This is a genomic window from Mycobacterium sp. 852014-52450_SCH5900713, assembly GCF_001667075.1.
Taxonomy (GTDB): Bacteria; Actinomycetota; Actinomycetes; order Mycobacteriales; family Mycobacteriaceae; genus Mycobacterium.
Genome location: NZ_LZIL01000080.1, coordinates 1 through 55,856 on the forward strand (window position 1 = coordinate 1; position 55,856 = coordinate 55,856).

Genomic DNA, 55,856 nt, shown 5'->3' on the forward strand with positions numbered 1-55,856 from the left:
TCGGCCAGCACCAACTGCGGCGCGGAGCCGGCCGACGCGACGACCTCGCCGAACGGGGAGGCCACCAGGCTGCCGCCGACCCCGGTGGGCGCGCCCGACCCGGTCAGAGACTCGCCCGGGTCGGCCTGGCCGGCCGCGGCGACGTAGCTCATCGAATCGAGCGCGCGGGCCCGCGCCAAGAGCGTCCACTGGTCGAGCTTGCCGGGCCCCGCGCCCCACGATGCGCAGACGGCGATCAGCTGGGCGCCGCGGCGGGCCAGCTCGGTGTACAGGGCCGGGAAGCGGATGTCGTAGCAGACCGTCAGCCCCACCCCCACGCCGGCGACCGTGATCACCACCGGCTCGCGGCCGGGTGCGACGGTGCGTGACTCGGTGAAGCCGAAGGCGTCGTAGAGATGGATCTTGTCGTAGTGCGTGTCCGGCTCGTTGGGACTGCCCGGACCGGCCGCGATCAGCGTGTTCTTCACCCGGCCGTCCCCGGCCGGGGTGAACATGCCGGCAACCACCGTGATGCCGCAATCGGCCGCGACGCCCCGCACCCCGGCCGCCCACGGCCCGTCGACCGGTTCGGCGATCGGCGCCAGCGGAACGCCGAACCGGCACATGGTCGCCTCCGGGAACACCACCAGCTTCGCGCCGGCGTCGGCGGCCCGGCCGCTGTACTCGCGCACCAGCTCCAAGTTGGCGGCCGGGTCGGTGCCGCTGAGGATCTGCGCCAACGCGATTCGCATGGGCGCCAGCTTAGGCTCGGCGTCCTTAGGCCGTGTTGGCGATCCACTCCGTGGTGAACCGCTGCTCCGCTGCCACCAGCTCGGCCAGTCGGGTGCCGATGATGTTCTCCAGCTTGCCGCCGATGATCGGGACGCGTACCTGGACGGTGGCCCGGAAGGTCAGTCGGGCACCGCCCGTCTCCACGATTGTCGAGAGCGCGGCGGTGCCCTTCAGTTTCACCGGGGCGTCCAATATCGAGCCGACGACCAAGCCCTGCGCGGCGCCGTCCGCGACGGGTCCCCAGATCTCCTCGCGCCTGATGCGGAGGTCGCCGCTGTGCAACTGCGTGACCATCCCCGGCAACTTGTGACTGTGGATCACCTGCACGGTGACGACCTCGACGGTGTCGTCGTCCCCGGCTTCACCGCCGACCCGCATCGATTCCAGCGTGGCGAGGTCGACACCGGACCCGGCCAGCCGTGCCCGCCAATAGGTCTCGTCCGTGAACGCCCGATGCACCTCTTCAACGCTGCCGTCGTAGTCGGCCGACAAGTCGAATGAACGCGGCATAGCAGGTGAGGCTACCGTTACGGGCCATGAAATCCAGCGATGCCGGCTCGACATTCGCCGGCGCGCATGTCGCCGAGGCGGTGTCGCTCGCGCCGCTGACGACGTTGCGGGTGGGGCCGGTCGCGCGCCGCCTGATCACCTGCGCCAGCACCGAACAGGTGATCGCCGCGGTGCGGGGGGTGGATGCCGAAAGCCTTGCGGGAGAACATGCCCCGGTGCTGGTGTTCGCCGGCGGGTCCAACCTGGTGATCGCCGACACCTGCGCCGACCTGACCGCCGTTCGGTTGGCCAACAGCGCGATCACCATCGACGGCGCCCTGGTGCGCGCCGAGGCGGGGGCGGTGTGGGACGACGTCGTGGTCAGCGCCATTGAGCACGGTCTGGGCGGCCTGGAATGCCTGTCCGGGATTCCCGGGTCGGCCGGGGCCACCCCGGTGCAAAACGTCGGAGCCTACGGTGCGGAAGTCTCCGACACCATCACCCGGGTCCGGGTACTGGACCGCGGCAGCGGGCAGGTGCGCTGGGTGCCGGCCGGCGAGCTCGGCTTCGGCTACCGCACCAGCGTGTTCAAACAGGCTGCGCCCGAAACCCCTTGGGTGGTACTGGAAGTCGAGTTCGCCCTGGACGCATCGGGCCGCAGTGCGCCGCTGCGCTACGGCGAACTGGCCGCCGCGCTGGGGCTGAGCGGCGGTGAGCGGGCCGATCCGCGGGCGGTCCGCGAGGCGGTTTTGACGCTGCGAGGCCGCAAGGGCATGGTGCTCGACCCGGACGACCACGACACCTGGAGCGTGGGGTCGTTCTTCACCAACCCGATGGTTGCGCCCGAGGTGTACGAGCGGCTGGCCGCGAGCGTCCACGAGGCCGTTCCGCACTACCCGGCGCCCGACGGCGTCAAGCTGGCGGCGGGCTGGCTGGTGGAGCGGGCCGGCTTCACCAAGGGTTATCCCGACGATCCCGGGGCGCGATGCCGGCTGTCCACCAAGCACGCGCTGGCGCTGACCAACCGCGGCGGCGCCACCGCCGACGAGGTGATCGCACTGGCCCGCGTCATCCGCGACGGGGTTCGTGATGTGTTTGGTGTCACATTGCAACCCGAGCCTGTCCTGCTCGGCTGCAGGCTGTAGCTCCGAATCCTGCGAAAGACCGCCCCGGCCCCGATTTGTCGCGGCGGGGTTGGTGGATTTTGCCCGGTATCTTTGACTTTCGTGAGCACGTCGCACACCCCGCCGCCGATCAACCGGCGTGTGGCTTTGGCGGCCCTCGGACTGGGGGTCTTCGCCCCCAGCCTGTTGGCCGCGTGTAGCGGCACCACGGCCAAGCAGGCCGACAAGAAAGAGCAGCCCGCGCCGCAGCTGAAGTTCCAGCCGGCCGATGCGACCGAAAACGTGGTGCCGATCGCGCCGATCAGCGTCCAGATCAGCGACGGCTGGTTCCAGCACGTCGCGCTGACGAATTCCGCGGGCAAGGCCGTGGCGGGCAAGTTCAACTCCGACCGCACCGTCTACAGCACCACCGAGCCGTTGGGCTACGACGCGACCTACACGTGGAGCGGCTCGGCCGTCGGGCACGACGGCAAGGCGATCCCGGTGAAGGGCAAGTTCACCACGGTTTCTCCCACCAAGAAGATCGGTGGGGCGTTCCAGCTGGCCGACGGCCAGACCGTCGGGGTGGCGGCGCCGATCATCATCCAGTTCGACGCGCCGATCACCGACAAGGCCGCCGTCGAGAAGGCGCTGACCGTCACCACGAATCCGCCCGTCGAGGGCAGTTGGGCGTGGCTGCCCGACGAAGCGGCGGGCGCCCGGGTGCACTGGCGCACCCGCGAGTACTACCCCGCGGGCACCACCGTCAACGTCGACGCCAAGTTGTACGGCCTGCCCTTCGGCGACAGCGCCTACGGCGCCGACGACATCTCACTGAACATCCAGATCGGCCGCCGGCAGGTGGTCAAGGCCGAGGTCACCTCGCACCGCATCCAGGTGATCAGGGACGAAGGCGTCATCATGGACTTCCCGTGCAGCTACGGCGAGGCCGACAAGGCGCGCAACGTCACCCGCAACGGCATCCACGTCGTCACCGAGAAGTACGCCGACTTCTACATGTCCAACCCCGCCGCCGGCTACAGCCACGTGCACGAGCGCTGGGCGGTGCGGATCTCCAACAACGGCGAGTTCATCCACGCCAACCCGTCGAGCGCCGGCGCGCAAGGCAACAGCAACGTCACCAACGGCTGCATCAACCTGTCGACCGGCGACGCGGAGCAGTACTTCGGGTCGGCGATGTACGGCGACCCGGTCGAAGTGACCGGGAGCTCGATCCAGCTGTCCTATTCCGACGGCGACCTCTGGGACTGGGCCGTCGATTGGGACACCTGGGTCGCCATGTCGGCGCTCCCACCTCCCACCGCGCACCCGCCGTCCACGCAGATTCCGGTGACCGCACCGGTCACGCCGTCGACCGCGCCGAGCCTGTCCGGCACGCCCACCACGACAACCACCTCGTCCAGCCCGGCGACTAGCCCCGGCGGTTGAACCGGGTGGCCGACGCCTGGTCGCGCGGCTTCATGACGATCAGGTCGAGGTCGACGTGGGGCGGCCGCGAGGCCACGAAGCCGATCACCTCGGCGACATCGGCGGCAACCAGCGGTGTGAGGCCGGTGTAGACGGCGTCGGCGCGTTGTTGATCGCCGTCGAAGCGAACCAGCGAAAACTCGGTCTCCACCGCGCCGGGCGCGATCTCGGTCAGCCGCACCGGCTTACCCAGCAGCTCGCCGCGCAGCGTGCGGTGCAGCGCTCCCTGGGCGTGTTTGGCCGCCGTGTATCCGGCGCCGCCGTCGTAAACCTCAAGTGCCGCAACCGAAGTCACCGTGACGATCAGGCCGTCGCCGGAGTCAATGAGTTTGGGCAGCAGCGCCCGGGTGACCCGCAGCGTGCCCAGCACGTTGGTCTCCCACATCCACCGCCAGTGCTCGAAGTCGGAATCGGCGACCGGTGCCAGTCCGCGGGCGCCCCCGGCGTTGTTGACCAGCACGTCCACCCGGGCCAGTTCGTCGGCCAAGGCGGCGACCGCCGCGTCGTCTGTGACGTCGGCCACAATCGCGGTTCCGCCGATCTCCCGAGCCAGGGCGTTGATCCGCTCCGCCCGGCGCGCCACCGCCACCACGTGAAAGCCCTGCGCAGCGAGGGTCTGGGCGGTCGCCTCGCCGATTCCCGAGCTGGCGCCTGTGACCACCGCGACCCGTTCATTCCTGACATTTCCAACCATAGAAACAACCTTAGTGAGCGTGCTAAATTTTCTTCGTGCACCTCAGCGCCCTGTCCAGCACCACCGCCGCGTGTCTTTGCGCGGCGGGTGCGTGTTGTTGTCGCGCACTTTGCCGCTCCTGACTTTTTCAGGCGTGGCCAGTGACGGCCAACAAAAATCGGACAAAGGACGCTCGTGCGCTCGAATACCCTCACCCAGACTCTTCATCCGCCCGCCCGTGCCAGCTACAAGGGCCACCGGTCGGTGCGTCGTCAAATCGTGCCGCCGGCGCTGCACATCGCCGACTCGGCGGCGGCCTCGGTGTTCCGGGCCGTCCGATTGCGCGGCCCCGTCGGGCGTGACGTCATCGCAGGCGTCACCTCGCTGAGCATTGCGACGGTCAACCGCCAAGTCATCGCCCTGCTCGAGGCCGGGTTGCTGCGGGAGCGCGCCGACCTGGCCGTTTCGGGAGCGATCGGACGCCCACGCGTGCCGGTCGAGATCAACCACGAACCGTTCGTGACGCTGGGCATCCACATCGGCGCCCGGACCACCAGCATCGTGGCCACCGACCTGTTCGGTCGCACGCTCGACACCGTCGAGACGCCGACACCGCTCAGCCCGGCCGGGCCCGCGCTGGCTTCGCTGGCCGAGAGCGCCGCTCGTTACCTGCGGCGTTGGCATCGGCGCCGCCCGCTGTGGGTCGGCGTCGCGATCGGCGGCACCGTCGACAGCGCCACCGGTCACGTCGATCACCCGCGGCTAGGTTGGCGGCAGGCGCCGGTCGGTCCGGTGCTGGCCGACGCGCTGGGACTGCCGGTGTCGGTGGCCTCGCACGTCGACGCCATGGCCGGGGCCGAGCTGCTGCTCGGCATGCGGCGATTCCTGCCCAGCTCGCCCACCAGTCTCTACGTCTACGCCCGCGAGACCGTGGGCTACGCGCTGGTGATCGGCGGACGGGTGCACTGCCCGGCCAGCGGCCCCGGCACCATCGCGACGCTGCCCGCCCACTCCGAGCTGCTGGGCGGCACCGGCCAACTGGAATCCACCGTCAGCGACGAGGCGGTGCTGGCCGCCGCCCGCAGGCTGCGGGTCCTCCCGTTCGCTTCACCGGGCCGGTCCAACGCGCCGGCCGCCGGCATCGCCGACCTGCTGCGGCTGGCCCGGGCCGGCAACGAGCAGGCCAAAGAATTGCTGAACGAACGCGGCCGGGTGCTCGGGGAGGCGGTGGCGTTGCTGCGCGACATGCTCAACCCCGACGAACTGGTCGTCGGCGGCCAGGCCTTCACCGAGTACCCCGAGGCGATGGAGCACGTGGAGGCGGCGTTCGCCGAGCGCTCGGTGTTGCCGCCGCGCGATATCCGCGTCACCGTCTTCGGCAACCGGGTCCAGGAGGCGGGCGCGGGGACCGTGTCGCTGGGCGGGCTGTACGCCGATCCGCTCGGGGCGATGCGGCGGGCCGGGGCGCTGAATCCGCGGCTGCGCGACGTCGCCGTCGACGAGACTTCCGCTTAGCGCGAAGCCATGTCCTGGGCGTTGGGCTGGTGAGCGGAACGTCCTGTAAAGATGACAGGGTGCGGCACGATGACGTATTCCGGCTGAAACCGCGCCGCGTCGCAGTGTTGGCGGTGCACACCTCACCATTGGCCCAGCCGGGCACCGGCGACGCCGGGGGCATGAACGTCTACGTCCTGCAGACGGCGCTGCACCTGGCGCGGCGGGGCATCGAGGTCGAGATCTTCACCCGGGCCACCGCGTCCGCCGACCCTCCCGTCGCCCGGGTCGCGCCCGGCGTGCTGGTGCGCAACGTGGTCGCGGGGCCGTTCGAGGGCCTGGACAAATACGACCTGCCCACCCAGCTGTGCGCGTTCGCCGCGGGGGTGCTGCGCGCGGAAGCGTCGCACGAACCGGGTTACTACGACATCGTGCACTCGCACTATTGGCTGTCCGGGCAGGTCGGCTGGCTGGCCCGCGACCGCTGGGCGGTGCCGCTGGTGCACACCGCACACACACTCGCCGCGGTCAAGAACGCGGCGCTGGCCGCGGGTGACGCGCCCGAGCCGCCGCTGCGCACCGTCGGTGAGCAGCAGGTCGTCGACGAGGCGGATCGCCTGATCGTCAACACCGACGATGAAGCCGGGCAACTGATCTCCATCCACCACGCCGACCCGACGCGCATCGACGTCGTCCACCCGGGAGTGGATCTCGAGGTGTTCCGCCCGGGCGACCGCCGGGCGGCCCGGGCCGCGCTGGGGTTGCCGCTCGACGAAGACGTGGTGGCGTTCGTCGGGCGGATCCAGCCGCTGAAGGCGCCCGACATCGTGCTGCGCGCCGCCGCGAAATTGCCGGGCGTGCGCATCGTGGTGGCCGGCGGCCCGTCGGGCAGCGGCATGGCCTCCCCGGACGGGCTGCGGCGGCTGGCCGACGAGCTCGGCATCGCGGCGCGGGTTACCTTCCTGCCCCCGCAGTCCCGCACGGACCTGGCCACCTTGTTCCGGGCCGCCAACCTGGTCGCCGTGCCCAGCTACTCGGAGTCGTTCGGCCTGGTAGCCGTCGAGGCGCAGGCGTGTGGCACGCCGGTGGTGGCCGCCGCGGTCGGTGGTCTGCCGGTGGCGGTGCGCGACGGGGTCACCGGCACGCTGGTGTCCGGCCACGACGTCGACCAGTGGGCGGACGCCCTGGACCGGGTGCTGCGGCTGCGCGCGCCACAGGCCGAGGCGATGAGCCGCGCGGCGGCCGAGCACGCGGCCACGTTCTCCTGGGACAACACCACCGACGCGCTGCTGGCCAGCTATCGGCGCGCGATCCGCGCGTACACCGCCGAGCGAAGCGGCGTGGGCGCATGACGTCGACTGTGGAGCAGGTGATCGAGGACGCGCTGCAGGCGAGCGGTCTGGAGTACTCGAAACACGAGGGGGCGCACGGCGGGCTGTCCGGCCTGGTGGTGGAGCTGCCCGGCGAGCGCAAACTCAAGACCAACACCATCCTGAGCGTCGGCGAGCATTCGGTGCGCATCGAGGCGTTCGTGTGCCGCAAGCCCGACGAGAACCACGAGGGCGTCTACCGCTTCCTGCTCAAGCGGAACCGCCGCCTCTACGGGGTCGCCTACACACTGGACAAGGTCGGCGACGTCTACCTGGTGGGCCGCATGTCGCTGGCGTCGGTGGACGCCGACGAGATCGACCGAGTGCTCGGGCAGGTGCTCGAAGCGGTGGATTCGGACTTCAATACGTTGCTGGAGTTGGGTTTTCGTTCGTCGATACAGAAAGAGTGGGAGTGGCGGGTGTCCCGCGGCGAATCGCTGAAGAACCTCGAGGCGTTCGCTCACCTGATCGACGAAGACGACGATGCAGAGCGCGAAGCGCGATGAGGAGAAGTCGAGCAAGTATCGACGAAGACGACGATGCAGAGCGCGAAGCGCGATGAGGAGAAGTCGAGCAAGTATCGACGAAGACGACGAATAAGCTAGCCCGCATGGGAGACACTGCCACGCTGGTGCTGCTGCGCCACGGCGAGAGCGACTGGAATGCCCTGAACCTGTTCACCGGTTGGGTGGACGTCGGGCTGACCGAAAAGGGCCGGGCCGAGGCGGTGCGCAGCGGGGAGCTGCTGGCCGAACAGAACCTGTTGCCCGACGTCCTCTACACCTCGCTGCTGCGCCGCGCGATCACCACCGCGCACCTGACGCTGGACGCCGTCGACCGGCTGTGGATCCCGGTGCGGCGCAGCTGGCGGCTCAACGAACGGCACTACGGGGCGCTGCAGGGGCTGGACAAGGCCGAGACCAAGGCCCGCTACGGCGACGAGCAGTTCATGGCCTGGCGGCGCAGCTACGACACGCCGCCCCCGCCGATCGAGAGGGGTAGCCGGTTCAGCCAGGACACCGACCCCCGGTACGCCAACATCGGCGGCGGCCCGCTGACCGAATGCCTGGCTGACGTGGTGGTCCGGTTCCTGCCGTACTTCACCGACGTCATCGTCCCGGACCTGCGCAGCGGCAAGACGGTGTTGATCGTCGCGCACGGCAATTCGCTGCGGGCCCTGGTCAAGTACCTCGACCAGATGTCCGACGACGATGTCGTCGGGCTGAACATCCCGACCGGCGTTCCGCTGCGCTACGACCTGGACGCCGACCTGCAACCGGTGGTGCCGGGCGGCACCTACCTCGACCCGGAGGCGGCCGCCGCGGGCGCGGCGGCGGTTGCCAGCCAGGGGCGCGGGTAACGCCGGGCCGGGTGGCTACGGCGAGTTTTAAAGGCCTGTTTGCCGAACATCGCGTTAACGGGAGTCGAACACCTGAAGCGCAAAGTGTGACTTGTCCGATTTTGGCCTCGTTCCGCTAGGGCGGCGTTCAGGAAGATTTGTAGGATTTGCTATGTGACTGTGTTCTCGGCGCTGTTGCTGGCCGGGGTCTTGTCCGTGCTGGGGCTGGCCATAGGGGTAGCAGCCGGGACCCGGCTGTCGCCGAAAGCTCGCCGGCAGCGAGCGACCACCGAATGGACCGGGATCACCGTCGCGCAGATGCTGCAACGCATCGTCGCGCTGATGCCGCTTGGAGTCGCGGTGGTGGATTCCCACCGCGACGTCGTCTACCTCAACGACCGGGCCAGGGAACTGGGCCTGGTGCGCGACCGGCAGCTTGACGACCAGGCGTGGGAGGCGGCCCAGCAGGCGCTGAGCGGGGTCGACGTCGAATTCGACCTGCGGCCGGCCAAACGGGCGGCGGGCCGGTCCGGGCTCTCGGTGCACGGGCAGGCCCGGCTGCTCAGCGAAGAGGACCGCCGGTTCGCCGTGGTGTTCGCCCACGACCAGTCCGACTATGCGCGCATGGAGGCGACCAGGCGCGATTTCGTGGCCAACGTCAGCCACGAGCTCAAGACCCCGGTCGGCGCCATGGCCCTGCTCGCCGAGGCCCTGTTGGCGTCCGCCGACGACCCCGAAACCGTTCGCCGCTTTGCCGAGAGGGTGCTCGTCGAAGCCAACCGGCTGGGGGACATGGTCGCCGAGCTGATCGAGCTGTCCCGGCTGCAGGGCGCGGAGCGGTTACCCAACGTGACCGAGGTCGACGTGGATACCGTTGTATCCGAGGCGATTTCACGCCACAAGGTGGCGGCCGACAACGCGCATATCGAGATTCGCACCGATGCGCCCAGCGGCTTGCGGGTGCTGGGCGACGAAACGCTTCTGGTCACCGCGCTGGCCAACCTGGTGTCCAACGCGATCGCCTATTCGCCGCCCGGTTCGCCGGTCTCGATCAGCCGCCGGCGCCGCGGCGACAACATCGAGATCGCCGTCACCGACCGTGGCATCGGGATCGCGTTGGAAGACCAGGAGCGGGTCTTCGAGCGGTTCTTCCGGGGGGACAAGGCACGCTCGCGCGCCACTGGCGGCAGTGGGCTGGGCCTGGCCATCGTCAAGCATGTCGCGGCCAACCACAACGGCAGCATCGGCGTGTGGAGCAAGCCGGGAACCGGATCGACATTCACGCTGTCGATTCCGGCCTACACGGACAATGACGAACAACCCGAGCAACCGCCGGGTCGCGACGTGCGGCCCAACAGGTCACAACGAGAGGAAGAACTAAGTCGATGACCCGCGCTTACGACGATGCAGAGCATCGCGATGAGAAGGAGTGGCGCGCATGACCAGTGTGCTGATCGTGGAGGACGAGGAGTCGCTGGCCGATCCGCTGGCATTCCTGTTGCGCAAGGAGGGCTTCGAGGCCACGGTCGTAACCGATGGGCAAGCCGCGTTGGCCGAGTTCGATCGTGGGGGCGCCGACATCGTGCTGCTCGATCTGATGCTGCCCGGCATGTCGGGGACCGACGTGTGCAAGCAGCTCCGCGCTCGTTCCAGCGTGCCGGTGATCATGGTGACCGCACGGGACAGCGAGATCGACAAGGTCGTCGGGTTGGAGCTGGGCGCCGATGACTATGTGACCAAGCCGTATTCGGCGCGTGAGCTGATCGCACGGATCCGCGCGGTGCTCCGCCGTGGCGGTGACGACGATTCCGAAATCAGCGACGGTGTGCTCGAGTCCGGACCGGTACGGATGGACGTCGAGCGACACGTCGTCTCAGTCAACGGCGACACGATCACGTTGCCGCTCAAGGAGTTTGACTTGCTGGAGTACCTGATGCGCAACAGCGGTCGGGTCTTGACGCGCGGACAGTTGATCGACCGGGTGTGGGGCGCCGATTACGTCGGCGACACCAAGACGCTCGACGTCCACGTCAAGCGGTTGCGGTCCAAGATCGAAGCCGACCCGGCCAACCCCGTCCACCTGGTGACCGTGCGGGGGCTGGGCTACAAGCTCGAGGGCTAGACCGGCTCGAAACAGTGCAGGCTCGATAGCCGGGAATATCCGGCTTTCGTGCCGAAAGATTCGGTCGAAGCGCGGATTACCGCGCCGCCTTGGCGCCTTTGCGACGAGTCTTTTCTTTCGCGCGGGTCGAGCAGCAATGCGCCATATCGCAATGGAACCGGTCACTGCATTCATGCGAACAATAAATTGACGCGGCCGGAAGCCAGCCCGGATCGGACAGGTCGCGGTGTCGGTCGCTCGGATCGAACGTGTGGCCGCAATGTACGCAGGTCCTGACCTTGGTCTTGGTGGCCATATCGGTCAGGGTACGCGCCGCGGCCCCAAATCGGTGCCGGTTTCAGATCGACAAATCGCACCCCGGTGTATTCGACGCAAAGGCGTCTGCGCCAGCGAATTACTTTCTGAAACTAATTCAGTCGGTCCGTTGCCGCTTGCGCCGCAGTCGATACCACCGCGCGGCCATCTCGATGAAATCGACCGCGCAACAGGCCAATAGGCGGTAAATCGGCGCCTCGCAACGAATTAGCCTGCAGGGCAAAACGTTTCCGTGTCTCCGGCGAAAGCTACCGTCCCGAGTGTCTTTCGGCTTGGCAACACGGTTGTTGCCATGCACACGCGAGTGACCACCATGGTGCCGCGTGCGTCGCGGAGAAAACGGATCAGGTGTGGTACGACGAGCGGTGCGGTCACGGCCAGGGCGGCGACATCGTTACGACACGACGGCGCACCGCAGGAATTAATTCGGCAACCATGGCGTTCGGGATAGCCGTGGCGCACGCGACGAAATGCCTGAACAGATGAAGTGTCTTAACATCAGCCCGTCGGGCAATCGTGGTCGGGGGGAACGGTGTTGACTCTTCTCAAGCGGGGATGGGTCGCGCTGGTCGTGGTCGTGGCAGCGGTGATCGGCGGCGTGGCGGTGGACCGCCTCAGCGGCGTCTTCCCGGGACCCGGCCTGCCCAAGCCCGATCCGCGCGATGCGACCCCGCCGTACGCGGCCAAGACCGCCATCTACGAGATCCTGGGACCGCCCGGGACGACCGGCGTCGTCAACTGGATGGATGCGGACGCACAACCGCAGAAGGCGAACTTCACCACGTTGCCGTGGTCGCAGACGATCGTCGCCAAGATGCCCGGCATCTTCGCCTACGTCGTGGCCCAGGGTGACGGACCCTCCATCGGCTGCCGGATCACCGTCGACGGCAAATTGGTCGATCAACAACAGGTCAACACCCGTGACGCGCAGGTCTCCTGCTTGGACAAGTCCGCATGACCGACGACACGAGCGACACGGACGAAATCCCCGTCGCGCAACGCACCGAAGTCGAGCGCAAACCGCGGCTGGCCCGCACCATCCGCGTTCTGGCGCTGCCGATCGTCGTGACCTGGCTGCTGATCGCGGTCGGCGTCAATGTCTTCGTCCCACAGTTGGAGAAGGTCGCCGAGGACGTCTCGGTGCCGCTCTCCCCGTCCGACGCGCCGTCGGTGACCGGGATGAAGCACATCGGGGAGAAATTCAAGGAATACGACTCCGACAACCTCGTCCTGGTGACCCTGGTCGGTGACAAGCCGCTCGGCGAGGACGCTCACCGGTATTACGACGATCTGGTCAAGAAGCTGAAGCAGGACACCGAACACGTCGAGCACGCGCTGAATTTCTGGGGGCAGCGGTTTACGGCTTCGGGTGTCGAGAGCTATGACCACAAGTCCGCCTACGTCCAGGTCAACCTGCGCGGTGACCAGGGCGGCGCCGTCGGCGACGAGTCGGTTGACGCGGTTCGCAAGATCGTCGCGGACTCGAAGCCGCCGCCTGGGGTCAAGGCCTACGTCGCGGGTCAGGGAGCCCTGACCGACGACACGATCGTCGTGGGCAACGCGAGCCTGTTCAAGATGACGATCATCACCATCGTCATCATCGCGGTCATGCTGATGTTCGTCTATCGGTCCATCGGCACTGTGCTGCTGACGATGGTGATTCTGTTCGTCGGACTGGCCACCGGCCGAGGCGTGGTGTCGCTGCTGGGCGACACGGGCATCATGGGGCTTTCCACCTTTGCCGTCAACCTGCTGACGGCATTGGCGATCGCCGCGGGTACCGACTACGCGATCTTCATGGTCGGCCGCTACCAGGAGGCCCGCGAACGGGGACTAGACCGCGAAGCCGCCTACTACGACACGTTCGCCGGGGTCAGCAAGGTAGTGCTGGGTTCGGGTTTGACGATCGTCGGGGCGCTGGCATGTCTGCATTTCACCAGGCTGCCCTATTTCAGTTCGCTGGCGTTTCCGTGCGCGATCGGTCTGCTGGTGGTGGTGGCCGCCGGGGTGACCCTCACCCCGGCACTGATCGCATTCGCTAGCGGCTTCGGTCTTTTCGATCCGAAGCGAAAGTTCAACTACACCCGGTGGCGCCGCCTGGCGACCGCAATCGTGCGATGGCCGGCACCCATCCTCGCCACCTCCGTCATCCTGGCGATCGTCGGCGCCCTGGGCTTGATGGGCTTCAACCCGCGCTACAACGACCTGTACTACCTACCGAAGAGTGCGTCCTCGGTTCAGGCGTATGACGCGGCCGATCAACACTTCACCCAGGCCCGCCTGAACCCGGACCTGCTGATGATCGAATCGGACCACGATCTGCGCAATCCCACCGACATGCTGGTCCTGGACAAGATTGCCGGAGCCATCTTCCGGGTGCCCGGCATCGAACGGGTGCAGAGCATCACCAGACCCCTCGGGCCGCCGATCCAAGACGGATCCGTTCCGTTCCAGCTCAGTGTGCAAACCGCGCCGATCCGCGACAACCTCAATTACCTGAAGGCCCGCGTCGGCGATATCAAGAAAATCACGGGCTTCCTCGACACCCAGATCGCCCTGTTGGAGCGCCAGTACGCGGTGACCCAGAAGCTCGCGGACGCCGCGGACGACAGCTCGAAAACCACGGGGGAGACGGCGGCCATCACGGACGAGATCCGAGACCACATCGCGGATTTCGACGACTTCTGGAGACCGATTCGCAGTTACTTCTACTGGGAGAGGCACTGCTACGACATCCCGATCTGCTGGTCGTTACGAAGCCTGTTCGACGCCTTGGACGGGTTCGATCAACTGGCCGAAAAGTTTCATGCCCTCACCAGCGACCTCACCAACACGGCTGCGGCCACCCGCGAACTGCTGGCGATCATTCCCGAGAACATCGCTGTCTCGAAATCGATCCGCGACACGACGCTGACCATCTACAGCACCTTCGACAACCTGATCGATCAGTTCGACCGGCTGACCGATACCAACGCCGTGATGGGCAAGTCCTTCAACGACTCTCAGATCGAGAGCCTCTTCTACCTGCCGCCCGAGATCTTCGACAACCCGGACTTCCAGCTGGGATTGCGTTTGATGGTGTCACCGGACGGCAAGGCCGCTCGCTTCATCATCACCCATGCAGTGGATCCGGCGACGACGCAGGGAATCGCGTCCGTCGACAAGGAGCGCCAAGCAGCCAAGGAGGCGCTGAAACTCACCTCGCTGCAAAACGCCGACATTTACCTCGGCGGTACGGCCGCAACGTTTTACGACATCGCCAACGGCGCGAAGTTCGACCTGATGATCGCCGGGGTGGCCTCGATCGTGCTCATCTTCATCATCATGGTGATCGTCACCCGCGCCTTGGTCGCTGCCGGCGTGATCGTCGGCACGATCGTGATGTCGCTCGGGGCGGCGTTCGGGTTCTCGACACTGATCTGGCAGCACCTTCTGCATTTCCAGTTACACTGGGTAGCAACAGAATTCGCGTTGATTGTGCTCTTGGCGGTGGGGTCGGACTACAACCTGATGCTGGTGTCCCGAATCGAAGAGGAGATCGGTGCCGGCCTGAAGACCGGACTCATCCGCGGGATGGGCCTGACCGGCCCGGTGGTTACCGCGGCCGGTCTGGTGTTCGCCGTCACCATGGCCACGATGATCACCAGCGATCTGCGGGCGATCGGCCAGTTCGGCACGACGATCGGGCTCGGCTTGATGTTCGACACCTTCGTCGTCCGATCCCTCATCACGCCGTCGATCATGACGGTGATGGGACGTTGGTTCTGGTGGCCGAAGCGGGTACGAGTCCGCCCAGCCAGCCAGATGCTTCGGTCGGTCGGGCCGCGCCCGCTGGTCCGTGCACTGCTGTACCAGCCGCGGCACGCGATCGCGCCGGATCCGCAGACGTAGCACGCGACGCCGACCGTCTAACCCGGACACGGCTCGAGTTTCCCCCGCCGTTTGTGCCAATCGCTGGTGCCCGAACACCGCCGGCGTTATTCTATGGCCGTTGAAAAACTATTCTATGGATGTTGAAAACTACCCCTGCCGGCTGCCGCGGAGAGGACTGACGACATGGATTTTGCGTCGCTGCCTCCGGAGGTCAACTCCGGACTGATGTACGCAGGCCCGGGGGCGGGGCCGATGCTCGCGGCGGCGGCCGGTTGGGACGCGCTGGCCGCCGAGCTGGAGTCCACCGCCGGCGGCTATGCGGCCGAGCTGGCCGGACTGACCGGCCAGGCGTGGTCCGGCCCCTCGTCGCTGCTCATGACGGCCGCGGCCACCCCCTATGTGGAATGGCTGTCGACTGCCGCTGCTCAGGCCACGCAGACCGCCGCCCAGGCTTACGCGGCGGCCGCGGCCTATGAGGCGGCGTTCGCGATGACGGTGCCCCCGCCGGTGATCGCGGCCAACCGGGTGCAGCTGCTGGCGCTGATCGCGACCAATTTCTTCGGCCAGAACGCCCCGGCGATCGCGGCCACCGAAGCCCAATACATGCAGATGTGGGTACAAGACGCCACGGCGATGTATGGGTATGCCGCCGCGTCCGAGACCGCCAGCACCCTGACCCCGTTCGACGAGCCGCCGCAGACCACCAACCCGGCGGCGCAGGGCGCCCAGGCCCAGCCGGTGGCGCAGGCCGCCGGCAACGTCACACAGCAGGTGGCCTCGACCAACACCACGATGCACACCCTCAGCTCCACCACCGCCGACACCGTCGGGCCCGTCGCTCCCGGCGAAACCGTCACCGTCGCGCCGGGTGACACCATCGCCATCGGCACCGACACCGGCATGTCCGTCAACAGCGGCTCGATCACGATCACGGGCTCCGGAACAAATCTGATCAGTTTCGGCTCCGTTATCGTCAACCCGGGCAGCACAATTCACACGTTGATCGACTGTTCCGAGGGCGGTGTTCTGATTCCTAGCGGTGTTGACGTCACTGCCGACTCCGCCCCACTCGTCCTCACCCCGGGATCGTTCCAGGAGGTCCTGGTCAGCCTCGTCAACGGCTCGGCCACGCTCCCCGTTGTCGGCGGGGAACAGGTCGCCATCGAAACCTTCGGGAACACCGCCACCGCTATCGCCGGCCCCGCCGGCGCGTCCATCACCAACGTCTTCGGCACCGTCAGCATCGCCTCCGTCACCCCCATCCCCAGCTCGCCGGGCGCATTGGGGGTCGCGGTAGGCGGGCTGGCCTCGCCAGGCCTGGCGGGTACCGCAGGCATTCAGCCTCAGCTCGACGCGGATGGGTTGTTGGAGTGGGCTCGAACCATTTCGGGCGCCGACCTGGCAGCCGCCGGTTCAGGGTAGGTAAATCGTGGCAAGAGGCGACATGCAGTGGCCGCTCCACCCCTCGTCCGGGGTTGGCGCGCCGTCCGCAGGGGTCGGCGAGGCGGCCTCGCTCGGTTCGCTGTCCGTGCCGGCGGCCTGGACGGCGACCGCCCCGCAGGTCGAACCGGCGCTGCCTTCAACGGCTTTGAGCGTCGAGGCCACTGCGCCGGGGCGCACGTTCCAGGAGGCGCTCATGGCAACGGTGACAGGTCTGGCGCTCGATCAGCTGCGTGCGCTCAGCACTTCGTCGGCCACGCCCAACGCCAGCGCCATGATCGACACCTGCGGGTTGACCTCCGGGCAGCTCGGCAGGATCGAGGCGTCGGCGACCCATACCCCGTCCACGCCGCGCAGCCGCCCGGTCTCGTCGACCGGACAGAGCTGAGCGTCGACACCGGCTGCGGCCGTGCCGGTCGGGTGAAAGGCGGCCAGGTGCAAGCCTTTTGGGTCGCAACGGCGCAGGGCGTCCTGCAGGGCGGGCAGCGACGTCACCGTCGTCGCCCCCGGTAAACCGGTGAGCACCTCGGTCGCGCCCGCCGCGAACAACAGCCGGCCCATGGCCTCGATTGCGACGACGAGCTTGGCGATGTCGGCGCGGGAGATGTTGTAGCGCACCAGCGTTTCACCACGCACCGAGGACACCGAGCCGACGCCGCGATCGGCCACCATCGCACCGAACGTCGCCACCCGGGGTGCGGTGTCCAGCCAGCCGAGCAGCTCGGCGCCATAGCCGGGAAACACCATCGAACCCATGCCGGGTGGGGTCGATGTCGCCTCGATCAGCACGCCGTGTGATTCGTGAAGCTCGTGAACCGCGGCGCTTTGCAGCACCCCGTGCCAGGCGACGACGTCGTCCTCGAAACGTCCGGCGAGCATTGTCGCCGGATGCAGCGCCAGGTTGCGGCCGAGCCGCGGATGCGCACCGAAGTCGCTCCGCCGCAACAGCCCTGGCGTTTCGGTGGCGCCGGCCGCCACGAGTACCGTGTCGGCCAGGACGTCCAGGGCCGTGCCGTCGGCCCGGCGGGCCCGCACTCCCCGGGCGCGCCCGTGCCGATGCAACACCCGCTCGACGCGGGCATCGGAGATGATCCGCGCACCCGCCGCGCACGCCTCGGGCAGCGCGTTGAGGTGCACGCCGAACTTGGCATTGCGGGGACAGCCGATCGCGCACTGGCAACAGCCTTCGCAGCCCGGCGCGTTGCGCGGAATGGGCGCCGCCCGCCAGCCCAGTGTGGCGGCGGCGTCCAGCAGCAGCCGCCCGTTGCGGCCCATGACTTCCAGCGGCACCGGGGCGACCCGCAGGGTGTGCTCGACGTCGTCGAGGCGCTCGGTCAGCCGGTCCGAATCGGCCAGGGCGAGCCCGAACTCGTCACGCCAGCGACGCTGCACTTCTGCCGGCGGGCGGTAGCAGGTGCCGGAGTTCACCACCGTGGTGCCGCCGACCGCCCGCCCGATGGGCAGCACGACTGACGGACGTCCGAGGGCGATGGTGGCCCCGCCGCCGCGGTACAACCCGGCGTAGCGGTCGATGGGATGAGTGGTGCGGAATTCTTCGACCGTCCACCGGCGCCCCTCCTCGAGAACGACGACGTCCAGCCCGGCCCGCGCCAGGGTGCGGGCCACCATCGCGCCGCCGGCACCGGACCCCACAATCACCGCATCCGCGGTGACGACCGAACCGCTCTCGGCCGAGGAGACGACGTTCAACGTCGCGTCGCGCCGGGCCGTTCCGTGCTCTTTGGCATGCGAAAGCAGTTCCGGCGCATAGGTTTCCGCGCCGTTGGCCAAGAGCACAACCGCCTTCATGGCCTCGACGGCCGCGCCGGCGTCTGGGCTCAGCGCGGCGACGCGCCGCACCACCTGCTCGCGCCGATCGGGGCCGAGCCGGGGCAGTGACCGGCCGGTGGTGACGTAGCTCGCCGCGGCCAGCGCGAACATCCCGGCGCGCATCGCGACCCGCGATGTCGTCGGCAGCTGCCGCAGATATCGCTCGACGCGATCGGTCAGCTCGGGCGGTGTCGGGCCGCCATATTCCTCCGGTAGTAGGGCGCTCCCGAACGACGCGACCAGGCTCATATCACCCGCGCGAGCCGGCGGCCCATCTTGATGAAGAACGGATAGGTGGCGAAGATGGCGCCCGCCGCGGCGTGCAGGGGCCAGTCCGCTTCAGCGGTATTCACGCCGAAAACCCCGCTGTTCCACATGAAGTCGCGACCATTGCGGGCACGGAAGGGCCGCCACAACAATCCCAATCCGGGGACGTTGTTGTACAGCCCGAACGACCCGCCGAAGAAGACACCCAGCGTGGCGGCCTCGGCGACATCGCGACGGTCGGCGGGCAGCCGCCGCTCGATGAGCACGCCGGAGGCAAATAGCAGTGGTGGGTCCAGCAGAAAGCTCATTTCGGAATCCTTTCGTTGACGTCGGGTGCCGCGCGGCCGCGCAAGCCCACCTCGGCATGCCCGGTGCCCAGCACCGACCAGTGCCGGTCGTCGATCTCGATGTGGACGTCGGCTTGTTCGGTGTTGGTGCACACCGCCTTGCCGCCGTCGGGATCGGTGTATTGCAGGCTCACGCACCGCTCCGCCGGCTGGTCGATCCGGATGAGCACCCGGCGACCGCCGATGCGTCCCTCCAGCTGCCAGTGCGCCACGCCGAGCGTCGTGCGCATCCGCAGTGACGGCAGGCGGCTTGTTAAAGGGCTTGCAGGCCAATCCTTTCCGTCGATCCGAAATCGAACGAACGCCAGCGGCGCCAGCCTGTTCAGGCCCGGCTTGTGCGATACGGCGGTGACCGCCTCGCACACGTCGCCATTGCCGAGGTCGGCATGGACCCATCCCCAGCGTTTGGCATTGCCGTGCCCGTAGATGTGGGCGACGCCGCCGCGCCACCCCTCGATGCGCGCGGCGGCGTCGTTGATGGTCAGTGAGCCGGTGAAGTCGGCGGTGGGGGCCAGGACGACCTGGGCGCCCGGCAGCAGCTCGCGCTCCCAGGCGGCGCGGGGAAACGTCCACAGCGGTGCGCCGGTGTCGGTCCAGGACAGATCCCAGGCGAGTGACCCGGCGCGTCCGCTCAGCCGTTCGTCACCCACGCGCACGCCGTCGGCGTCGAACCACCAGGGGCCGGCGGCGGGCCGGGCGGGCACGGGCCCGAACCGCTCGGTGCGTGGCGGCCCGTCGGGGGCAAACCAGGTGGCCCAGCCGTGCGCGTAGGCATCGTCGGCGCCGGCCAGCGGGGCCACCGTCTCGCAGTGCACCCATAGGCCGGCGCGCGTCACCGGATCCGAGAGGGTGGCGTACCAGACCTCCAGGCGCCCGGCCTTGCCGCGCCAGCGCGGGGCCGCCGCCGATCGCATCTCGCCGTCCATTGCTCACCTTCCGTGGGTCCGTCCACTATATTGGTTGAGCCAATGAACCAGTCAACTCCGCTGCGCCCGCCCGACCGCCAACGCGTCGATGAACAGATCGCCGCGTCCATCACCGACGCCATCCTCGACGGGGCGTTTCCGCCGGGATCGGCGTTGCCGCCCGAGCGCGAACTGGCCGAACAGCTCGGTGTCAACCGCACGTCGCTGCGGCAGGGTCTGGCCAGGCTGCAGCAGATGGGCCTGATCGAGGCCCGCCACGGCAGCGGCAACGTGGTCGCCGACCCGCAGGCGCTCACCCACCCCGCGGTCGTCGAGGCGCTGGTCCGCAAACTGGGCCCCGAGTTCCTGGTGGAACTGTTCGAAATCCGGGCGGCCCTGGGCCCGCTGATCGGCCGTTCGGCCGCGCGACACGGCGCCCGCGGGGATGCCGAGGCCCTACGCGCCGCGTTGGCCGCGGTTCGCGAGGCCGACAGCGCGGCCGCGCGCCAGGCTGCCGACCTCGCCTACTTCCGGGTGCTCATCCATCACAGCCGCAACCGCGCGCTGGTGTTGCTGTACCGCTGGGTCGAGCACGCCTTCGGCGGCCGAGAGCACGACCTCACCGCCGCTTATGACGACGCCGCGCCCGTGGTAGCCGGCCTCAGTGCCATCACCGACGCCGTGCTGTCGGGCGACGAGGATGGGGCGGCCGCGGCGGTGGAGGACTACCTGCACGCCAGCGCACAGCGAATGGTGTTGTCGTACAACAAGACTGAAGTTACTCGGCGAGGCGAGTCGCCGGATGGACCGCGATGAGCCCCAACTTGCTGCGGCGCTTGCACATCGCCGCCAGTTCCGCGTAGGCCTTGGCGCCGAGCAGCTCGGTGAGCTCATCGGCCATGCTCTCCCACACCTGCTTGGCGCCGACATGGGCGCCGGGGTCGCCGGTGCAGTACCAATGCAGGTCGGCACCCCCGGAGCCCCAGCCGCGCCGATCGTATTCGGTGACAGTGGTTTTGAGGATTTCGGTGCCGTCGGGCCGCGTCACCCACTCCTGGCTGCGCCGGATGGGCAACTGCCAGCAGACATCGGGCTTCATGGTCAACGGCGCGACGCCCAGCTTGAGGGCTTTGCTGTGCAGCGCGCACCCGGTGCCGGCGGGGAAGCCGGGCCGGTTCAAGAAGATGCAGGCGTCCTTGTGTTTGCGGGTGCGGTACTGGGCCTGCCCGTCGTGCTCGTCGAGCTCCAGATATCCCTTGCGGCCCAAGCCCTTTTCGCGGAACTGCCAGTCTTCGTCGGTCAGCTGCTGCACGGCGTCGTCGAGCCGGGCACGGTCGTCGTCGTCGGATAAGAACGCCCCGTGCGAACAGCATCCGTCGTCTGGGCGGCCGGCCACCGTGCCGTGGCAAGCGGGTGTGCCGAACACGCATGTCCAGCGCGACAACAACCAGGTGAGGTCCGCCGCGATCAGGTGCTCGGGATTGTCCGGGTCGTAGAACTCCACCCACTCACGGGCGAAGTCGAGTTCGACCTCGTGCCCCGGCTCCGGATAAGGATTCGCCACGGGTCCACGTTAGTCGACGCTTCCGGCTCTTCGGCTTGCTGACACTCGGGGCCCGACGCCGCAACATCGGCAACCTCCACAGCGGGCAGCATCTTCGCCGACTAGGTTGTTTCCCGTGCGATTGGGCGTGCTCGACGTGGGCAGCAACACGGTGCATCTGCTTGTGGTTGATGCGCACCGTGGTGGGCATCCCACGCCCATGAGTTCGACCAAGGCCACGCTGCGCCTCGCCGAGTCCATCGACAGCTCCGGCAAGATCACCAAGCGCGGCGCCGAGAAACTCATCTCCACGATCGACGAGTTCGCCAAGATCGCGGACAGCTCGGGCTGCGCCGAGCTGATGGCCTTTGCCACGTCCGCCCTGCGTGACGCGGTGAACTCCGACGACGTGCTCACCCGCATCCGCAAAGAAACCGGTGTCGAGCTGGAGGCTCTCAGTGGCGTCGACGAGTCGCGGCTGACCTTTCTGGCCGTGCGCCGCTGGTACGGGTGGAGTGCGGGGCGGATCATCAACCTCGACATCGGCGGCGGCTCGCTGGAAATGTCCAGCGGCGTCGACGAGGAGCCCGAGGTTGCCCTGTCGCTGCCGCTGGGTGCCGGCCGATTGACCCGCGAATGGCTGCCCGACGATCCGCCCGGCCGGCGCCGGGTGGGGATGCTGCGGGACTGGCTGGACGCCGAGCTCGCCGATGCCGCCGTGACCGTGCTGGAAGCCGGTGCCCCCGACCTGGCGGTGGCAACCTCCAAGACGTTCCGCTCCCTGGCACGGCTCACCGGCGCGGCGCCGTCGGCGGCCGGCCCGCGGGCGAAGAGGACGCTCACAGCAAACGGCCTCAGGCAACTCATATCTTTCATCTCTAGGATGACGACCGCTGACCGGGCAGAACTGGAAGGGGTGAGCGCCGAGCGGGCGCCGCAGATCGTGGCGGGTGCGCTGGTGGCGGAGGCGAGCATGCGAGCGCTGTCGATTGAATCGGTGGATATCTGCCCGTGGGCATTACGGGAAGGTCTCATCTTGCGCAAACTCGACAGCGAAGCCGACGGAACACCCCTCATGAAGCGTTCCGTGCGCGATGCTGGAGGCCAGGCAGGTGATCGGGACGGGAACCGATCGAGAGGCGACAAAGCATGACCGGACCACATTCTGAGACCGACAGCCCCGGCACTCGGCCGATCTCGGTGGCCGAACTGCTGGCCAAGAACGGAACCATCGGCGCGCCGGCAGTCACGCGGCGCCGGCGCCGGCGGCGCGGCGACAGCGACGCGGTGACCGTCGCTGAGCTGACCGGCGAGATTCCGGTCATCCGTGACGACCAAGAGGACCCCCGCACGGCCGAACGGCCCAGCGCCGAACCCGTCGTCGCCGCCTCCGAGCAGCAAACCGAGGAAAAGCCCGCCACCGCGTACTGGTCGCAGCCGGAGCCGCGCTGGCCCAAGTCGCCGTCGCAACCCAGCAAGGCGGCCGGGCCTGAGCGCAGCGCGTACCCGCGCCCCCTGAGCCACGTCGAGGCGGGGGAGACCAACGGCACCGGGCAGTCCGGTGCCGAGGGCATGAATCCCGACCCGCTGGACCACTACAGCGATCTCCCGGTGGACGTGATGGATTCGGAGGTCCGCGACGCCGAACCCGCACTGGAGGACTCGGCATACGTGCGATCCTTCCTGCGCACCGAGACCGACGAGGCCGAAGACGACGCAGACCCGCTGGCCACCGGATTCGTAGCGGACGAGGAGCGCGAGGAGGATCACCTCGACGGCGCGACCGTGCGCGCGGACGCGGCCACCGACGTCCACCCGGCGCAGGGCAGGCTCGAGTCGCTGTGGCGCGGCAGCCTGGTCGTGTTCCAGTCGATTCTGGCCGTCGCTTTCGGCGCGGGATTGTTCGTCGCCTTCGACCAGTTGTGGCGCTGGAACAGCATCGTGGCCTTGGTGCTCTCGGTGCTGGTGATCCTGGGCCTGGTGGCCGGCGTTCGGGTGGTGCGCAAGACCGAGGACATCGCCAGCACGTTGATCGCGGTCGCGGTGGGGTCGCTGATCACCCTGGGCCCCTTGGCGCTGTCGCTGCAGTCGGGCTAGGCGGATCCGGGACCACACAGACCGTTGCGCCCAGCTATCAAAGTCGGACTTTCGACGGCTTCGGTGTACCCATTGCGGGCCGAGGCCGCATTCGAGTATGCGGCCCGGCTCGGCTACGACGGCGTCGAGCTGATGGTGTGGGCCGAGTCGGTCAGCCAGGACATCGACGCCGTCCAGAAGCTGTCCCGCCGCTATCGCGTACCGGTCTTGTCCGTGCACGCGCCCTGCCTGCTCATCTCGCAGCGGGTGTGGGGCGCCAACCCGATCTCCAAGCTGGACCGCAGCGTGCGGGCGGCAGAGCAACTCGGCGCGCAGACGGTGGTCGTGCACCCGCCGTTTCGCTGGCAGCGTCGGTACGCCGACGGATTCAGCGACCAGGTCGCCGAGCTGGAAGCGTCGAGCGACGTGATGGTCGCGGTGGAAAACATGTTCCCGTTCCGGGCGGACCGGTTCTTCGGATCCGGCCAATCGCGGGAGCGGATGCGCCGGCGTGGCGGCGGCCCGGGGCCGGCGATATCTGCGTTCGCGCCCTCGTACGACCCGCTGGACGGCAACCACACGCACTACACGCTGGACCTGTCCCACACGTCGACCGCGGGCACCGACTCGCTGGACATGGCGCAGCGGATGGGGGGCGGGTTGGTCCACCTGCACCTGTGCGACGGCAGCGGCCTGCCCGCCGACGAGCACCTGGTGCCCGGACATGGCACCCAGCCCACCGCCGAGGTGTGCCAGATGCTGGCCGGCAGCCACTTCGCCGGCCACGTCATCCTGGAGGTGTCCACATCCAGCGCGCGCAGCGCCAGTGAGCGCGAAAGCATGCTCGCCGAATCGTTGCAGTTCGCCCGCACACACCTGCTGCGCTGATAACCCAGGAGACCATGAACGCGTTATTCACCACCGCGATGGCCTTGCGGCAGGTTGACCCCGGCGTCTTTGAGGGTGAGCTCAACAAGCACTGGACCATCGGTCCGAAGGTGCACGGCGGCGCGATGCTGGCGCTTTGCGCCAACGCCGCCCGCACCGCCTGCGGCGCAGAGTCGCCGGCCGGCTTCGAACCGGCCCAGCAACCCGTCGCGGTGTCGGCGAACTTCCTGTGGGCCCCCGATCCGGGCCCGATGCGGTTGGTGACCTCGATCCGTAAGCGCGGCCGCCGGATCAGCGTCGTCGACGTCGAGCTCACCCAGGGCGACCGCACCGCGGTGCACGCCGTGGTCAACCTCGGCGAGCCGGAACATTTTCCGCCCGACGGTGATGCCAAGCCGCTGCTGTCAGCCAACCCTGTCGTGGGCCTGATGGCGCCCGAGCCCCCCGACGACATCGCGCCGATCGGGCCCGGGCATCCGTTGGCCGGCCTGGTGCACCTCGGCGAAGGCTGCGATGTGCGTCCGGTGCTGTCGACCCTGGGGCCGTCCGCTGACGGTGGCCCGCCGGTGATCCAGATGTGGGCGCGCCCGCGGGGCGTGGCTCCCGACGCGCTGTTCGCGCTCATGTGCGGGGATCTGTCGGCGCCGGTCACCTTCGCCGTGGAGCGCACCGGCTGGGCTCCCACCGTCCAGCTGACCGCCTTCCTGCGCGGACTGCCCGCCGACGGGTGGCTGCGAATCATCGCGACGTGCACCGAGATCGGGCACGACTGGTTCGACGAGGACCACACGGTCGTCGACAGCCTGGGTCGCCTGGTGGTGCAAGCCCGCCAATTGGCGTTGGTCCCTGCCGCCGGGTAGCCGCCGCTGTCTGCGATGCTGTCGGGCATGGCAAGAATCGCGATCATCGGTGGCGGCAGCATCGGGGAGGCACTGCTGTCGGGTCTGCTCCGCGCGGGCCGGCAGGTGAAAGACCTGGTGGTCGCCGAACGCGTTCCGGAGCGCGCCCAGTATCTGGCCGACACCTACTCGGTGTTGATCACTTCGGTGCCCGACGCGGTGGAGAACGCATCCTTCGTCGTGGTCGCGGTCAAGCCCGGCGATGTGGAGCCCGTGATGGCGGAGCTGGCGAAGGCGGCCGCCGCGTCCGAGAGCGACAGCGCCGAGCAGGTGTTCGTCACCGTCGCGGCGGGGATCAGCGTCTCGTATTTCGAGTCGAAGCTCCCGGCCGGAACGCCGGTGGTCCGGGCGATGCCCAACGCGGCGGCACTGGTCGGCGCGGGGGTGACGGCGCTGGCCAGGGGCCGGTTCGTCACCGTCCCGCAGCTCGAGGGCGTCTCGGCCCTGTTCGACTCGGTCGGCGGCGTGCTGACCGTGCCGGAAGCCCAGATGGACGCCGTGACGGCGCTGTCGGGGTCCGGCCCGGCGTACTTCTTCTTGATGGTCGAGGCCCTGGTGGACGCCGGGGTAGCCGCGGGCCTGAGCCGGGACGTGGCGGCCGACCTGACGGCGCAGACGATGGCCGGGTCCGCGGCCATGCTGCTGGAACGGATGGACGCCGAACGGCGGCCGGGCGAGGGGGAGGCGCCGGGGCTGCGGGTGGACGCCACGGCGACGCAGTTGCGGGCGACCATCACCTCACCCGGTGGCACCACTGCCGCGGGGCTTCGCGAACTGGAAAAGGGCGGACTGCGGGCGGCCGTGGATGCGGCGGTTCAGGCCGCCAAAACGCGCTCTGAGCAGCTAAGAATTACATCGGAGTAATCCACAAATTTTGAACTGATTGTCCCCCACCAGTACCAGTAACCCCATTAGTCCCGCTATTCTCCTCTTTGTATGCACGTGTGGGTGCCAGCGGAGGGGAAGCCGCTGGCATTGCGCGGGCCTGACACGATTGGGTTGCGATGACGTCTACGAACGGGCCATCGGCGCGAGATTCCGCTGGTAAGCGGGACGCCGGTTCCGGCGAGGGCCAGCAGGGCAGGACACAATTCTTGACGGTCGCCGAGGTGGCGGCGTTGATGCGGGTCTCCAAGATGACGGTGTATCGACTGGTGCACAACGGCGAGCTGCCCGCGGTCCGGGTCGGGCGGTCTTTCCGGGTGCACGCCAAGGCGGTGCACGACATGCTGGAGACGTCTTACTTCGACGCGGGCTGACCCTGAAACTGGCTGCTTGCGCGGAGTGTGCGGGCAGCCAGCGGTGCGCTTCGCGGTTACGCGGCGGCCGTCGACGCCGGTTTGGTGTTCGGTGCGTCCCGCCGGGTAAAGTGTCCGGGTCAATCCTGCAAGCAGGTCACGGGTCAGATAGCGGAGTTCATGGGTTCAGTAATCAAGAAGCGGCGCAAGCGCATGTCCAAGAAGAAGCACCGCAAGTTGTTGCGCCGCACGCGGGTGCAGCGCAGAAAACTCGGCAAGTAGGCCCGCCCGCGGCGTAGTGCTGCGGTCTCTCCTGGTGGATAGGCTGTTTGGGTGGATCAGTCGAGTGGGGATGGCGCCGGAACCGGCGACGCCGCGAGCAACACGGTGCATTACCCCAAGGTTGTGCTGGTTACCGGTGCGTGCCGGTTCCTGGGCGGCTACCTGACCGCTCGGCTGGCGCAGAACCCGATGATCAACGCGGTCATCGCGGTGGACGCGATCGCGCCCAGCAAGGACATGCTGCGCCGCATGGGCCGCGCGGAGTTCGTCCGTGCCGACATCCGTAATCCCTTCATAGCCAAGGTGATTCGTAACGGCGACGTCGACACCGTGGTGCACGCGGCGGCCGCGTCGTACGCCCCGCGGTCCGGTGGCACCGCGGCGTTGAAGGAAATCAACGTGATGGGCGCGATGCAGCTGTTCGCGGCCTGCCAGAAGGCGCCCTCGGTGCGCCGCGTCGTGCTCAAGTCGACCTCTGAGGTGTACGGGTCGAGCGCTCACGACCCGGTGATGTTCACCGAGGACAGCACCAGCCGTCGGCCGCTGCGCGGTGGTTTCGCCAAGGACAGTCTCGACATCGAGGCCTACGCGCGCGGCCTGGGCCGGCGCCGCCCCGACATCGCCGTGACGATCCTGCGCCTGGCCAACATGATCGGGCCGGCCATGGACACCACGCTGTCGCGGTACCTGGCCGGGCCGCTGGTGCCCACGATGTTCGGTCGCGACGCACGCCTGCAGCTGCTGCACGAGCAGGATGCGCTGGGCGCGCTGGAGCGCGCGGCGATGGCCGGCAAGGCCGGCACCTTCAACGTCGGCGCCGACGGGATCATCATGCTGTCGCAGGCAATCCGGCGGGCCGGCCGGATTCCATTGCCGGTGCCCGGTTTTGGCGTCTGGGCGCTCGATTCGCTGAGGCGGGCCAATCGCTACAACGAGATCAGCCGCGATCAGTTCGCCTACCTGAGTTACGGCCGGGTCATGGACACCACCCGGATGCGCTCGGAGCTCGGATACCAGCCGAAATGGACGACGGCCGAGGCTTTCGACGACTACGTTCGCGGCCGCGGCATGACTCCCATTATCGACCCGCATCGGGTACGCTCCCTGGAGGGTCGGGCCATATCTTTAGCTCAGCGCTGGGGTAGCCGAAATCCAGTTCCGTGGGGTGGGGTCAGGTAGGTATCGTGGCTGGTGAAACCAGAGCCAATGTCATTCCACTGCACACAAATCGGGGTCGGGTAGCGGCGCGCAAACGAGCCGATCAGCGGGCGGAGTCAGCTCGCCAGCATCCTTCCTTGCTTTCGGACCCGCACGGTCGGGCCTCAGCCGAACAGCTCGCCGCCGTCGTCCGCGAGATCGACGAGCATCGGCGTGCCGCGGGCGCGGGGTCGGCGGACGCCCCGCTCAACGAACTCGCCCAGCGCGTCGCCGCGGTCGCCGGCTTCCTGCGTCAGCGGATCACGGGTGACTACACCGTCGACGAGTTCGGCTTCGATCCGCACTTCAACAGCGCGATCGTCCGGCCGTTGCTGAGGTTCTTCTTCCGGTCGTGGTTCCGGGTCGAGGTCAGCGGAATCGAAAACCTGCCCAGCGACGGGGCCGCGTTGGTGGTCGCCAACCATGCTGGGGTGCTGCCGTTCGACGGGCTGATGTTGTCGGTGGCCGTCCACGACGAGCATCCCGCCCAGCGGGACCTGCGGTTACTCGCCGCCGACATGGTGTTCGACCTGCCCGTGGTGGGGGAGGCCGCCCGCAAGGCCGGCCACACCATGGCCTGCACGACGGACGCGCACCGGCTGCTTGCCGCCGGCGAACTCACCGCCGTGTTCCCGGAGGGCTATAAGGGGCTGGGGAAGCGCTTCGAGGACCGCTACCGGCTGCAGCGGTTCGGCCGCGGGGGCTTTGTGACGGCGGCGCTGCGCACCAAGGCGCCCATCGTCCCGTGCTCGATCATCGGTTCGGAAGAGATCTATCCGATGCTGACCGATGTGAAGCTGCTCGCCCGGCTGTTCGGCCTGCCCTACTTCCCGATCACGCCGCTGTTCCCGCTGGCGGGACCGGCGGGGCTGGTGCCGCTGCCGTCGAAGTGGCGCATCTCGTTCGGCGAGCCCATCTACACCAACGACTACGCCGCCTCCGACGCCGAGGACCCGATGGTCACCTTCGAGCTGACCGATCAGGTTCGCGAGACGATCCAACAGACGCTGTACCGGTTGCTCGCCGGCCGGCGCAACATCTTCTTCGGCTGAACCTCTCCTGACGCGAAAACGCCCCGGAGCCAACGGCTTCGGGGCGTTTTGCGCTTGGATTACTTGACCATCGTGAACTGGCAGACGTTGGTGTAGCCGTCGCGGAACAAGTCCGAGCAGCCCCGCAAGTACTTCAGGTAGATGTCGTAGGTCTCCTGGCCCTTGAGGGCAATCGCCTCCTCCTTGTGCGCCTCGAGGGCATCCCCCCAGGCGGTCAGCGTCGGCACGTAGTTCTTGCCGATGTAGTGGTGTCGCTCGATCTTGAAACCCGCATCCGTCGCGTATTTGTCGACCAGGTTGACCTGGGGCAACTTTCCGCCCGGGTAGATCTCCTTCAGGATGAAACTGATGAACCGCAGCAGGGTCATGTTCACCTGCAAGCCCATCGCTTTGCCCTCCTCGGCGGTGGGCACCACGATGCTGTGGAGCAGCATCCGGCCGTCGTCGGGCAGCAGGTCGTAGTACTTCTTGAAGAAGGTGGCGTAACGCTCGTACCCGGCGTCGCCTGCGCCGTCGGCGAAGTGCTCGAACGCGCCCAGCGACACGATCCGGTCGATCGGTACGTCGCCGGGGAATTCCTCCCAGCCCTGGATCCGCACCTCCTTGCGGCGGGGACTGTCCATCTTCTCGAATTCGGCCACACAGTGGGCGTACTGGTTCTCGCTGAGCGTCAGGCCGATGACGTTGACGTCGTACTCGGCCACCGCGTGCCGCATGGTCGAGCCCCAGCCGCTGCCGATGTCGAGCAGCGTCATGCCGGGCTCGAGGTTCAGCTTGTCCAGGGCCAGCTTGCGCTTGGCGTACTGCGCCTCTTCCAGCGTCTTGGTCAGATTCTGCGGGTCCGGATTCTCGTCGAAGTATCCGCAGCTGTAGGTCATCGACGGGTCGAGCCAGAGCTTGAAGAATTCGTTCGACTTGTCGTAATGGGACCGGACCTTCTCGACCGGTGGCTTGAGCTGGGTGCTACCCGTTTCCCCCTGTGACGTCATTGATTCAAACCTACTTTCCCGCTGATATGGACGCGACTGCCGCGACGGTTGCTTCGTGGTCGGTTTCGTTGTTTGCGGCTTCCCCCAGCATCGTGACTGTACTGGTGATCACCGGTTCGCCCTCGGCATCCGTAACCTCGCTGCGGATCTCTGTGATCACGGCGCCATGGGACTCAATGACAGAGTCTAGGTAGGTGTCGAAATAAAGCCTATCCCCGGCGACGATCGGCCGGTGGAACTTGAATTTCTGGTCGCGGTGCATGACCCGCGCGATGTTGATCGGAATGCTGAACTTGGTGAAGATCTCCAACTGCACGCGCCGACCCGCGATGGCGAGGAAGGTGAGCGGGGCCACCAGCGCGTCATACCCGGCGGCGGCGGCGTCGGCCTCGCTGAAGTGCGTCGGATGGTCGTTCCTGATGGCGAGCGCGAACTCCCGGATCTTCTCGCGGCCGACCAGGAAGTAATCCGGCGCCCGGTAATGGCTGCCGATGAGCCCTTCGGCTCCCTTGGGGATTGTCATACCGCTGTCGCTCTCCGCTCGAATAGGTCTCAGCGGCGCAGCCTATCAGCGCGATTGCCGCCGGGATGCTACCGCGGCCAGTGCGCCACCGGCCGCCCCGAGCGCCAGGGCCGACGGGACCCCGATTCGGGCGGCCTTGCGGGCGGTGCGAAAGTCCCGGATCTCCCAACCGCGTTCGCGGGCCAGGGTGCGCAGGCGCGCGTCCGGGTTGATGGCGACCGCGGTGCCCACCAACGACAGCATGGGCACGTCGTTGAAGCTGTCGGAGTAGGCGGTGCACCGTTTGAGGTTGAGCCCCTCCCGGATGGCCAGCGACCGGACGGCGTGCGCCTTTCCGGTCCCGTGCAGGATGTCGCCGACGAGCCGGCCGGTGAACACCCCGTCGACGGACTCCGCGACGGTGCCCAGGGCGCCCGTCAGGCCGAGCCGCCGCGCGATGGTCGCCGCGAGTTCGTAAGGCGTGGCGGTGATCAGCCAGACCTGCTGGCCCGCGTCGAGGTGCATCTGCGTGAGCTCGCGGGTGCCCGGCCAGATCTTGTCGGCGATGATCTCGTCGTAGATCTCCTCGCCCAGAGTTACCAGTTGTTCGACCGAGCGGCCCTCGATGAAGGCGAGCGCTTTGCGCCGGCCGGCGGCGACGTCGTTGCTGTTCTCCTTGCCGAGGATCTGGAATTTGGCCTGGGCGTAGATGAAGCCGAGGACATCGCGGTACGTGAAGTAGTTGCGCGCCGCCAGCCCGCGGCCGAAGTGCACCGCCGAGGAGCCCTGCACCAGCGTGTTGTCCACGTCGAAGAAGGCGGCCGCGGTCAAGTCGATCGGCGGCTGCGGGCGATCCTCGGCGGCGGTTTCCTCCCGCAGGCCTTCCAGCGCGCGTGCGGCGCTGGCTTCGGCGGCCAGCGACTCCAAGTCAACGCGACTGAGGTCTCCGTTGACCGGGTCAGAGGAAGTCATCGCCAAACCTCCTAGATCGCTGTGTTGCCCGGCGACCCAGCGGGTCCCGGTATCCAACCCTATCGGGGAGATGGTCCGGAGGCGTCAGCTGTGCCGCGCTGTCGAGTGTGAAGCTAGCCGCACACTCGACGCCGAGCGTGAAGGTAGTTTCACCGTCGGCGGGTTCGGAGGAGTGTGCGACCGACGGTCCATTCGTTATTCGCGTCCCCTGGTCCAAGTGCGTATCTCCGGAGGGGGCCTAACTGCAAAGATGAATTGCCCGCCCGATAAACCAAAATTTCGTTAGCGAATAGTAGTTGGTGGCTACTCGAGCTCCAATTTGTCAGCAAGGTCGAGCACAGAACTCATCCGGCGGCCGCGACCCACGATTCCTTGCCGCGACGGATGCCCGGCGTGGCTTGCTCCGGCCGACAAATTGTCATGCTTCGCTGCCTTCGTCCAGCCCTAAAGCTTTCCGATCAATAACTACCCAATCGTCCGCGTTGTTCATCACCTGGACGCCTTTGATTTCGGGCAGCGCACGGATCATTTCTTTTAGCGCAGACCACCGAAGACCCCCATATCGGATGCCGGGACGGAGCCGACTTGTGTATGCACGCACTACCGGCCCGAGTGGTTCAATCAAAAAAGAATTCATGCTCTGACGGCCATCATCTCTTGTCAAGCGGCTCATCTCAAGGAATATTTCGCGGTCCTCGAGCGCGGCTGTCACTGCAGAGACCGAATTCATGGATTTGGAGCCAACGGCACGGCTCACCAGCTCTTCGACGGTGTCAAGGGCACGATCGTCGTCGGACGACGATGCGGCAACAGTGTTGTTGTTGACGGAGTCGAGATATGTCGGAATCTGGGTCTTGTGAATTGAAATCCACTCTGAACTCCGATTTGTTACTATCACCCAATCGAGCTCCGGCATTCTGAGGGCGGCCTTCAGCGCCGAATCGAACGTTGCCCCGGCGAAGGAATCCGGAAGATCCGGATGTGAATTAGAGGTGTATGTCATCATGGCGTGGGTACCATCTGGAAGTAAAAGCAGGGGAACGGCTTTAACTTCCGCGCCGTCGCGGAACACCGCTTCGAACGGCATAAAAACTTCGTGGTCCTTCAAGGCCTGAACTACTTTGCGGAGGTCGGCTTGCTCCTGCGTACGAGCAGCTGTGCTTATCAATTCGTCGACGTTGTTGCTAGTTGCCACCTGAATTAGGCCTTTCGTAGGGGCTTAATTCTCCCGCATTTTCGTCCCATATACCAATCGCCACTGGGCCAGATCATTCCGATGTAGGGAGCCACCCAGCCCCAGCCCGCTGGGGCGCCGCTACCGGCGCCCACCGCCGACGGCGGCTTCGCCCCTACGGTCATAGGCGCGGTCACCGGCGGCGTCGGCAAACCCGCGGCTTGGCCCGTGACATCCGACAACGCCTCGGCCAACGCATAGTTGTGCGCCGACACCCGCACCCCTTCGCCGATGCTGCACAGCCCGTTGCGGGTACTGGCCATAGCCTCGATCACCTTGGCCGCCGCACTGTCGTACGAGCGGGCCAACGCCGCGCCAACCGGGTCGTCGCCGGCCATGCCCGCACTGCCGGCCAGCGCCGCAGTCAATCCCGAAATCACCGATCCCAGTGACTCACCGGTGGCGAGCACCGTGGCACCGCCGCGGTCTAGGGCAGTCGGATCACACGCCAGCGGCGCCATCTGCTCACGACCACATACCGAGATTCGTCGACATGGCGCCGGTGTAGTTGCCGTGTGCGGTCGTGGCTACCTTCTCGAGTTGCGCGAGCGCCTCACGCATCATCGCCTCGCCGCGCACCCAGTGCTGATGCGCCTCGGCATGGGCCGCAGCGGCCTCACCCGTCCACGCGGTGTGCAAACGCGTTACCCGAGAATCGATTTCGGTGATCATGTCCTCGGCATAACGCTGAAACGTCGCCATCCGCTGCACCGCATCGGCCAGCGCCTGGGGATCCACCCGGAACGCCTCAGCCACCACGCACCGCCCGCTCCGCCTGGGCAGACCCGGCCTCGTTGGCCTGATAACCCTCGCCGGCCTGACCCACCAGGCGCGCCAGCATCGACAGCCCGAGCTGTACCTCGCGGGCGCCCCGATGCCATAGCTCCCATGCCGAGGCGTATGCCGTCCCCGACGCTCCCTGCCAGCCACCCAGCATCTGACCCACCTGGTCGTCGAGCTGGGACAGCTGGGCCGAGAGATGCTCGGCCGCACCGCTGAGCGAGACGGCGAAGCCCTGCATCACCGCAGGATCAACGCGCACACTTTCCTCGGCCATAGCCGGAACATAACGCCTGGTAGTCGGCCTCACAAGTCACCGATGCCACACTGGTGGCCATGACCGACGCCCCCCGACGGCCGCACGTGGAACTACTGACCCGAGACGGCTGCACCATCTGCGAACGCGTGCACGCGCGACTCGGCGAATTGGCCGCTGAGCTGGGCTTCGACCTGTCGACGATCGACGTCGACGCCGCCGCCTCGGCCGGCAACCCGGCGCTGCGGGCCGAGTTCGGCGACCGGCTGCCCGTGATCCTGCTCGACGGCCGCGAGCACAGTTACTGGGACATAGACGAGCCCCGGCTGCGCGCGGATCTCGCTCGATGAGGGCCGCCGGGCAATTATTTGGTAGCCCACCTGATAAACGATTACCTTGGAAACCAGTTCAATTACTGGAGAAAGCAAGGGAGCTGGCCAGGTGATGCTGCCGTGAGCGTCTTGCTTTTCGGGGTTTCGCACCGCAGTGCGCCGGTCTCCGTCCTGGAACAACTCACCATCGACGAATCCGATCAGGGCAAGATCGTCGACCGGGTGTTGCAGTCGCCGCTGGTGACCGAGGCGATGGTGCTGTCGACGTGCAACCGGGTCGAGGTCTACGCGGTGGTGGATGCCTTCCACGGCGGGCTGGCGGCAATCGGGCAGGTGCTGTCGGATCACTCCGGAATGTCGATGGGGGACCTGACCAAGTACGCGTACGTCCGCTACAGCGAGGCCGCCGTCGAGCACCTGTTCGCGGTGGCCAGCGGTCTGGACTCCGCGGTCGTGGGTGAGCAGCAGGTGCTCGGCCAGGTGCGCCGCGCGTACGCCACCGCGGAAACCAACCGCACCGTCGGCCGGGTGCTGCATGAGCTGGCCCAGCGGGCGCTGTCGGTGGGAAAGCGGGTGCATTCCGAAACCGCGATCGACGCGGCCGGCGCATCCGTGGTGTCGGTCGCCCTGGACATGGCCGAACGCCGGCTGGGCGGGCTACAGGGCAAGACCGCCGTGCTGGTCGGCGCCGGCGCGATGGGTGCCCTGGCGGCGGCCCACCTGACCAGGGCCGGCATCCGGCACGTGCACGTCCTGAATCGGTCGCTGGCCCGGGCGCAGCGGTTGGCCCGCAAACTCCGCGAATCCGGTGTGCAGGCCGACGCGATGTCACTCGACCGCTTGGCCGACGCGGTCGCCGACGCGGACGTCATGGTCAGCTGCACCGGCGCGGTGAGCCCGGTCGTCACGCTGGCCGACGTGCACCACGCGCTGGCCGCCGCGCGCCGCGACGAGTCGACCCGGCCGCTGGTGATCTGCGACCTGGGCATGCCGCGTGATGTGGACCCCGCGGTCGCCGGTCTGCCCGGTGTCTGGGTCGTCGACGTGGACCGCGTGCAGCACGAGCCGTCGGCGCACGCCGCGGCCTCCGATGTCCACGCCGCGCGCCACATCGTGGCCGCGGAGGTCGCCGCCTACCTGGCGGGGCAGCGCATGGCCGAGGTCACGCCGACGGTGACGGCCTTGCGCCAGCGCGCCGCCGACGTGGTGGAGGCGGAGCTGCTGCGCCTGGACAACCGGCTACCCGGCCTTCAGAGCGCCCACCGCGAGGAGGTGGCGCGGACCGTGCGGCGGGTGGTGGACAAGCTGCTGCATGCGCCCACGGTGCGGATCAAACAACTCGCCAGCGCCCCAGGCGGGGACAGCTACGCCGAAGCGCTGCGCGAACTCTTCGAACTCGACCAGACCGCCGTCGACGCCGTCGCCGCGGGCGAATTGCCCGTCATGTCAACGGGATTCGACGCCGGAACGCAAGAACCGTCCGCCGAGTAGCCGATTGGCGAACGTGATCCGGATAGGTACCCGGGGCAGTCTCTTGGCCACCACCCAGGCCGGCGTCGTCAGGGACGCCTTGATCGCCAACGGTCATCCAGCGGGGCTGGTGATCATCACCACCGCCGGCGACCGCTCGTCGGCGCCCATCGAGACCCTGGGCGTCGGCGCCTTCACCACCGCGCTGCGCGAGGCGATGAACGACGGCCGAGTGGACGCCGCGGTGCACTCCCACAAGGATTTGCCCACGGCGGACGACCCGCGGTTCACCATCGCGGCGATCCCGCCGCGCAACGACCCCCGCGACGTGGTGGTGGCCCGCGACGGGCTGGTACTCGGGGAGTTGCCGGCCGGTTCGCTGGTGGGCACCTCGTCCCCGCGGCGGGCTGCGCAGCTTAGAGCATTGGGTCTCGGTTTGGAAATCCGCCCCCTACGAGGCAACCTAGATACCAGGTTGAACAGGGTAAGCAATGGTGATCTCGACGCGATCGTGGTAGCCCGGGCCGGACTGGCCCGGCTCGGTCGCCTCGACGATGTCACCGAGACGTTAGAGCCGGTGCAGATGTTGCCAGCACCGGCTCAGGGCGCGCTCGCCGTCGAATGCCGCGCCGGCGATGCGTTGGTAGCGGTGCTGGCGGAGTTGGACGATGCCGACACGCGTGCGTCGGTCACTGCGGAGCGAGCCCTGTTGGCCGAACTGGAGGCCGGTTGTTCCGCACCGGTGGGCGCGATCGCCGAGGTGGTCGAGTCCATCGATGAGGAAGGCCGAGTCTTCGAAGAGCTGTCGCTGCGCGGGTGCGTGGCGGCACTGGACGGATCTGACGTGATCCGCGCGTCCGGGGTCGGCACCGCCGACCGGGCGCGTGAGCTGGGGGTTTCGGTCGCCGCGGAGTTGTTCGAACTCGGCGCCCGAGAACTCATGCAGGAAGCGCGGCAGGACCCGGCACGAGGAAATTAATTGCGAGTGACGTGGGAGCGACAATGACGACGCGAGGGCGTAAGCCGAGACCCGGCCGCATCACGTACGTGGGTTCTGGTCCCGGCGATCCGGGACTCCTGACCACCCGGGCCGCCACGGTATTGGCGAACGCCGCCTTGGTGTTCACCGACCCCGACGTGCCGGAGCCGGTGCTGGCGCTGATCGGCAAAGACTTGCCACCGGTTTCGGGCCCGGCACCCGCCGATGCCCCCGCCGGGCACGGCGACGCCGCCACCGGCGCGGAGCAACCCGCGGTGATATCGGCCGGTCCCGATGTCCGCCCGGCGCTCGGCGAGCCCGCCGAGGTGGCGAAGACGCTGACGGCCGAGGCCCGAACGGGCGTCGACGTGGTCCGGCTGGTGGCTGGGGATCCGCTGACGGTTGACGCGGTCATCACCGAGGTGAACGCCGTCGCGCGGAGCCACCTGCACCTCGAGATCGTGCCCGGCCTGGCTCCCACGGACTCCGTGCCCACCTACGCGGGGTTGCCGCTGGGCTCGTCGCACACGGTTGCCGACGTCCGCGACCCACATGTGGACTGGGACGCATTGGCCGCGGCGCCCGGTCCGCTGATCCTGCAGGCGACCACGTCGCATCTGGCCGATGCGGCGCGCACCCTGATCGAGCACGAACTGGCCGAGACCACTCCGTGCGTGGTGACCGCGCACGGCACCACCTGCCAGCAGCGTTCTATCGAGACCACGCTGGGCGGCCTGACCGACTCGGCCGTGCTGGGCGCGACGGACCCGGCGGGCCCGTTGACCGGGCCGCTGGTGGTGACCATCGGCAAGACGGTGGCCAGCCGGGCGAAGCTGAACTGGTGGGAGAGCCGCGCCCTGTACGGCTGGACCGTATTGGTGCCGCGCACCAAGGACCAGGCCGGCGAGATGAGCGAGCGGCTGACCTCCTACGGTGCACTGCCGATCGAGGTGCCGACCATCGCCGTCGAGCCGCCGCGCAGCCCCGCGCAGATGGAGCGGGCGGTCAAAGGTCTGGTCGACGGCCGCTTCCAGTGGGTGGTGTTCACCTCCACCAACGCGGTGCGCGCGGTGTGGGAGAAGTTCGGCGAGTTCGGTCTGGACGCTCGTGCCTTCTCGGGCGTGAAGATCGCCTGTGTCGGCGAATCCACGGCCGATCGGGTGCGCGCCTTCGGGATCAGCCCCGAATTGGTGCCGGCCGGGGAGCAGTCGTCGTTGGGTCTGCTGGACGATTTCCCGCCCTACGACAGCATTTTCGACCCGGTGAATCGTGTCCTGCTGCCGCGGGCCGACATCGCCACCGAGACGCTGGCCGAGGGGCTGCGCGAACGGGGCTGGGAGATCGAGGACGTCACCGCCTACCGGACCGTGCGGGCCGCCCCGCCGCCGGCGGAGACGCGGGAGATGATCAAGACCGGCGGGTTCGACGCCGTGTGCTTCACCTCCAGCTCCACGGTGCGCAACCTGGTTGGCATCGCCGGCAAGCCGCACGCGCGGACGATCATCGCCTGCATCGGTCCCAAGACCGCCGAGACCGCCGCCGAGTTCGGGTTGCGGGTGGACGTGCAGCCGGAAACGGCGGCGGTCGGTCCGCTGGTCGACGCTTTGGCCGAGCACGCCGCGCGGTTGCGCGCCGAGGGTGCGCTGCCACCGCCGCGTAAGAAGAGCCGCAGGCGCTAGTGGTTGCGGCGATCGCAAGCGCGGCCGTGGCGATCGCAAGCGCGGCGAAGCCGGGCGCGGCGGGTCGCCACGAGAGCGCGAAGCCGGGCGCAGCGGGTCGCCGCTGATGAGCGCATTTCCGCGGCAGCGCCCGCGTCGGCTCCGCTCCACCCCAGCGCTGCGTCGTTTGGTGGCGCAAACGTCCTTGGAGCCAAGGCATTTGGTGCTGCCGATGTTCGTCGCCGACGGTATCGACGAACCGCGGCCGATCGCGTCGATGCCCGGCGTCGTGCAGCACACCCGCGACTCGCTGCGCAGCGCCGCGACCGATGCCGTCAACGCCGGCGTTGGTGGCCTGATGCTGTTCGGCGTGCCTCGCGACGAGGACAAGGACTCGACGGGGTCGGCGGGCACCGACCCCGATGGCATTCTCAATCTCGCCCTGCGGGACCTGGCCAAGGATCTCGGCGACGCGACGGTATTGATGGCCGACACCTGCCTGGACGAGTTCACTGACCACGGCCATTGCGGCGTGCTGGACGCCAGGGGCCGGGTCGACAACGACGCCACCCTGGCCCGGTACGTGAAACTGGCTGTCGCACAGGCGGAGTCGGGCGCCCACGTGGTCGGGCCCAGCGGGATGATGGACGGCCAGGTGGCCGCGATCCGTGACGGCCTGGACGCCGCCGGTTACACCGACGTGGTGGTCTTGGCCTATGCCGCGAAATTCGCCTCGGCGTTCTACGGCCCCTTCCGCGAGGCGGTCAGTTCCAGTCTGTCCGGGGACCGGCGCACCTATCAGCAGGAGCCGGGAAACTTTCGCGAGGCGCTGCGCGAGATCCGGCTGGACCTCGACGAGGGCGCGGACATCATCATGGTCAAGCCCGCGATGAGTTACCTCGACGTGGTGGCCGCCGCGGCGGACATCTCGCCGGTGCCGGTGGCCGCCTACCAGGTTTCGGGGGAGTACGCCATGATTTGCGCTGCAGCCGCGAATAATTGGATCGACGAGCGGGTGGCGGCGCTCGAGTCGTTGACCAGCATCCGCCGTGCAGGAGCCGATATCGTGCTGACCTATTGGGCCGTGGACGCGGCCGGTTGGCTTTCGTGAGATGGGGCTTGCTTTGACATCACAGTCGACGAAGGGCGAGCCGAAGCCGTTGTTCTACGAGCCGGGCGCCAGCTGGTGGTGGGTGGCATGGGGCCCGGTGGCCGCGGGCTCGATGATCCTGATCGAGGTCTGGAGTGGCGCCCCGGTGTCGTTCTTGATCCCGGTGATCTTCCTGGTCCTGGTGTCGGGGTTCGTCGGGTTGCAGGTCAAGGCGGCCCGGATCCACGTCTCGGTCGAGCTCACCGAAGACGCCCTGCGGCAAGGCACCGAAACCATCCTGGTGCGCGAGATCCTCAAGGTGTATCCCGACGCCGAAAACCACGAAGCGTCCGGTAAGGAGCTGGCCCAGTGGCAGTCGGCGCGGGCCCTCGGCGAGTTGGTCGGGGTGCCCCGCGGCCGGATCGGCATCGGGCTTCGGCTCACCGGAAAACGCACCGTTCAGGCCTGGGCCCGCCGGCATCGTCGCCTCCGCGAGGCGCTGACCCCGCTGGTCCAGGAGCGGGTCGAACCCGCCCGCTCGGAGGCCACCGACGCCGACCATGACGACGAGGCCGGGCCCACCCAGTGAGCGCCCCACGCTGGACAACCAGGGTCCTCGTCGAACTCGGCCTGGCCTGCGCGGCGTTCGTCGGCGCGATTGTGAGCTGGTCGCGTTCGCATCACGCGGTGGCGGTGGCGCCCATCGCGGACGGGCAGCCGTTCACGACGTCAACGGTGTACGACCCGCAGCTGCTGTTGCTGACCCTCTTGCTGCTGACGAGTGCAGGGGTGCTGGCGGTGGTCGGAACCGCCCGACACCGCCGCGAGCGACGCTCTAAGACGTCCTGACCAGCGGCAGCGCCAGCCGACGGCGCCGGGCTATGGCGTCGGCCAGGTCGTGCAGTGCCTCGGGCACCGAGTGGTCGTCCGAGAAACCGCTGTCACCCAACGCTTCGGTGACCGCCGGGCTCGCGACCAGCGTCCATTGCACCCCTTCGGCGCGGCAGTCGTCATCGACGGTTTGCAGAAGCGAAATGCCCGCCGCAGCAAATTGACTGACGCCGCTCATGTCGAGCACCACGCGGTCTTCTCCGAGGATGAAACGGTGAATGTAGCCGGCGACTCGGTCGGCATTGAGATCGTCGATTTCGCCCCGGATGGTCACCACGGTGGCCAGCTGACGACGGTGCGCCCGGATCCAGGCGCCGTCGCAGTGAAAGATGCCGTTTTGTTCCCGTGCCAGCACATCGGCGATCGTCATGAACACCCCTCGCTCTCCGTGGCGTTCGCTGTACTTCTGACGCTAAACCCCAAGGTTAAGGAGGGTGAAAGCCGAACCTAACGGTTTGCTAAGGAAGCGATTGTCGCCCTTTTCGAGCAAAGGTCGCCGGGCGCGGATTTTCGGCGAAAGGCCGCATGCCACACCACAACCGTCCGCGCGCCGGGGCGATTGCGCTGCTAGGCTGCCATGGCTACCGGTTGCGAGGCGGGGGCTTGTGACATCGCGTGGTCGCCCGGTCAGCCGACCTAAAAGGCGAACGGAACAGCAGAGTCCAGGCGGAAAGAAAAGCGCTGTGCGCGGTGGAAATATCACGGGAGAGATCAGGGGCGAGATCAAGGCCCTGACGGGGCTCCGCATCGTCGCCGCGCTGTGGGTCGTGCTGTTTCACTTCCGGCCGATGCTGGGCGACGTGGGAACCGATTTCCACGATGCCCTCGCGCCCGTGCTCAACTGCGGAGCCCAGGGCGTCGACCTGTTCTTCATCCTCAGCGGATTCGTTCTGACCTGGAACTACCTCGACCGGATGGGCCGGTCATGGTCGACGCGCGCGACCCTGCACTTCCTGTGGCTGCGGCTGGCCAGGGTGTGGCCGGTGTACCTGGTCACGCTGCATCTCGCCGCCCTCTGGGTGGTCTTCACCCTGCACGTCGGCCACGTGCCGTCGCCCGATGCCGGTCAGCTCACCGCGATCAGCTACGTGCGCCAGATCCTGCTGGTGCAGCTGTGGTTCGTGCCGTTCTTCGACGATTCGAGCTGGGACGGGCCCGCCTGGTCGATCAGTGCGGAATGGCTGGCGTATCTGCTTTTCGGCCTTCTGGTGCTGGTGATCCTGCGGATGAAGCAGGCGACGCGGGCGCGCAGCCTGATGGTGCTGGCGTTCGCGGCGGCGCTGCCGCCCGTGGTCATGCTTCTGGCCAGTGGCCACTTCTACACCCCGTGGAGCTGGCTGCCGCGGATCGTCACCCAGTTCACGGCCGGCGCGCTTGCTTGCGCCGCGGTGCGCCGGCTGCGGCTGACCGATCGCGGTCGCCGAGTGGCGGGCTACCTGTCCCTGCTTCTGCTGGCCGCGATGGTGGGCGTCCTCTACTGGTTCGACGCTCACCCGATCTCCGGTGTGGTGGAGAACGACAGCGGTGGCGTGGTCGACATCCTGTTCATTCCGCTGGTGATCACGCTGGCCATCGGCGTCGGCAGCCTGCCCCGGGTGCTCTCCACCCGGTTGATGGTCTACGGAGGCCAGATCTCGTTCTGCCTGTACATGGTTCACGAGCTGGTGCACACGGCGTGGGGCTGGTCAGTCGAGCAGTTCGAGCTTCGGCCGCAGGACAATCCGTGGAAATGGAACATCATTGGCCTGCTCGCGATCGCCGTGATCATCTCGATCGTGATGTATCACTTCGTCGAAGAGCCCGCCCGCCGCTGGATGCGCCGGATGGTCGATGTCAAAGCCGTCACCGCGAGAAGCGAGCCCGACGAGCCGTCGAACGGCAAGGTCCACCCGATCGACCGCTCGCTGGAAGCTGTTTCGGTCCGCGCGGTGTGACGGTTGCGTTAGCGCACGGCCGCGGGCCGGCGGCGGATAATCGATGAAAATCCGGTGGCACATGACGATGCCGTTGACGGGGGAGGTAGTGGTGAGTCGTCTGGCCACCTTTGTCATCGGCCTGACTTTTCTGGTCGGCGTCGGCATCGCGTACCCGGCTCAGGTGCGCACCTACGACACGCTGACCCTGGATTTCCGGTTGAACCACATTGCCGTCATCGGCGACTCCTATACCACCGGCACCGGTGAAGGTGGGCTAGGCCCGAGGTCATGGCCCGCCCGCGCCTGGGACGTTCTCGCCGCGCGCGGCGAACGGATCTCGGCCGACGTCTCGGCCGAGGGCAGGGCCGGCTACGGCATGCCGGGCGACCATGGCAGCGTCTTCGAGGACCTGACCGCAAGGGCCGTGCAGCGCGACGATGTGCTGGTGGTGTTCTTCGGCTCCCGCAACGACGAGCCGATCGATCCGGGCGTGATCGGTCAAAAAGCCCGCAGCGCATTCGATTTGGCCCGCAGCCTGGCGCCGTCTGCTCGGTTCCTGGTGATCGGGCCGCCGTGGCCGACCGCGGACGTGCCCCTCCCGATCCTGCAGATTCGCGACGCGCTCGGGGCGGCGGCCGGCGGCGCGGGTGCGACGTGGGTCGACCCGATCGCCGAACGCTGGTTCGTCGGTAGGCCCGACCTGATCGGGGCGGACGGAGTGCACCCGAACGACGCCGGGCATCAATACATGGCGGACAAGATCGCGCCGCTGATCCGCACCCAGCTGTCGACCTGACCTAGCCGTGCCGGGCCGCTTCCTGAGCGAGCTGTACCCGCGATGACACGGCGAGCTTGGTGTAGACGTGCGTGAGATGAGACTGCACGGTGCGCGGCGAGACGAACAGCCGTGCGGCAATGTCCTTGTTGGGCAATCCTTCGCCGACGAGCCGGACGACGTCGAGTTCGGTGGGCGTCAGGGACTCCCAACCGCTGGCCGGCCGTCCGCGCGAGCCGCGGCCGCGCTGCGCGTAGCTGATGGCCTCTCCGGTCGACAGCGCGTTGCCTTCCGCCCATACGGCTTCGAAAGCCTGCTGGCCCAGGGCTTCTCGTGTCTTTGCCAGCGACGCGTCATAGCTGGCTTGAAAAGCCTTGAAGCGCACCGAGCCCTGGCGCTGCCGCAGGCCTTCGGCCGCACCCAAAAGCCGCGCGGAATGCTCGGGATTGATATCGGCGGCCAGGGCGGCAAGACCTTCGAGGGCATCGGGTAGATAGTGGGTTCCGCCCGTGTCCTCGGCGGCCGCGACGGCATCGTGCAGGTCGCGTTCGGCCTGGTGCGGCTCACGTTGCGCGACCGCGACGCGGGCCCGCGCCGTCAGCGCCGCCACCCGATAGCAGCCGGGCACCGTTGCGACCGTGTCGTCCGCCCAGCGGCGGGCGCCGAGCAAGTCTCCGCAACCCATCAGAGCGTCGGCCATCGGCAACAGGCTTCGCACAAACAGCTCTTTCAGCGGAGAAGTGTGCTGCAGGGCCGCGTCGCACGCCTCCTTGGCCCCCGCAACGTTCGCATCTGCCAACTCGGCGTTGGCCAGGGCTGAGAAGGCGGTGTCCTCGTGGAAACCGCCGATGGCAGCGCCGTTTTCGAGGGCGGCTTCCGCGGCGGCCCGGCCCGCCGCGGCATCGCCGGTCATCGCGAGCGCTTGTCCCAGCGCCATGAGGCCAAACGTCTCCATGGGGAGGTCATCGGCGGCCCGGGCTTCCTCGACCAGCGCATGGGATACCCGAAGCGCCTCGGGCAGCTTGCCCTGCATGGCGAGCGCGCCCGTGAGGAACACCCGGCTGTAGCGCGACATGAAACTGTCGCCGAGCTTGTCGGCGAGGTCTCGTCCCTCCTCGCCGGCCTCCTGCGACGCGATCGGATCGCCGGTGACATTCCTGGCGAAGCACTGGTAGGCGCGCACGTGGTAGAGAGCGGAAAGGTCGCCCGAGGCGCGAGCCAGGTCGGCCGCCTCGGCGAAAAGCGGCGCGGTCAGCTCCGCGTCGTTGAACGCCAACATGCAGCAGGTCCTCAGGCAGTGGGCGATGAGGTGCTGATCGCCGACTTGCCGCGCGGCAGCCAGGGCCTCTTCCGCCCGCTCGAGGCTGGCTGGAACGGAGTACCAGACCGCGAGCAGCCCCGCGTCGGCGACCGCGCGCGCCCAGATTTCGGGCGCGACGTCCGTATCGCGGTACCGCTCGTCGCTGAAGACGGCCTCGAATCCGGCCACTCCCTCGCGGAACCGTGCACGCGTCACCCACAGCCGCTGCAGGGCCGAGACGAGCTGCAACGCCGGCTCGAACTCCCCGGCGTCGCAACTCCACGCGTGGGCGGCCCGCAGGTTGGCCATCTCGAGTTCGGCCCACGGAACCAACGGTGTCCCGTCGCCACGCATCCGCGATTCCAGCGTCACGGCGGCCGCGGTGTAGTAGTCGCGGTGCCGGATCCGTACGGCCTCGGCCTCGCCCGACTCGGCGAGCTTTTCCAGGCCGTACTGGCGGACGGTCTCCAGCAGGCGGTAGCGCATCATGCCGTCGATTTCTTCGGTGACGATCAGCGACTTGTCCACGAGCAGCCCGAGCAGGTCGATGAGCTGGAAGTGCTCCACACCGGCGTCGGCGCCCACGGCGTGCGCGGCGTCCAGGTCGAAACCGCCCATGAACACGGCCAGGCGGCGAAACAGGATGCGCTCAGGCTCGGTGAGCATGGCGTGCGACCAGTCGATGGATGCGCGCAGCGTCTGCTGGCGGCGAACCGCGTTGCGTGCGCCCCCGGCCAGGAGGCGGAAGTTGTGATGAAGGCTGTCGACGATCTGGGTCAGGGACAGGGTGCGGGTCCGCGCCGCAGCCAGCTCGATCGCCAGCGGCATGCCGTCCAGGCGCCGGCAGATCTCGGCGATGGCGGGTGAATTGTCCTCGGTGCGTTGGAAATCCGGTCTGGTGCGACGGGCACGGTCGACGAACAATTCGAGCGCCTCGCCGTCGACCGACAGCGACGGCACGCGCCAGGTCAGTTCTCCGGCGACGCCGACCGGCTCCCGGCTGGTCGCCAGCACCGTGACAGCCGGGCCCGCGTCAAGCAGGGCCACGACCAGTGTCGCGCTGGCATCCAGTAGGTGCTCGCAATTGTCGAGTACCAACAGCATTTTGCGGTCCCGGACGAACTTCGACACCGTCTCCATGGTGGAACGGCCCGGTTGGTCGGCAAGACCCAAGGTGCGCGCCAGGGTGACCGGCACGACGAGGGGATTGGTGACGGGGGCAAGATCGACAAACCAGGCCCCGCCGGGGAACGCGTCCGCAACCTGCTCGGCGACCTGCACCGCCAACCGGGTCTTGCCGACGCCGCCCGCGCCGGTCAGGGTCACGAACCTGTTGTCCCGCAAGATCTGTCCGATGTCGCTGATCTGCGTGCCCCGGCCGACGAAGCTGGTCAGCTGTGTCGGAAGATGGGCATTGGCAACGTCATTCGCCCCTCGCAACGGCGGGAAGTCGTTGGTCAGGCCGGGGTGATTGAGTTGGACGACGCGTTCCGGCCGCGGCAGGTCGCGCAACGGGTGGACGCCCAGGTCGGTCAGCCAGGCATCGGTCGGTAGCCGGTCGAGCACCAGCGGTTCGGTGGCACCGGAGAGCACGGTCTGCCCGCCGTGGGCGAGGTCGCGCAGCCGCGCGGTGCGGTTGATTGTGGGCCCGGCGTAGTTGCCGGCGTCGCGCAGCTGCACCTCGCCGGTGTGCAGGCCGATGCGGATCCGGATCGGCGGCGGGACGGCCAGCTGGAGTGCAAGCGCGCACCCGACGGCGTCGCTGGGGCGGGCAAAGGCCACCACGAAACTGTCGCCCTCACCCTGTTCGACGGGCCGCACCCCGCCGTGGGCGGCGACGAGATCGTTCACGGTTTGATTGAGCTGCTCGAGCGCCGCCGTCATGGTGTCGGACTGGGTCTCCCACAGCCGTGTCGAGCCTTCCACGTCGGCAAGCAGCAACGTCACGGTCCCTGTGGGCAGGTCGCTCACGCTCTGCTCGCTCCAGTCCAGCAGCGGAGTGTCCGCCGACGAATGAATGTCGATCATGTTAGCCAGCATGCGGGGACGATGAGTGGCAAAACATCAGCGAAAGCGCGCAACTCCGCCGGCCAGCACGCGGAGCTACGACCCGGGTTCAGTCCTCGGCGTGCCGCTCGTAGTCCCATCGCTCCAGGCGGGCTTGCAAGTTCAGCAAGCCGAACCCGGCGACAGGAGCGGCGGCCGCAATGCAGGCCAGCAGCAGCGGAGTCATCCCCACAACCTCCCAAAACCCTTCGCTGATATGACGTTCGTCGACCACCAGAAGTTCATTGCCGTTCACCCACCCGCCAGGGCGCGGTCCGCCAGCGCGCCAGCACCTGCGCGACCGCGATGACCGCGACCGCCCGCAAGCCCTCGATGTCGGGGCGAAATCCGGTCCGCTTCACCGCCCGCTCGGTTTGGCGGGTGGGGAGTTCGCTCGGCCGGACGCTCATGGGGTTCCGCTAGGACGCCATCCAGGCAAGCTCGCCGGGCAACTGTGCCCGCCAATAGACGATGTCGTGGCCGCCCAGCGAGAAGCTGCCGGCTGGCGGCGTCTTCAGCTGGCTCACGAATTGCCGCGTGGCCGAATAGAAGCGGTCGAAGGTGCCGCAATCCACGCGCAGCGGGATCTGCGACAACGCCGGCACACCCAGCACGCTGTTCTGGGTAAAGTCGTCCTCGCTGTCGAACGCCTTGGGAGCGCAGTCGGCGAACGAGGGGTACAGCGCCGGACTGATCGCGCAGATGCCCGCGGTCCGCGCGGGCCCCAGCTTGGCGCCCAGGTGTAGCGCCCCGTAGCCCCCCATCGACCAGCCCATCAAGCCAACCCGAGAGGTGTCGAATCCCATCGAGGACAGCATCGGCAGCAGCTCGTCGAGCACCATGGCGCCCGAGTCGGTGCCGTCGGCCCGTTTGTGCCAGTAGGAGTCGCTGCCCCCGTCGACGCCCACCACCGCGAACGGCGGCTTGCCCTCCTTGACCAGCTGGGCCAGGCCCCGCTCGACGCCGCAGTCGAGCATCATGTTCGCGTCGCCGTCCTTGCCGTGCAGGGCGATCACGGGTCGCAGCATCCCGGTTTGCCCCGGCGGCAACGCGATCACGTAATTCGTCTTCACGCCCCCGCGGGCGGCGGAGACGAACGAACCCGTGAGCCTGGTGGGGAGGTTGCTGCTCGCTGCCGACGGCTCGAACGGGGCGGGAGCCTGCGGCAACGTCGCGGCTAGCGACCTGACCGGATCGAGTAGGGCGCTTAAGGCGAACACGCCAGCGGCTCCCAGGCCGGTGCCGGCTCCCATTCTCAGCACCGCCCGGCGTGTCAGGTCAGGCATGATCGCAATAATGCCGCGCTGACCGGGCATTCCCGCCTGAGCCACGCCGAAATGGAACATTTGTGTGATCTCGCGTGACCGATCGGTCATGAACCGGTTACCTGTGGGGCACCGCAGGTATGGGTCTGGCGGCCGAGTTGCGGCACCATGCTACGGCCACCATCGCGACGCCCGCCGGTGTCTCCGCGCACTGCTATTCCCTTGTGCCAGAAGAGAAAAGACGGGTATGGGGCGGGGAGGTCGACTCCCCCGGAGGACGCCTCTCGCCGCGCGGCAGCGCCGCCGGACGGGGATGCAATCTGGACGGTTTCAACCCTCCCGTACCGGCCGCAAGTTTCGCAGGATGGAGCTTTCGTGCCTGGCGTCGTGGATTGAAAGAGGATTGAGGATGAGTCTGGCGTTTCATTGGTTTCTGCCGACCTACGGTGATTCCCGGAACCTGGTGGCGGGCGGACACGGGACGCCGATGTCCGGGGACCGGCCCGCCACGCTGAAGTACCTGCACCAGATTTGTGCGGCTGCCGAGGACAATGGCTTCGAGGCGGTGCTCACCCCCACCGGATTGTGGTGTGAGGATGCCTGGTTGACGACGGCGATGCTGGTCGAGGCCACCGAGACGCTGAAGTTTCTGGTCGCCTTCCGGCCCGGGTTGCTGAGCCCCACCCTGGCCGCCCAGATGGCCGGGACCTTCCAGCGGCATTCCGGCGGGCGGCTGCTGCTCAACGTCGTCACCGGTGGCGAACCGCACGAGCAGCGGGCCTACGGAGACTTTCTCGACAAGGAGGCGCGTTATGCGCGCACCGCCGAGTTCTTGCACGTGGTCCGCCAACTGTGGACCGCATCGGAGCCGGTCACCTTTGCGGGAGAGCACATTCGCGTCGAGGGCGCGCAGCTGAACAATCCACCCGATCCGGTGCCGGCGGTGTTCTTCGGCGGATCGTCGGCGGCGGCCGGTCCGGTCGCGGCCAAGCACAGCGACGTCTACCTCACCTGGGGTGAGCCGGCCACGGCGGTCGCGCAGAAGATCGACTGGATCCGTGGGCTGGCCGTGGACGCCGGCCGAATCCTGCAGTACGGCTTGCGGATTCATGTGATCAGCCGCGACACGTCCGAGCAGGCATGGGCCGAGGCCGACCGGCTGCTGGCCGCTGTCGACCCGGCCGACGTCGAGCGGGTGCAGGCCAGCCTGGCCCGCAGCGAATCGGAGGGCCAGCGGCGCATGCTGGACCTGCATGGCGGAAGCAGCAGCCGGTTGCTGGTGGGGCCCAACCTGTGGGCCGGCGTGGGGCTGGTCCGCGGGGGAGCGGGCACCGCGTTGGTCGGGTCGCACGCCGAGGTCGCCGAACGGCTGACCGAGTACGCCAAGATCGGCATCACCCACTTCATCCTGTCGGGATATCCGCACCTGGAAGAGGCCTACTGGTTCGGCGAGGGCGTCCTGCCGCTGCTGGAGCGAACGGGGTTGTGGCGTCATCCCGGCCGGCCCAACGGCCGGTCGCGCCCGGTATCGGCGACGCCGTTCGCGGCCGCCTCGGCCCACTGAGACCATGGCGGCCACGTTGCCCGCGCCGGCGACCGGCGCAGGCCTCGACCCGAGCGCCCGCGCGGTCGAAGAGTCCGCCGCGCAGCAACGCGGGCGGCTGCGCATCGTCGTCGCGGCGAGCCTGTTGGGCACCACCGTGGAGTGGTACGACTTCTTCCTCTACGCGACCGCGGCGGGCCTGGTGTTCAACAAGGTCTTCTTTCCCAGCGAGAGCTCACTTGTCGGCACGCTGCTCGCGTTCGCGACGTTCGCCGTCGGGTTCGTCATGCGGCCGGTCGGCGGGCTGGTCTTCGGCCACATCGGCGACCGGATCGGCCGCAAGCGCAGCCTCGCGCTGACCATGCTGATCATGGGCGTCGCCACGGCGTTGATCGGGGTGTTGCCCACCGCCGCGCAGATCGGGGTGTGGGCGCCGCTGTTGCTGTTGGCGCTGCGGATCCTGCAGGGATTCGCCCTCGGCGGCGAGTGGGCCGGTGCCGTGTTGCTCGCAGTGGAGCACAGCCCCGAGGGCCGGCGCGGCCGCTTCGGGGCTATCCCGCAGATCGGGCTGGCGCTCGGATTAGCCTTGGGCACAGGGATTTTCGCGTTCCTGCAAATCGCCTTGGGTCCGGCCCGCTTCCTCGCCTACGGCTGGCGTATCGGTTTTCTGCTCAGCCTGGTGCTGGTGGTGGTCGGCGTCGTGGTGCGGTTGCGGGTCGAGGAGACACCGGCTTTCCGCGAGCTGCGTGAGCTCGAGGCCACGGCCACGGTGCCCATCCGCGAGATCGTCCGTGAACCCCGGTCGAGGCGAAACACGGTGTTGGGCTTGCTGTCTCGCTGGGCCGAAGGCTCGGCGTTCAACACCTGGGGCGTCTTCGCGATCAGCTACGCCACCGGGGCGCTGGGCTTCAACCGGGTGTCGGTGCTGGTGGTGGTGACCATCGCCGCCCTGTTGATGGCGGCGCTGCTGCCCGTGTCGGGGGCGCTGACCGACCGGTTCGGCGCCCGCCGGGTGTACCTGGCCGGCGTGGCATGCTACGGCGTCGCGGCGTTCCCCGCCTTCGCCCTGTTCGGCACCAGGAACCTGGTCTGGTTCGCGGTGGCGCTGGTCGTCGTGTTCGGCGTTGTGCACGCGCTGTTCTACGGGGCGCAGGGCACGCTGTACTCGTCGCTGTATCCCACCAGCACGCGCTACACTGGTCTGTCGTTCGTGTATCAGTTCTCGGGCATCTACGCCTCCGGCGTTACCCCGATGATCGTGACCGCGCTCATCGCGGCCCTCGGCGGCGCGCCATGGCTGGCGTGCGGGTACCTGGTGGCGACGGCCGTCATCAGCGTGCTCGCCACGGCATTGATCCGCGAGCAAGACCTATATCTTTGAGCTAACTTCGCACTAGTGTCGTTCCCGTCGGGAGTCGCGAGGAAGCGAGAAGGCAATGACTGACGGGAACGTCGCCGGTTTCGAGCCGCTGTACGACGAGGCAGAACATGCCGGCGGGCGGATCCCCTGGGACATCGGCGGCCCGCAGCCGGCGGTCCAGCAGCTGGTGGCCTACGGCGGGATACGCGGCGAGGTGCTCGATCCCGGCACGGGCCCCGGCCATCACGCCATTCACTTTGCCGCGCATGGATATTCGGCGACCGGAATCGATGATTCACCCTCGGCCATCGAGCAAGCCAAGCGCAACGCCGATCGGGCCGGCGTCGAGGTCGATTTCCAAGTGGCCGACGCCACCAGGCTCGAAGGCTTCGAGGGTCGATTCGACACGGTGGTGGACAGCGCTTTCTATCACGTGTTCCTCAACGACGGGGTCACCCAGACGCGGTACGCGCAGGCGCTGCACCGCGCCACCAGGCCCGGGGCGCGGCTGTACATGTTCGAATTCAGCCCCCACAACGTCAACGGCCTGCAGTGGACGGCCATACCCGCCGACAACTTCGAGCGGGTGTTCGGTGCCAACGGATGGCGCATCGACTACCTGGGCAGCACGACGTATGAGGCCCGCTTCCTCAAGGAGACGTTCGACGCCATGAAGACGCTCGCGTCCGAACAGCAGGGCGAGATTCTGCAGCGGATGCGGCCGCTGGTACACCGGCTGGGCGTCATCGACCCCCTGCTGGAAGACCACCGGGTCCACCTTCCGGTGTGGTCGGTGGTGGCCACCCGCCTCGACTGAGCACCGCTGCATCCGACCGGCATGGCACGCACTCCGCAACTGCGCCAGGGGCTGTCGCAGCGCCAGCTCAGCATGATCGCCCTCGGCGGCGTCATCGGTGCCGGCTTGTTCGTCGGCTCGGGTGTGGTGATCAAAGACACCGGCCCCGCGGCGTTTGTGACGTACGCGCTGTGCGGCTTGCTGATCGTCCTGGTGATGCGCATGCTGGGCGAGATGGCGGCCGCGAACCCGTCGACCGGTTCGTTCGCCGATTACGCGGCTAAGGCGCTGGGCCGCTGGGCGGGATTCTCGGTCGCCTGGCTGTACTGGTACTTCTGGGTGATCGTGGTCGGCTTCGAGGCCGTCGCCGGCGGGAAAGTCCTCAACTACTGGTTCCACGCGCCGCTGTGGCTGCTGTCGCTGTGCCTGATGGTCTTGATGACGGCGACCAACCTGTTCTCCGTCTCGTCTTTCGGTGAGTTCGAATTCTGGTTCGCCGGAATCAAAGTCGCGACCATCGTGATCTTCCTCGGTGTGGGCACGGCCTTCGTGCTGGACCTCGTGCCGGGCCATCACGGCGGACTGGCCAACCTCACCGCGCACGGCGGCTTCTTCCCGAAGGGCGTCGGGGCCGTCTTCGCCGCCATCGTGGTGGTGATCTTCTCCATGGTCGGCGCCGAAATCGTCACCGTGGCCGCGGCGGAAAGCCGGGACCCGGAACTGGCGGTCCAGAAGGCCACCAGATCGGTGGTGGCGCGGATCGGCGTCTTCTTTGTGGGGTCGGTGTTCTTGTTGGTGGCGATATTGCCTTGGGACTCCGTGGAACTCGGCGCGTCGCCGTACGTGGCCGCGCTGAACCACCTGGGGCTGCGCGGCGCGGACCAGGTGATGAACGCCGTGGTGCTCACCGCGGTGCTGTCCTGCCTGAACTCCGGACTGTATACCGCGTCGCGCATGCTGTTCGTGCTCGCCGAGCGGGGCGAGGCCCCGACGCGGTTGGTCAGGTTGAGCGGGCGTGGCGTTCCGCACGTCGCGATTTTGTGCTCGTCGGCGGTCGGGTTCGGCTGCGTCATCATGGCGCGCGTCGCGCCCAACACCGTGTTCCTGTTCCTGCTCAACTCCTCGGGCGCCATCATCTTGTTCGTCTACTGGCTCATCGCGCTTTCGCAGATCACCTTGCGCCGCCGCACCCCCGCCGAAAAGTTGCGGGTGAAGATGTGGTTCTTCCCGGTATTGTCCATCCTCACCCTGGCCGGAATCACCGCCGTGCTGGTGCAGATGGCCTTCGATCGCTCGGCGCGCAGCCAGCTCTGGCTCAGCCTGTTGTCGTGGGCGGTGGTGATCGGGGTGTACTTCGCCGCCCGCGCCCGCGGCCGAATGGGTAGCCGCAGTGCGATCCCCGCGGGGGAGTAGCAACCCAGTGCCTCGGGCGGTTAATCGTCACCGCTTTGCCGACCGGCTGACATGTGGCGGGGCATCCGCATGTGTTCCTCGGCGCGACCCCATGTCACCGTCGGGACGAATCGCTCGTCAGTCCAAGTCACCGATTCCACCCGCACCCGTCCCCGCCAGTTCTTCACGATTTCGGCGTGCACCGGCCAGCGGATGAAACGGCGTAAATCGCTTCTGCTGTCCCAGACGGATAGCGATCCGCCGCGGCACTCCGCAGGCTTGCCCCAGAGCCACAGTCCGACCGCTCCGTGCATGATCGGCCAGCTTTGCGCCAGCCTCAAACCCAGTTCGGCGACCTGCTGCCAATCCTGTTCGGATTCGCTATGAAAGTCGGTGAAACTCACTACAACCGGGAACCGGGTCGAGTCGGACGGGCCCGGCAGCCAGTCGGTGCTGATGAGCCCGGCGCCGGGTGTGATCGGCGGTTGGCCCGCCGCTTTCGCCTCACCCGAGGATGGCCGGCCGTCGTCACCACTGGCCAAGACGTCGCCGCGTTGCGTTGTGGTCATGGACAGCTCCTATGTCAAATGGCAGCGCGGCAAGCCCGTACCGCCTGACAAAATAATAAGCGTACATAGATGATATGACAATGCATATAAAATGCCGATGTCTATCATCACGACATGGCACGAAAGTCGACGCGTCCAGATCTTGCGGCAATGCTCGTGCGGCTGACCCGGCAAGCCGTGGCCGCCGAGCGGCCGGTGCTGGCGGCGCACGGCCTGTCGATGTGGGGTTACGTCATTCTCAGCGCCCTTGATGGCTCGCCGATCCGCACGCAGGCGGCCCTCGCCGAGGCGATCGGCGCCGACAAGACGCGCATCATTCCCACGCTCGATGAACTGCAGGAGCGCGGCTACATCGAACGCTCACCCGATCCCGATGACCGTCGCGCGCGCCTGCTGGCGATCACCAGCGCCGGACGGTCGATCAAGAGTGCCGCGCAGCGCGACATCCAAGCCGGCGAGGAGCGCTGGCTCGGGCAGCTGTCCACCAGCGACCGAACCGTCTTTCTGCGCGTGCTGCGCCAGCTGGCGTTCGGATGAACACGTCGAGCGCACGCCGCAGTGCAATCCGGGGCTGGTGTGGACCGCCGGTCGGTGTGCCATGACAGCCGAGGAGCGGCGCGCCGGCGTTGATCTGACCAACCTGGACCAGCCGCTGAGCCCGGACGCCGGAGCCACCAAGCGTGAGCTGATCGACTACCTGGATGCGGTCGCCGACCGAATGTTGCCCGTCCTGGCCGGTCGCGCGCTCACGGTGCTGCGCCTGCTGCGGGGCCAGGCCGCGTTCATGCAGAAGAACGTGCCGAAGTACGCACCGGCCTGGGTGCGGACCGTCCCGGTATGGGCCGACGCATCGAAACGCCAAGTGCACTATGTCGTCTGCGACGACCGGCGGACGCTGCTTTGGCTGGCCAATCAGCGCGCCCTCGAATACCACCCGTCGCTCGGACTGGTCGATGACCTGCGTCGGCCCACCCATTTGGTGCTCGACCTCGACCCGCCGGCCGACGGCGACTTCCCCGCCGTGGTCGCCGTCGCCTACCTGGTCCGGCAGGCGTTGGCCGACAGCCGTTTGGCGGGCGCGGTGAAGACCAGCGGCGCCAAGGGCATTCACGTCTTCGTGCCGGTCGACGGCACGGCCGCGGTGGACGACGTTGCGGCGGCTACCCGGGCGCTCGCCGCCCGCGTCGAAGCGCTCGACCCGCAAAGGGCGACAACGGCTTTCATCGTGGCCGACCGCGCCGGCAAGGTGTTCGTCGACTCCACCCGGGCCGGCGGGGCGACCGTCGCCGCCGCCTACAGCCCGCGCCTGCGGCCGGGCATGCCGGTGTCCTTTCCGCTCGCCTGGTCGGATCTCGATTCCGTACGTCCCGGCGACTTCACCATCCACACGGCGATCGCTGCCCTTGCCGGGCGCGATCCGTGGTCCGAGCACATGCCTGATCCGCAGCGTCTGCCGGACGATCTGATCGAGCAGGGCCGCGCGATTCCGGTCGCCCGGCTGGCCGCTATGCACGAGGGCAAACGGCGCGCGCGGGCCCGCCGGACGACCCCTGGGGCTTGACGACCTCCCGGGCGTGCGGGCGCCCGCCTTACTCGGTCCTGGTGAGCAATACCGCCTGCTCGAACGGCAGCCGGGCGAACACCGCGCGGCCCCGTGTCACGTACCGGGCCGCCTCGTCGTTGGTGACCACTCGCGGCTCGGCGATGCCGAAGCTCTTGCCGTTGCGGTGCATGCGCCCGCCTCCCGCGGCGATCAAGTTCTTCAGCCAGTCCCGGTCCGGGCCGTAGGTCAACAGGATCGCCACCCCGGGCTTGCCGTCGACAGCTGTGCTGAACACGTTCACCGGGGTGCGGTACGGCTTGCCCGAGCGGCGGCCGACGTGTTCGACGATGGCGAACGGCGGCAGCCGGCCGGCCCATAGCCGCTGAACTGGATTGGTGACGCGGCGGTTGAACCGGGCGAGCCCCTGCGGCATCTGCATACCGCTATCCAACTCGCCTGCGCCGCCGGGTATCAACCCAACTTTTGGCTGCGATCGGGTCTAGCGTCTTAACATGGGCGACTCGCCAGGTAACGAAGCGGCAAGGCGATGCCTGACCCTTCCTGCTACACCCTGTAGTTGAACCGGCCGCGGGGGCTGGGACACTGGTTGTCATGGGAAGCAGTGACCAGGCGACCGCGCATGCCGCGACGACGGCGGCGTCGGCCCGGTTGTTCGAGGAGGCCTGCGCCGTCATCCCCGGCGGCGTGAACTCCCCGGTGCGCGCGTTCACCGCGGTCGGCGGGACCCCGCGCTTCATCACCGAGGCCCGCGGGTGCTGGCTCACCGACGCGGACGGCAATCGCTACGTCGACCTGGTCTGCTCCTGGGGCCCGATGATCCTCGGACACGCGCACCCCGCCGTCGTCGAAGCCGTCACCACGGCCGCGGCTTCCGGACTGTCGTTCGGCGCGCCCACTCCGGCGGAGAGCCGCCTGGCCGCCGAGATCATCGAGCGGGTGGCGCCGGTCGAACGGATACGGCTGGTCAACTCCGGCACCGAGGCGACGATGAGCGCGATCCGGCTGGCCCGCGGGTTCACCGGCAGGCCCAAGATCGTCAAGTTCTCCGGCTGCTATCACGGCCACGCCGACGCGCTGCTCGCCGACGCGGGCTCCGGGGTGGCGACGCTGGGTCTGCCGTCCTCGCCCGGGGTCACCGGCGCGGCGGCGGCCGACACGATTGTGTTGCCGTACAAC

Annotated in this window: 55 protein-coding genes and 4 pseudogenes (1 of these 59 running past the window's edge); 38 read left to right on the forward strand and 21 right to left on the reverse strand. The window is 67.9% G+C overall.

Translation table 11 applies throughout. From position 1 onward, the window contains the following. Together A5773_RS24915 and A5773_RS24920 are read right to left on the reverse strand one after the other, a co-directional pair. The coding region (locus tag A5773_RS24915) for a carbon-nitrogen hydrolase family protein (protein WP_066956311.1) at positions 1-731 on the reverse strand (731 nt) is incomplete at its 3' end. Between the two features lie 25 nt (positions 732-756). Beyond that, positions 757-1,281, reverse strand: a complete 525-nt coding sequence (locus A5773_RS24920) for a DUF2505 domain-containing protein (protein ID WP_066956314.1) — start codon at positions 1,279-1,281, stop codon at positions 757-759. Between the two features lie 26 nt (positions 1,282-1,307). On the opposite strand from A5773_RS24920, the gene A5773_RS24925 reads away from it, so the two are divergent. Together A5773_RS24925 and A5773_RS24930 are read left to right on the forward strand one after the other, a co-directional pair. Beyond that, positions 1,308-2,405, forward strand: coding sequence for a UDP-N-acetylmuramate dehydrogenase (locus tag A5773_RS24925; RefSeq protein ID WP_067793085.1), 1,098 nt, complete (start codon positions 1,308-1,310; stop codon positions 2,403-2,405). 33 nt (positions 2,406-2,438) lie between these two features. Next, a complete protein-coding gene (locus tag A5773_RS24930; protein WP_197505479.1) occupies positions 2,439-3,812 on the forward strand; it encodes an Ig-like domain-containing protein in 1,374 nt (457 codons plus the stop codon). Here the strand turns inward: A5773_RS24930 and A5773_RS24935 are convergent. Beyond that, positions 3,796-4,545: an SDR family NAD(P)-dependent oxidoreductase gene (locus A5773_RS24935; RefSeq protein WP_066956323.1), complete on the reverse strand. Its 750-nt coding sequence runs from the start codon at positions 4,543-4,545 to the stop codon at positions 3,796-3,798. The genes A5773_RS24930 and A5773_RS24935 overlap by 17 nt on opposite strands. 243 nt (positions 4,546-4,788) lie before the next feature. Between A5773_RS24935 and A5773_RS24940 the strand changes: the two genes are divergently transcribed. The 6 genes and pseudogenes from A5773_RS24940 to regX all read left to right on the forward strand — a co-directional run bounded on the left by A5773_RS24940 (position 4,789) and on the right by regX (position 10,849). Then, positions 4,789-6,039 (forward strand): ROK family transcriptional regulator, encoded by a 1,251-nt coding sequence (locus A5773_RS24940; protein ID WP_231989263.1) that lies wholly within the window; start codon positions 4,789-4,791, stop codon positions 6,037-6,039. A gap of 29 nt (positions 6,040-6,068) precedes the next feature. Further along, positions 6,069-7,370, forward strand: coding sequence for a D-inositol-3-phosphate glycosyltransferase (gene mshA / locus A5773_RS24945; protein WP_232001993.1), 1,302 nt, complete (start codon positions 6,069-6,071; stop codon positions 7,368-7,370). Then, positions 7,367-7,901: pseudogene (locus tag A5773_RS24950) on the forward strand (YbjN domain-containing protein); the annotation flags it as partial. The gene mshA and the pseudogene A5773_RS24950, both read left to right, overlap by 4 nt. A 97-nt stretch (positions 7,902-7,998) precedes the next feature. Continuing rightward, a complete protein-coding gene (locus A5773_RS24955; RefSeq protein ID WP_066956333.1) occupies positions 7,999-8,748 on the forward strand; it encodes a phosphoglyceromutase in 750 nt (249 codons plus the stop codon). 153 nt (positions 8,749-8,901) lie between these two features. Next, positions 8,902-10,116, forward strand: coding sequence for a cell wall metabolism sensor histidine kinase WalK (locus A5773_RS24960; RefSeq protein ID WP_156659683.1), 1,215 nt, complete (start codon positions 8,902-8,904; stop codon positions 10,114-10,116). A gap of 49 nt (positions 10,117-10,165) precedes the next feature. Further along, positions 10,166-10,849, forward strand: coding sequence for a two-component sensory transduction protein RegX (gene regX, locus A5773_RS24965; protein WP_007167631.1), 684 nt, complete (start codon positions 10,166-10,168; stop codon positions 10,847-10,849). Positions 10,850-10,925: 76 nt separating this feature from the next. Here regX and A5773_RS25830 read toward each other — a convergent pair whose 3' ends face one another. Next, complete coding sequence (locus A5773_RS25830; RefSeq protein ID WP_082948393.1) at positions 10,926-11,144, reverse strand: ferric uptake regulation protein; 219 nt, start codon at positions 11,142-11,144, stop codon at positions 10,926-10,928. Positions 11,145-11,699: 555 nt separating this feature from the next. Here A5773_RS25830 and A5773_RS24970 point away from each other — a divergent pair. From A5773_RS24970 to A5773_RS26825, 4 genes and pseudogenes are all read left to right on the forward strand, one after another. After that, positions 11,700-12,122 (forward strand): MmpS family transport accessory protein, encoded by a 423-nt coding sequence (locus A5773_RS24970; protein WP_197507909.1) that lies wholly within the window; start codon positions 11,700-11,702, stop codon positions 12,120-12,122. After that, on the forward strand, positions 12,119-15,055 hold the full coding sequence (locus tag A5773_RS24975) for an RND family transporter (RefSeq protein WP_067793091.1): 2,937 nt from the start codon (positions 12,119-12,121) through the stop codon (positions 15,053-15,055). The genes A5773_RS24970 and A5773_RS24975 overlap by 4 nt, the downstream gene beginning before the upstream one ends. Before the next feature lie 165 nt (positions 15,056-15,220). After that, positions 15,221-16,459, forward strand: coding sequence for a PPE family protein (locus tag A5773_RS26705; protein WP_067793092.1), 1,239 nt, complete (start codon positions 15,221-15,223; stop codon positions 16,457-16,459). 22 nt (positions 16,460-16,481) lie between these two features. Continuing rightward, positions 16,482-16,655: pseudogene (locus tag A5773_RS26825) on the forward strand (PE/PPE C-terminal domain-containing protein); the annotation flags it as partial. A gap of 47 nt (positions 16,656-16,702) precedes the next feature. On the opposite strand, the gene A5773_RS24990 reads toward A5773_RS26825, so the two are convergent. From A5773_RS24990 to A5773_RS25000, 3 genes are read right to left on the reverse strand one after another with little or no spacing between them, the layout of a single operon-like run. Then, a complete protein-coding gene (locus A5773_RS24990; RefSeq protein WP_066956352.1) occupies positions 16,703-18,556 on the reverse strand; it encodes a GMC family oxidoreductase N-terminal domain-containing protein in 1,854 nt (617 codons plus the stop codon). Further along, positions 18,553-18,882, reverse strand: coding sequence for a hypothetical protein (locus tag A5773_RS24995; protein ID WP_066956354.1), 330 nt, complete (start codon positions 18,880-18,882; stop codon positions 18,553-18,555). Before A5773_RS24995 ends, A5773_RS24990 begins: the two co-directional genes overlap by 4 nt. Beyond that, positions 18,879-19,847: a hypothetical protein gene (locus A5773_RS25000; protein ID WP_067793095.1), complete on the reverse strand. Its 969-nt coding sequence runs from the start codon at positions 19,845-19,847 to the stop codon at positions 18,879-18,881. Before A5773_RS25000 ends, A5773_RS24995 begins: the two co-directional genes overlap by 4 nt. A 42-nt stretch (positions 19,848-19,889) precedes the next feature. On the opposite strand from A5773_RS25000, the gene A5773_RS25005 reads away from it, so the two are divergent. After that, positions 19,890-20,642, forward strand: coding sequence for a FadR/GntR family transcriptional regulator (locus A5773_RS25005; RefSeq protein ID WP_066956360.1), 753 nt, complete (start codon positions 19,890-19,892; stop codon positions 20,640-20,642). Here A5773_RS25005 and A5773_RS25010 read toward each other — a convergent pair. Next, the gene (locus A5773_RS25010) at positions 20,605-21,390 is read right to left on the reverse strand and encodes a hypothetical protein (RefSeq protein WP_066956364.1); all 786 of its coding nucleotides are present in this window, start codon (positions 21,388-21,390) and stop codon (positions 20,605-20,607) included. The genes A5773_RS25005 and A5773_RS25010 overlap by 38 nt on opposite strands. A gap of 115 nt (positions 21,391-21,505) precedes the next feature. Here A5773_RS25010 and A5773_RS25015 point away from each other — a divergent pair, with 115 nt between their 5' ends. The 9 genes from A5773_RS25015 (at position 21,506) to A5773_RS25055 (ending at position 29,001) form a co-directional block, all read left to right on the forward strand. Further along, complete coding sequence (locus A5773_RS25015) at positions 21,506-22,522, forward strand: Ppx/GppA family phosphatase (RefSeq protein WP_067212902.1); 1,017 nt, start codon at positions 21,506-21,508, stop codon at positions 22,520-22,522. After that, positions 22,519-23,466, forward strand: coding sequence for a hypothetical protein (locus tag A5773_RS25020; protein ID WP_066956370.1), 948 nt, complete (start codon positions 22,519-22,521; stop codon positions 23,464-23,466). Before A5773_RS25015 ends, A5773_RS25020 begins: the two co-directional genes overlap by 4 nt. Positions 23,467-23,490: 24 nt before the next feature. Next, complete coding sequence (locus tag A5773_RS25025; RefSeq protein WP_066956373.1) at positions 23,491-24,333, forward strand: sugar phosphate isomerase/epimerase; 843 nt, start codon at positions 23,491-23,493, stop codon at positions 24,331-24,333. 14 nt (positions 24,334-24,347) lie between these two features. Then, positions 24,348-25,193: a thioesterase family protein gene (locus tag A5773_RS25030; RefSeq protein ID WP_066956376.1), complete on the forward strand. Its 846-nt coding sequence runs from the start codon at positions 24,348-24,350 to the stop codon at positions 25,191-25,193. A gap of 27 nt (positions 25,194-25,220) precedes the next feature. After that, positions 25,221-26,096, forward strand: a complete 876-nt coding sequence (proC, locus tag A5773_RS25035; protein WP_197507910.1) for a pyrroline-5-carboxylate reductase — start codon at positions 25,221-25,223, stop codon at positions 26,094-26,096. A 140-nt stretch (positions 26,097-26,236) separates the two neighbouring features. Then, positions 26,237-26,491 (forward strand): cell division/environmental response transcriptional regulator, encoded by a 255-nt coding sequence (locus A5773_RS25040; protein ID WP_066956383.1) that lies wholly within the window; start codon positions 26,237-26,239, stop codon positions 26,489-26,491. Between the two features lie 159 nt (positions 26,492-26,650). After that, a complete protein-coding gene (locus A5773_RS25840; RefSeq protein WP_003402602.1) occupies positions 26,651-26,752 on the forward strand; it encodes a 30S ribosomal protein bS22 in 102 nt (33 codons plus the stop codon). 51 nt (positions 26,753-26,803) lie between these two features. Beyond that, positions 26,804-27,931, forward strand: coding sequence for an SDR family oxidoreductase (locus A5773_RS25050; protein WP_066956389.1), 1,128 nt, complete (start codon positions 26,804-26,806; stop codon positions 27,929-27,931). Continuing rightward, positions 27,913-29,001 (forward strand): lysophospholipid acyltransferase family protein, encoded by a 1,089-nt coding sequence (locus A5773_RS25055; RefSeq protein ID WP_197507911.1) that lies wholly within the window; start codon positions 27,913-27,915, stop codon positions 28,999-29,001. Before A5773_RS25050 ends, A5773_RS25055 begins: the two co-directional genes overlap by 19 nt. Before the next feature lie 59 nt (positions 29,002-29,060). On the opposite strand, the gene A5773_RS25060 is transcribed toward A5773_RS25055, so the two are convergent. The 7 genes and pseudogenes from A5773_RS25060 to A5773_RS25085 all read right to left on the reverse strand — a co-directional run bounded on the left by A5773_RS25060 (position 29,061) and on the right by A5773_RS25085 (position 33,755). Further along, positions 29,061-29,990, reverse strand: coding sequence for a cyclopropane mycolic acid synthase family methyltransferase (locus A5773_RS25060; protein ID WP_066956393.1), 930 nt, complete (start codon positions 29,988-29,990; stop codon positions 29,061-29,063). A 10-nt stretch (positions 29,991-30,000) separates the two neighbouring features. Next, entirely contained in the window at positions 30,001-30,513 is a 513-nt protein-coding gene (locus A5773_RS25065; RefSeq protein ID WP_066956395.1) for a MaoC family dehydratase N-terminal domain-containing protein, read from the reverse strand. A 45-nt stretch (positions 30,514-30,558) separates the two neighbouring features. After that, on the reverse strand, positions 30,559-31,464 hold the full coding sequence (locus tag A5773_RS25070; RefSeq protein ID WP_066956399.1) for an HAD family phosphatase: 906 nt from the start codon (positions 31,462-31,464) through the stop codon (positions 30,559-30,561). A 418-nt stretch (positions 31,465-31,882) separates the two neighbouring features. Next, on the reverse strand, positions 31,883-32,659 hold the full coding sequence (locus A5773_RS26185) for an SseB family protein (protein ID WP_156744955.1): 777 nt from the start codon (positions 32,657-32,659) through the stop codon (positions 31,883-31,885). Between the two features lie 56 nt (positions 32,660-32,715). Next, positions 32,716-33,159: pseudogene (locus A5773_RS25075) on the reverse strand (NAD(+)--arginine ADP-ribosyltransferase Mav); the annotation flags it as partial. Positions 33,160-33,163: 4 nt separating this feature from the next. Next, positions 33,164-33,454, reverse strand: a complete 291-nt coding sequence (locus A5773_RS25080) for a WXG100 family type VII secretion target (protein WP_066956658.1) — start codon at positions 33,452-33,454, stop codon at positions 33,164-33,166. Then, the gene (locus A5773_RS25085) at positions 33,447-33,755 is read right to left on the reverse strand and encodes a WXG100 family type VII secretion target (RefSeq protein WP_067793097.1); all 309 of its coding nucleotides are present in this window, start codon (positions 33,753-33,755) and stop codon (positions 33,447-33,449) included. The genes A5773_RS25080 and A5773_RS25085 overlap by 8 nt, the downstream gene beginning before the upstream one ends. Before the next feature lie 59 nt (positions 33,756-33,814). On the opposite strand from A5773_RS25085, the pseudogene A5773_RS25090 reads away from it, so the two are divergent. The 7 genes and pseudogenes from A5773_RS25090 to A5773_RS25120 all read left to right on the forward strand — a co-directional run bounded on the left by A5773_RS25090 (position 33,815) and on the right by A5773_RS25120 (position 40,112). Beyond that, a pseudogene (locus A5773_RS25090) lies at positions 33,815-34,179 on the forward strand (glutaredoxin family protein). 7 nt (positions 34,180-34,186) lie between these two features. Continuing rightward, entirely contained in the window at positions 34,187-35,557 is a 1,371-nt protein-coding gene (locus A5773_RS25095; protein ID WP_066956410.1) for a glutamyl-tRNA reductase, read from the forward strand. 13 nt (positions 35,558-35,570) lie between these two features. Continuing rightward, positions 35,571-36,515 (forward strand): hydroxymethylbilane synthase, encoded by a 945-nt coding sequence (gene hemC, locus A5773_RS25100; RefSeq protein WP_067793116.1) that lies wholly within the window; start codon positions 35,571-35,573, stop codon positions 36,513-36,515. Positions 36,516-36,538: 23 nt separating this feature from the next. Next, entirely contained in the window at positions 36,539-38,194 is a 1,656-nt protein-coding gene (locus tag A5773_RS25105; protein ID WP_066956412.1) for a uroporphyrinogen-III synthase, read from the forward strand. Between the two features lie 106 nt (positions 38,195-38,300). Beyond that, the gene (hemB, locus tag A5773_RS25110; RefSeq protein ID WP_082948394.1) at positions 38,301-39,284 is read left to right on the forward strand and encodes a porphobilinogen synthase; all 984 of its coding nucleotides are present in this window, start codon (positions 38,301-38,303) and stop codon (positions 39,282-39,284) included. 1 nt (position 39,285) lies between these two features. After that, the gene (locus tag A5773_RS25115) at positions 39,286-39,852 is read left to right on the forward strand and encodes a DUF3093 domain-containing protein (RefSeq protein ID WP_066956415.1); all 567 of its coding nucleotides are present in this window, start codon (positions 39,286-39,288) and stop codon (positions 39,850-39,852) included. After that, a complete protein-coding gene (locus tag A5773_RS25120; RefSeq protein ID WP_066956418.1) occupies positions 39,849-40,112 on the forward strand; it encodes a hypothetical protein in 264 nt (87 codons plus the stop codon). Before A5773_RS25115 ends, A5773_RS25120 begins: the two co-directional genes overlap by 4 nt. Here the strand turns inward: A5773_RS25120 and A5773_RS25125 are convergent. Next, positions 40,099-40,524, reverse strand: coding sequence for an STAS domain-containing protein (locus A5773_RS25125; protein WP_066956668.1), 426 nt, complete (start codon positions 40,522-40,524; stop codon positions 40,099-40,101). The genes A5773_RS25120 and A5773_RS25125 overlap by 14 nt on opposite strands. A gap of 313 nt (positions 40,525-40,837) precedes the next feature. On the opposite strand from A5773_RS25125, the gene A5773_RS25130 reads away from it, so the two are divergent. Both A5773_RS25130 and A5773_RS25135 read left to right on the forward strand, forming a co-directional pair. Further along, positions 40,838-42,088, forward strand: coding sequence for an acyltransferase (locus A5773_RS25130; RefSeq protein ID WP_067793099.1), 1,251 nt, complete (start codon positions 40,838-40,840; stop codon positions 42,086-42,088). A 91-nt stretch (positions 42,089-42,179) separates the two neighbouring features. Next, positions 42,180-42,866 carry a GDSL lipase gene (locus tag A5773_RS25135; protein ID WP_066956670.1) on the forward strand — a complete coding sequence of 229 codons (687 nt, stop codon included), beginning with the start codon at positions 42,180-42,182 and terminating at the stop codon, positions 42,864-42,866. A gap of 1 nt (position 42,867) precedes the next feature. Here A5773_RS25135 and A5773_RS25140 read toward each other — a convergent pair whose 3' ends face one another. From A5773_RS25140 to A5773_RS25150, 3 genes are all read right to left on the reverse strand, one after another. Then, complete coding sequence (locus A5773_RS25140) at positions 42,868-46,185, reverse strand: LuxR C-terminal-related transcriptional regulator (RefSeq protein ID WP_066956424.1); 3,318 nt, start codon at positions 46,183-46,185, stop codon at positions 42,868-42,870. Positions 46,186-46,433: 248 nt separating this feature from the next. Continuing rightward, positions 46,434-46,601 carry a hypothetical protein gene (locus tag A5773_RS26190; RefSeq protein ID WP_156659694.1) on the reverse strand — a complete coding sequence of 56 codons (168 nt, stop codon included), beginning with the start codon at positions 46,599-46,601 and terminating at the stop codon, positions 46,434-46,436. A 9-nt stretch (positions 46,602-46,610) separates the two neighbouring features. Then, positions 46,611-47,489 (reverse strand): alpha/beta hydrolase-fold protein, encoded by an 879-nt coding sequence (locus A5773_RS25150; RefSeq protein ID WP_231989262.1) that lies wholly within the window; start codon positions 47,487-47,489, stop codon positions 46,611-46,613. A gap of 376 nt (positions 47,490-47,865) precedes the next feature. Between A5773_RS25150 and A5773_RS25155 the strand changes: the two genes are divergently transcribed. The 4 genes from A5773_RS25155 to A5773_RS25170 are packed head-to-tail and all read left to right on the forward strand — an operon-like array spanning position 47,866 to position 52,568. Next, a complete protein-coding gene (locus tag A5773_RS25155) occupies positions 47,866-49,020 on the forward strand; it encodes an LLM class flavin-dependent oxidoreductase (protein ID WP_066956431.1) in 1,155 nt (384 codons plus the stop codon). 4 nt (positions 49,021-49,024) lie between these two features. Beyond that, on the forward strand, positions 49,025-50,380 hold the full coding sequence (locus A5773_RS25160; RefSeq protein ID WP_066956434.1) for an MFS transporter: 1,356 nt from the start codon (positions 49,025-49,027) through the stop codon (positions 50,378-50,380). Between the two features lie 55 nt (positions 50,381-50,435). Continuing rightward, positions 50,436-51,176: a class I SAM-dependent methyltransferase gene (locus A5773_RS25165; protein ID WP_156659696.1), complete on the forward strand. Its 741-nt coding sequence runs from the start codon at positions 50,436-50,438 to the stop codon at positions 51,174-51,176. Between the two features lie 21 nt (positions 51,177-51,197). After that, entirely contained in the window at positions 51,198-52,568 is a 1,371-nt protein-coding gene (locus A5773_RS25170) for an amino acid permease (protein WP_066956437.1), read from the forward strand. Positions 52,569-52,588: 20 nt separating this feature from the next. Here A5773_RS25170 and A5773_RS25175 read toward each other — a convergent pair whose 3' ends face one another. Continuing rightward, entirely contained in the window at positions 52,589-53,116 is a 528-nt protein-coding gene (locus tag A5773_RS25175; protein WP_066956440.1) for a hypothetical protein, read from the reverse strand. Between the two features lie 114 nt (positions 53,117-53,230). On the opposite strand from A5773_RS25175, the gene A5773_RS25180 reads away from it, so the two are divergent. Then, a complete protein-coding gene (locus A5773_RS25180; RefSeq protein ID WP_066956443.1) occupies positions 53,231-53,653 on the forward strand; it encodes a MarR family winged helix-turn-helix transcriptional regulator in 423 nt (140 codons plus the stop codon). Between the two features lie 61 nt (positions 53,654-53,714). Further along, the gene (locus tag A5773_RS25185; RefSeq protein ID WP_067265176.1) at positions 53,715-54,677 is read left to right on the forward strand and encodes a DNA polymerase domain-containing protein; all 963 of its coding nucleotides are present in this window, start codon (positions 53,715-53,717) and stop codon (positions 54,675-54,677) included. A 28-nt stretch (positions 54,678-54,705) separates the two neighbouring features. Here A5773_RS25185 and A5773_RS25190 read toward each other — a convergent pair whose 3' ends face one another. After that, positions 54,706-55,098 (reverse strand): nitroreductase family deazaflavin-dependent oxidoreductase, encoded by a 393-nt coding sequence (locus A5773_RS25190; protein ID WP_066956445.1) that lies wholly within the window; start codon positions 55,096-55,098, stop codon positions 54,706-54,708. A gap of 173 nt (positions 55,099-55,271) precedes the next feature. On the opposite strand from A5773_RS25190, the gene hemL reads away from it, so the two are divergent. Next, positions 55,272-55,856, forward strand: the 5' portion of a protein-coding gene (gene hemL / locus A5773_RS25195; RefSeq protein ID WP_066956447.1) for a glutamate-1-semialdehyde 2,1-aminomutase. Its footprint extends 747 nt past the window's final position; 585 of the gene's 1,332 nt are visible here — the first part of the coding sequence; it begins with the start codon at positions 55,272-55,274; its stop codon lies off the right edge, out of view.

What these genes read in the sequence shown, in the direction of transcription:
- A5773_RS24995 (WP_066956354.1), bottom strand. Translation starts at nt 18,882, where the DNA reads ATGAGCTTTCTGCTGGACCCACCACTGCTATTTGCCTCCGGCGTGCTC.
- A5773_RS25060 (WP_066956393.1), bottom strand. Translation starts at nt 29,990, where the DNA reads ATGACGTCACAGGGGGAAACGGGTAGCACCCAGCTCAAGCCACCGGTC.
- A5773_RS26190 (WP_156659694.1), bottom strand. Translation starts at nt 46,601, where the DNA reads ATGAGCGTCCGGCCGAGCGAACTCCCCACCCGCCAAACCGAGCGGGCG.
- A5773_RS24920 (WP_066956314.1), bottom strand. Translation starts at nt 1,281, where the DNA reads ATGCCGCGTTCATTCGACTTGTCGGCCGACTACGACGGCAGCGTTGAA.
- hemB (WP_082948394.1), top strand. Translation starts at nt 38,301, where the DNA reads ATGAGCGCATTTCCGCGGCAGCGCCCGCGTCGGCTCCGCTCCACCCCA.
- A5773_RS25175 (WP_066956440.1), bottom strand. Translation starts at nt 53,116, where the DNA reads ATGACCACAACGCAACGCGGCGACGTCTTGGCCAGTGGTGACGACGGC.
- A5773_RS24955 (WP_066956333.1), top strand. Translation starts at nt 7,999, where the DNA reads ATGGGAGACACTGCCACGCTGGTGCTGCTGCGCCACGGCGAGAGCGAC.
- A5773_RS25070 (WP_066956399.1), bottom strand. Translation starts at nt 31,464, where the DNA reads ATGACTTCCTCTGACCCGGTCAACGGAGACCTCAGTCGCGTTGACTTG.
- A5773_RS26705 (WP_067793092.1), top strand. Translation starts at nt 15,221, where the DNA reads ATGGATTTTGCGTCGCTGCCTCCGGAGGTCAACTCCGGACTGATGTAC.
- A5773_RS25170 (WP_066956437.1), top strand. Translation starts at nt 51,198, where the DNA reads ATGGCACGCACTCCGCAACTGCGCCAGGGGCTGTCGCAGCGCCAGCTC.
- A5773_RS24975 (WP_067793091.1), top strand. Translation starts at nt 12,119, where the DNA reads ATGACCGACGACACGAGCGACACGGACGAAATCCCCGTCGCGCAACGC.
- A5773_RS25000 (WP_067793095.1), bottom strand. Translation starts at nt 19,847, where the DNA reads ATGGACGGCGAGATGCGATCGGCGGCGGCCCCGCGCTGGCGCGGCAAG.
- A5773_RS25125 (WP_066956668.1), bottom strand. Translation starts at nt 40,524, where the DNA reads ATGACGATCGCCGATGTGCTGGCACGGGAACAAAACGGCATCTTTCAC.
- A5773_RS25115 (WP_066956415.1), top strand. Translation starts at nt 39,286, where the DNA reads ATGGGGCTTGCTTTGACATCACAGTCGACGAAGGGCGAGCCGAAGCCG.
- regX (WP_007167631.1), top strand. Translation starts at nt 10,166, where the DNA reads ATGACCAGTGTGCTGATCGTGGAGGACGAGGAGTCGCTGGCCGATCCG.
- A5773_RS25190 (WP_066956445.1), bottom strand. Translation starts at nt 55,098, where the DNA reads ATGCAGATGCCGCAGGGGCTCGCCCGGTTCAACCGCCGCGTCACCAAT.
- proC (WP_197507910.1), top strand. Translation starts at nt 25,221, where the DNA reads ATGGCAAGAATCGCGATCATCGGTGGCGGCAGCATCGGGGAGGCACTG.
- A5773_RS25180 (WP_066956443.1), top strand. Translation starts at nt 53,231, where the DNA reads ATGGCACGAAAGTCGACGCGTCCAGATCTTGCGGCAATGCTCGTGCGG.
- A5773_RS25020 (WP_066956370.1), top strand. Translation starts at nt 22,519, where the DNA reads ATGACCGGACCACATTCTGAGACCGACAGCCCCGGCACTCGGCCGATC.
- A5773_RS24925 (WP_067793085.1), top strand. Translation starts at nt 1,308, where the DNA reads ATGAAATCCAGCGATGCCGGCTCGACATTCGCCGGCGCGCATGTCGCC.
- A5773_RS25105 (WP_066956412.1), top strand. Translation starts at nt 36,539, where the DNA reads ATGACGACGCGAGGGCGTAAGCCGAGACCCGGCCGCATCACGTACGTG.
- A5773_RS25840 (WP_003402602.1), top strand. Translation starts at nt 26,651, where the DNA reads ATGGGTTCAGTAATCAAGAAGCGGCGCAAGCGCATGTCCAAGAAGAAG.
- A5773_RS25165 (WP_156659696.1), top strand. Translation starts at nt 50,436, where the DNA reads ATGACTGACGGGAACGTCGCCGGTTTCGAGCCGCTGTACGACGAGGCA.
- A5773_RS25160 (WP_066956434.1), top strand. Translation starts at nt 49,025, where the DNA reads ATGGCGGCCACGTTGCCCGCGCCGGCGACCGGCGCAGGCCTCGACCCG.
- A5773_RS25005 (WP_066956360.1), top strand. Translation starts at nt 19,890, where the DNA reads ATGAACCAGTCAACTCCGCTGCGCCCGCCCGACCGCCAACGCGTCGAT.
- A5773_RS24990 (WP_066956352.1), bottom strand. Translation starts at nt 18,556, where the DNA reads ATGAGCCTGGTCGCGTCGTTCGGGAGCGCCCTACTACCGGAGGAATAT.
- A5773_RS25140 (WP_066956424.1), bottom strand. Translation starts at nt 46,185, where the DNA reads ATGCTGGCTAACATGATCGACATTCATTCGTCGGCGGACACTCCGCTG.
- A5773_RS25155 (WP_066956431.1), top strand. Translation starts at nt 47,866, where the DNA reads ATGAGTCTGGCGTTTCATTGGTTTCTGCCGACCTACGGTGATTCCCGG.
- A5773_RS24935 (WP_066956323.1), bottom strand. Translation starts at nt 4,545, where the DNA reads ATGGTTGGAAATGTCAGGAATGAACGGGTCGCGGTGGTCACAGGCGCC.
- A5773_RS25040 (WP_066956383.1), top strand. Translation starts at nt 26,237, where the DNA reads ATGACGTCTACGAACGGGCCATCGGCGCGAGATTCCGCTGGTAAGCGG.
- A5773_RS25085 (WP_067793097.1), bottom strand. Translation starts at nt 33,755, where the DNA reads ATGGCCGAGGAAAGTGTGCGCGTTGATCCTGCGGTGATGCAGGGCTTC.
- A5773_RS25185 (WP_067265176.1), top strand. Translation starts at nt 53,715, where the DNA reads ATGACAGCCGAGGAGCGGCGCGCCGGCGTTGATCTGACCAACCTGGAC.
- A5773_RS25030 (WP_066956376.1), top strand. Translation starts at nt 24,348, where the DNA reads ATGAACGCGTTATTCACCACCGCGATGGCCTTGCGGCAGGTTGACCCC.
- A5773_RS25065 (WP_066956395.1), bottom strand. Translation starts at nt 30,513, where the DNA reads ATGACAATCCCCAAGGGAGCCGAAGGGCTCATCGGCAGCCATTACCGG.
- A5773_RS25830 (WP_082948393.1), bottom strand. Translation starts at nt 11,144, where the DNA reads ATGGCCACCAAGACCAAGGTCAGGACCTGCGTACATTGCGGCCACACG.